This window comes from Streptococcus parasanguinis, from assembly GCF_047465465.1.
Classification (GTDB): domain Bacteria; phylum Bacillota; class Bacilli; order Lactobacillales; family Streptococcaceae; genus Streptococcus; species Streptococcus parasanguinis_AI.
The window spans coordinates 56,178-113,848 of sequence record NZ_JASGZU010000001.1 but is presented as its reverse complement, the minus strand read 5'-3'; the positions used below and the strand labels follow the sequence as shown (position 1 = coordinate 113,848).

The following is a 57,671-nucleotide window of genomic DNA, read 5'->3' as shown; positions in this document are numbered from 1 at the left end:
TATCATTTTAGAGCAGGTCCCAAAACGCAAGATCGGTCTCATGATGGGAGTGGGGACTCTGATTACAGCCATCGCTCCCGCCATTGGTCCTACTGTCGGTGGTCTCTTGACAGCTAACTTTGGCTGGCGGTCCATCTTTTTAGTTCAATTCCCGATCCTTCTGGCTTCGCTGGTTGCAGGACTTCGCTCCATTGAGCAAATCAGTAAAATCAAGCGAGAAACGCTTGATATCATGAGTCTTCTCGCCATTATTGCTTCATTTTTAGGGTTGATTCTAGGTATTCATGGCCTAGCGGATCATGCGTTCTTCAGTTTTTCTGTGCTTGGTTGGCTGGTGATCGGAACCTTGGGACTGGTCCTTTTGGTCTGGCGGTCTAATCGCATAGAGACTCCCATTATCAACCTTGCTATCTTAAAGAACCATCTCCTCACTGGCCATGTTCTTGCCTTTTTCACCTTCCAATTAGGTTCTCTGGCCATGAGTTTTCTTCTTCCTAATTATGTCCAATTGGTCAACCACTCCAACACCACGCTTGCAGCCTTGATGTTGCTTCCAGGAGCCATCATTGGAGCAGGTTTTGCTCCCTTCTCTGGTCTCATTCTAGATAAGTTGGGCGCTCGCAAACCGATTCTCCTTGGAGCTGCTTTAATCCTTCTAGCCTATTTCCACTTCACCCTTTTTGCTCTGAAGCTGACAAATGGCTTGATTCTCATCTTTTACATGATCTTCATGACCGGTATGGGGCTTGCCTTTGGCAATATCATGACCAACGGACAAAAACAACTCTCTCTGGAAGAGCAACCCGATGCGAACGCGATCTTTAACACCCTGCAACAATTTGCAGGCGCTGTCGGAACAACCCTGGCTTCGCTGATAGTTGCCATGAGCCAAGCTAATCAAAAGATGGACTTTACTCAAGCCACTGCTAAAGGAAGTCGCAACGGTTTTATGGTCTTATTTGCCTTGGGCATCTTCCAACTCCTTCTCTTATTTTGGGTGGTGGGAAAAGATAATGAAACCAACTAATTTATCTCGTCAAAAAACAGCAGGAAGCCTGCTGTTTTTTGTTATCCTTTCCGCACTCGCGTTAGAATGCCATCAGGATCCTCAAAAATTATGCACTTCTGCTAAATAAACCTTGATAGGATAGGTGTATGTCAAATTCTCTCTCCATTTTGCTTGTAATGTCAAATTTTACAACTAAAAGGTTCCATTAAATTGTCTAACTTTTATCATTTGAGTTAAAATCCTTGATTTCTTTCTGTATTTTATTTATAATCATTCTAAATAAGGAAAAGGAGACATTGTATGACTGAAATAAAACATGGAGTAGATGAATCATTTAGCGATCGCTTGAATATTTTGAGAGCTGCGGTTCTAGGGGCCAATGATGGAATCATTTCTATCGCTGGAGTGGTGATCGGGGTGGCCAGTGCCACGCATAACATCTGGATCATTTTCTTATCTGGCTTGTCTGCAATTCTAGCCGGTGCCTTTTCGATGGCGGGTGGTGAGTATGTTTCTGTTTCCACACAAAAAGACACGGAAGAAGCTGCTGTGAACCGCGAACAAGCCTTATTAGATCGTGATCCAAAGTTAGCTAGAGACTCTCTCTACCATGCTTATCTTGAAAATGGAGAATGCGAAACTTCCGCAAAGATTTTGACAGAACGGGCCTTTCTGAAATATCCCCTCAAAGCCCTGGTCGAAGAGAAATATGGTATCGAATACGAGGAGTTTACCAATCCTTGGCATGCTGCTGCATCTAGCTTCCTTGCTTTTTCTGTTGGTTCCCTTCCTCCAATGCTCTCGATCATTCTCTTTCCAACTGCCTATCGCATTCCGGTGACAGTCTTCGTTGTTGGACTATCCTTGATCTTCACTGGCTATACCAGTGCGAAACTGGGAAAAGCACCAACCAAGCCAGCCATGCTTCGCAACCTGATCATTGGCCTTCTCACCATGGGTGTGACATACTTCTTCGGGCAACTCTTTAGTATCTAAAAAGCTGAGACTTCTGTCTCAGCTTTTCTTATGCTTCTAATAAGGCTTGTACTTGTTTTTCCAGTCCTGCGACCGCTTCATCTGTCAAGACTAATTCACCTGTTTCCCAGGCTTCTGGGTTAACGGTTGTTCCAGTAAACTCTCCAACCACTTGAGTCCGAACGAATGGCAAGAGCGCTTGATAAGCCGCAAACATTGGTTCGTGTCCGGCATTAGCTACTGAAGAAACCGTTACGATCTTATCTTGAAGGGCAGATGGACCACGAGTTTCTGACAGGTCAAGGGCACGGCTAAGCCAGTCAATCAGGTTTTTCACTACACCTGGAATAGCAAAGTTATAGACTGGCGAGAAGATCCAGATGGCATCCGCAGCAAGAACCGCATCACGCGCTGCTTGCAAAGATGGCAGGGTTGGTGTTTCCAAATCTTGGTTCATCATTGGAATGTCCTTGTAGTCCAAGTAAGTCACCGTTGCTTTCCCTTCAAGAAGGCTTTCTGCTTTCTTAGCCATTTGGTGGTTGAATGATCCTTGACGAAGAGATCCGACGATAAATAAAATGTTTTTCATAGTTATTTCCTCTTTCTGTTGTAAGATTATTTGTTACAATAGCTATTATACAGGATCGGAATGTAATGTCAAGGATTACAACTCGGATTTTTTAACTTTTACTCCATTTTACTAAGGGAAGGTCAAAAGAAGTGAGATAAAAAAGTTGGACAAATGTCTCCAACCTCCAATGATTTCGTGTAGGGAAACCCCTCACTTATACCATTCGAAAAAATTGCAGAAAATAAGCCAAGATTTCTCTTGGCTGTTGATTTTATGCATGCTCCAATCCTTTTCGTGTGTTTTCCTTAATAGTTTCGGCTGAATGGAGCAATTTTTCTTTTTCTTCTTCTGTCAAATGCAAGTCCAATCGTTCGAGAATCCCTTTTCGACCTACAATCGCTGGGTAACCAAGATAGGTTCCATATTCTGGACGATAGTTAGACACTGGCATTTCCTCGTGGCTATCATTGATCACAGCTTCTGCTAAGCGTTGGGCTGCTGCTGCAATCCCAAAATTAGTATATAATTTGCCAAAGAAAACCGTGTGGCCACCGCGCAAGGACTCGTAGTTGATAGCATCAAGCTCTTCTTGAGAGAAGAGATCGGTAATGGCGTGTCCTTTGACACGGACCTGACTCCATGCAACAAATTGAGAATTTCCATGCTCACCGAGGTTGTAGCCTGATACACTAGCAGGAGAAACCTGCAAACGATCCGCAACTGCACGCTTCATCCGAGCTGTATCCAGCAAGGTCCCTGTCCCAATCACCTGTTCTTTTGGAAGGCCGGTATATTGTTGATAGAGTTGAGTAACGGCATCAACTGGATTGGTCACTACCAATAAGACCCCACTAAAGCCAGAAGCCTTCAGATCACGCGCTACTTGCACCACTTGCTTACTGGTAAAGGGAAGCTCCGCAAAACGGTCATCAGTGTTATTAGCCTGCAACTCAATATTTCCAAGAGTCGACACCACGACATCCGCATCTTTTAAAGCCGCGTAGTCATTGACCGTGATATGCACCGGATAACCTGTATTGGCAACCGTATCACAGAAATCCAAGGCATCAGCCTTGACCTTTTTCTCATTGGTATCAATCAAGACCAAGTGATCACAGGTGTGTTTCAAAATCATGCTGTGGGCCAAGGTCGCACCCACATGCCCCAAACCAATAATACCAATTTTTCTTGTCATCAGAATCCTCTTTTCTAGTATCGATCACACTGTTGGTGAGGATAGCTCTTTGTTGACTCTATTCTACCACAATTCTAGAAAGGCGGATTGAAAAAACGGGAAAATTTTCAAGTTTTTTCAAAAAGAAAAGAGGCAGCGCCTCTTTTAACGACTCAAGAAAGAAGAGTCTCAATCTCTTCAATGGACAAACCCGTCATCTCCGATATAAGATCAGTCGACATTCCTCGTGAGACCATCTCGCATACCAACTGTTTACGACCTTGTTCCAGCCCTTGTACTAAACCTTCTTCTCGCGCTTCATCAATCGCCGTCTCCAGGGTCATATCATAATTTTCTTGAATCCGAATACGCTCGTCTATCATGGTCTTCTCCTCCTTGGTCCAGCTAGATGAATCTAATAATGAATCTGCGTGGGCAACGGCCTGACTGGGAGCTTTTGTAAAGGGAAGATTCCCAAAAAACTCCAGCCACTGTCTGCCTGCATCTGTCAGATTCTCATCTTTATTATACTTGTCTAGCTCTAAAAAGGCAACCTGCAGAAGATTTTGGTGCTTGCCATTTTTATAATAAGCCTTGAGTTGCTTGCCAGACCGGCTATTGGTCAGCCAGTATTTATTGATGGCGGCCTCTTCGTCTAGTAAGAGCGACTTCTCCAAAATGGCAATCCCATAGACGGGCTCCATCTGCTCGTACATCTTATGTGTCTGTCCTTGCTGGCGCAGTTTTTGTACATTCTCCACCAGCTGATTGGCCAGATAATAATGGAACCGGTTCAAGAAATACTGCTGTTTGCGAATCTGGATCTCGATGATCACCTCGGTTCCATCATGGAGCTTGGCTCTCACATCCACCGCAGTGGAGAACAAGTCATCCTCCTCATAAGCCATGCTGTGGGGCTGGCTTCCCTCCACTATCTGAGCGTCCGCCACATCCAGCTCCAAAATGTCTCGAATAAATGCTGCCGTCACCTCTGGCAAACTAAAAATCTTCTTGGCCATGATGTCCAAGGTCGGCGATACATGCGCGTGTCTCTTTTGCATCCCTACTCCTTTTCGATAAAAAATAGAGGGAAGGTCCCTCTACTTCTATTATTCGAAAAAAATTTGGGAAAGTGACTACACGACCATTACGAAACGAAGTAATAGTTTTCTTTTAATTCTCTATATCTGTCAAAACTGAGAATACCCTCATTTTGTAATCTTCCTAAAACAATACTAGGATGAATATCGATTTCCTCAGCAAAGCGTAGAATATCCGACTTATCAAAGTTTCCTTGTTCAACAAAAACTTGATAGTCTTCCGGTCTTATTAAGAGATCTTTTGCAAACTGATCTGCCCGTTCCTCAGAACGTCGGTATGACTTACCATTTCCATCATCTGATGAAAACTCGTTCTCCAGAATATGCCCAATCTCATGGAAAAGTGAGAACCAGAAAATATCTGACGCTTTATTTCGATCTGTGAGTAAAAGCAAGGCACTACCATTTCCAAATTTTTTCGTAGCACCATTTAGATTGGCATTTGGCAAAGCAGGTAGACCAACTAGGACAACACCACAATCTAGCAAGATATCATACAGGCGTTGAGGAAAGACTTCAGGATCTTGTCTTGTCAACTTTCTCAAAGCAGGCAAGTTTCTCTCAAGCTTTCTGCGATTGAGCTTAGTAGTCGTTATATCACGCGCTTTTTTAGATGCCAACTCCAACATGATATTGGAGTTCACTATACTTTTAGTCGTGAACTCACGCGTATTTCGATAACTCACCTGATTGTTAAAAGATGAGAACTTGTCTAAACTCGCCACTCCTAGAATCTTGCGAAGCTCAACAATCTTTTCTTTCAATGTATAGCGTTTATCTGGAACGTAGCCTTCTGCCTTAAAATACTTGAAATCAATCATCTCACAGATTTCTTTCTCGCTACCTTCTTCTAGCTCTTTTTGTTCTACAATCTCTGCAACTTTTACATCATAAGCATTCTGAAGATTGAGCCAGGTTTGCATGGAAACTCCACTTAACTTGGCTAACTTATGAGCCGTCTCTTTACTGATGGACTCCTCAGCATTGACCAGCTTGCTGATAGTCTTTGCAGAAACTCCTAAGCGCTCAGCAAACTCTTTTTGCGTTACGTTATAATCTTCAATCAACTCTTCAACATACTGACCTGGATGAAAAGCAATCAGGTCTTTGTATTCAACAATTTTCTTACTCATAGTGATTGCTGACCTCCTCTATTTTTAGGATTTCGATTTCAACAGGACTAGGAAATACCTTTTCTAAATCCTCCTCACGAAATTCTACAATCAACCGATAGGAACTTTTCCGATCATCTATATCCAAAGCAAACTGTCCCTGTCTCTTCCCCTTGAGTTGGTGAAAGTGATATTTAGGAAAAGCTATCACACTGGCCAAAGAATCTGCTGCTTCCAAAAAGGTAATCAATTGATGCAACTTTACAGCAATCTTATCCGAAAAATCCTTTTTAGCCTGCCTCAGCTCTGTGCACTGCTTTTTAACAGTTTTATTTGTATAGATAAGCTTCATATGTCCCTTTCTGTTAAATTAAATTACCTTTTAGGTAATTTAATTGTATCAGATTAGCAATGAAAAGGCCAGTTAAAACTTTCATTAACTGGTCCTTATTTAATCAAAGACTGACACCCTACCCCTTAAACTCCTCGACAAATTTCTTGAGCTCGTCATCGGCTTCTGGTGTCGTCCCATGCAGCTGGCTGAGCATGTTTAGAAGAGAAGCTGTCTGGGTCTCGATGGTCGCGTTGGTTTGGTTGATCTTAGCCACGATATCTGTCAGTGGCTCTACCTCTTCTTCCTCAAAGGTATCCACATAGCGTGGGATATTGAGGTTGTAGTCATTCTCGACGATCTCCTCGAAGCTAGCCAGATGGGCAAACTTGTCCATGTCCTCTCTGCTCTTATAAGCCTTAAGGATCTTCTCGATATGGGCATCCGTCATGATGTTCTGGTTCTTGCCCTTGTCAAATTCCTTAGAAGCATCGATAAAGTAGACGTCCCGATTGGTCCGGTTCTTCTTGAGAATGATGACTGTCGTTGGGATGCTGGTATTAAAGAAGATATTGGCAGGAAGACCGATTACCGTATCAATGGCCCCTTCTTCCAGCAAGGCCTTGCGAATGGTTCCTTCAGCATTGCCACGGAAAAGAACCCCGTGAGGGAGGACGATGGCCATAACACCATTGTCTTGTTTCAAGTGGTAATAACCGTGCAAGAGAAATGCAAAGTCTGCCTTGGATTGAGGCGCGAGCTTACCAAATGGGGAGAAGCGAGGATCTTGGAGGAAGCCAGAGCTTGCAGACCACTTAGCTGAGTACGGAGGGTTCATAAGGACCCCATCAAAGTTGGTCGGCTCTTGGGTAGGCCAGTCTTCGTCCAACGTATCGGCATTGTGCAAGAACTGGTTTTCCACCGGAACCCCGTGTAGGATCATGTTCATCCGAGCCAGGTTATAGGTAGAGGTATTGAGCTCCTGACCAAAGTACTGGACGGTTTGAGGCTGGTGAGAATACTTCTTGGCATTGAGCAAGAGGGAGCCCGATCCCATGGTGGCATCGTAGAGGGTAAAGCCCTGCTCGTCTTCACGCCCTAAAAAGGCAATCTGGGTCATGAGCTTGGCTACAGGCTGAGGTGTATAGAACTCACCAGCTTTCTTACCCGAGTCAGTCGCAAACTGACCGATTAAGTACTCGTAAGCATCCCCAAGCATATCTCCTGCATGACCTGCTACATCCAGCACTGCCAATTCTTTCATAACGGCAGCCACTAGCTGGTTTTGCTTTTGAGGAGTGGCCCCTAGCTTCTTGGAGTAAAGATCAATGTCCTCAAAGAGATTCTCATAGAGGTCGTCACTTTGCTCGATATCTCGGAAGCCCTGAGCCAGATCTTCCAGCTGGAATGTCCCTTCATTGACCCGGTCCACCAAGGCTGTAAAGGTCAAGTCAGGCTTGATGAAATAATTGAGTTCATCGTTGACGACGGAGATCAGCTCCTCTTGAGAGGCTGGATCCTCATAGTAGGATCGGTAAAGCGCCAAGGCTTCATCTAAGCTCTCTGTCTCCTCCTCCATGGTCTCCGCCACGAAGAAGAGCAACTTATCTGAGAGATACTTGTAACAGATCATCCCCAAAAGGTAAGACTTGTAGTCATTGGCATCCATCTTAGAGCGGAGCACATCCGCTGAGTTCCACAGGGCTTGGTAGAGCGACTGGGAGGTTTGTGTTGTTTCCATAGTTATTCTTTCTGATTTCTTTTAGACCTTTTCTTGTTCTAGTGGGACGACAGCGAGGGTCTTGCCCAGACTGGCTAAGACTTTCAAGACCGTGTCCAATTGAGGACTGGTCTTGCCTGTCTCCATCCGAGCAATGACCGGTTGGCTGACCCCACTGAGTTCTTCTAGTTTCTTTTGGCTAATTCCCTTTTCATGACGAGCCTCGATCAGCTCTGTCATAATCGCGACCCGCAGATCACTTTCCAGAATTTCTTCCTTGGTGAAGAGCTCTGCTCTCACATCTTTCCAATTGCTGCCGATGGCACTATTCTTCATCACTTAGCCCTCTTTCCTTCAAATCTTGCAACTCCCGCATGGCTTTCTCAATCTCTCGTCTAGGTGTCTTTTGCGTCTTTTTGACAAAATGATGCAGTAAGACAAAGCTCCCATCCAGCCAAGCCACGAATAAAATCCGATCTCGCAAGGGTCTCAACTCCCAGATCTCCGCATCCAGATGCTTGATGTAGGGTTGGCCAGCACGTTTTCCATGCTGGCTCAAAAGCTCGATGTAGTCGTTAAGCTTGTTCAGTTTGATCCGGCTGTCCTTATTATCGCGACGAGCTAGCTCCCTCATGTAGTCCAGGACCGGTTGATTCCCTTGTTTGTCCTTATAAAAATAAATAGCGTGCACAAAGCAACCCCTTTTCGAATTTATTATAACTCTAAAGTTATTAAAAGTAAATACTTTTAAGTTATTAAATACTAAGGAGCACCCTTTGAAAAGATCAAAGGGACTCACTTATACTATTCGAAAAATGCTGTGCATTTGGTTACTGATAAGGATTATTTTTGAAGGTTAGATAAACATATCTTGTAAGAGTTTCTTTTTGAGAGTTTCTAGCTGCGAAATTTTTTCTTGGTGAGCAGAGATGAGGCTATCGAGGTTAGAAAAGTAGGCACCGATGGCTTGTTGTTCAGAAAGAGATGGTATAAGTACTTTTTTCGATAGTAATTCCACTTTAGTAATACCCTTTATTGATGTTCCTTGAAGTTGAGTAACCTCCTTTTGAAGTAATCTATAAAGTAAATATGCTGTGAATTCTATATTTGATTTAAGATTTGAGAGTGATAAAAAATCCTGACTTGTTGCGTATTCATGACGCATCACTGCTAACTTCCCAACTCCAACTCTCGTAACAACCGCAATTGAATCCTTTGGTATTATTTTGGCTGATGAATTTTTTAAACCTTTCTCAGAAATACTTTTTTGAACTTTAATTTCAAATAGACAATTTGTCTCTAAGTCAGATGATTGAATCCAAGGAATATCCCCATCCCAATATTCCTGAACATTTGTTTTTGGAGTGCCACCACTTTGAAAGTCATCAGCTAAATCATTAATTTCAAGAAGCTCCCACTCACCTTCAAATCCATCCAAACGAATCTCAGGTACCGTCTGTCCAGCTTTAGGAAACATCTTGGATAGCATGGTCGCCTTGAGAGATTGGTAGTTTGCAAGATTGCCTTGGTAACTCGCCAAAAGGTCATCGAGAGTACGGAAGAGGGAACCGATGGCGGATTGCTCCTGAAAACTTGGAGCACTAAGTTTCCAATCACCATATTCTTTTCCATTTACTCCAGGCTGCCCAGATCGCTGTGAAGCAATAGCAATGAATTGCTTGTATTTTTCAGTTAAAGTTTGCTGAAATATAAAATCTGCTGAAACATCCTCTTTAATTCGAGCACGAATCAGAAAACCAGCATAATACATTTCACCATCTTTTTCTTCATATAAATATGTTTTTCCTACACTTGCTCCAGTTCTAGCAAAAAGCAAATCGTTCTTTTGTAATTTAAAATTCTCTAATTCAGGTGTAAATTCTATATCTGGCGATGTTACTTTTTCAGAAATAAATTTTCGTGAATTATCATCAATATCAGTGATACGAATATATTTATGAACGCCATCATAGTACGTTGCTGAAGAATTTAAACCATACTCTATTGAATTAGATAAATCTTTTAACGTCTTTTCCTCCCATTTATCACGATAATTTTTAAATCTAATTTCTGGAATATGTGTTTTTTTATTCACTAACTCTTTTCCTTTTTATTTAGTTTTATACAAGGATTTCCAACTATATCTTTTGCCCGTAATATTATATAAACTATATAAATAAATGGTAGGACTACTAAAATTTTAATAAAGTCATCTCTTAAGAAAAATATTCTTAAAATCAATATCAGGCCAACCACTAAAATTAATACTACATATCTATCATCTATAATTGGAAACTTAACTTTATTTTTAAAATCGTCTCCGTTAAACATAAGACTCTTTGTATAAAAATCCTTTAATTTCAAATATTCGTCTTGGTTTTTCCACATTTCTAAAATATAAATTATTAAAATAACCAAAAGAGCACAAACTAGTAAAACTAATAATAGTTGTGTCTTTTCCGAACTCGAATTAAGTAATCTACTTATAACATCCGCTCCATCATAATCTTTAATTTTATCAAAAATCAGTAAAGACAGAGCAGTCATCCACCCCATTAATTTTAAATGTAAGGATTGATAAATGTCATTTTCCCTTTCTGTAATTTTTAGAAAGTCATTTTTCAGATTAGAAACTTCTTCAAAATATTTATCTGTTTCCTGACTGATAATACGTTTAAAAATACTTTCTGCTTTATTAACAATGTCTTCATTTATTCTAAAGGTTCCATTTTTAACGATAATACTTCTTACAATATCTAATCGTTGCTTATAAGTATTATAGTAACCTGTATCATTAATAACCCAATCATAGACACTATTCAACAAATCTATATCGTTAATATTAACTTCTGAGAAAGCATATCTTTCTGAAATCGAAATCCTATCTTCGCTAATTCTAAAATCAAATATAAAGTCATCCTCTAAGATTTTTATTTCAGTATTTGTAGATAAGAATAATAAGATGAAAATTCTGTTTAAATGCAAAATTTTTTGAGATGGATTTTCAACTTTTCTCAATAAATTTACAGAAAAATTTTTAATGTCTCTATTAATAATGTTAGACTTGACAACATTATTATATTTTTCCATTTCATCCTTAACATCAATTTCTTCGCTTTTCCAGTTATGATTGTCACGATAGATATAATCAATCTTTTCTGAAAAATCAATATCGGAAAAATAGTCTTCAATATCTGTGAAATGTGTCTTTGTTTCAATGTAATCATTTAAATTAAATATCGTCTTATTATTTTGATATAATATATACTTACCTTTTTCTTCCTCAAGTTCAACATTATTATATTGCAAAAATTCAATTAAATCACGATTACTTTCGTCATCCACTATTTCATATGAAGTTCCGTTCCAAGAATTATTCTGCATTTATATTACCTATTTTTGATCTAACTTCATTTATGAAATCCTCAGATACAGTTAGAATTATTTTGTTATCTTCAATTTTAATTTGTCTTCGTCTTTTCAATTTTTCAAAATTATCAGTTTTAATAACTGTGTCACTAGAGACTCTAATCTCATCTTTATACTTATCACGTAATACTTTTGAGTCAATAGTAAAGTTAGCATCTAGCTGTTTGGCCTCTATTGAAAAAAATTCATCCTCATAATTTCCAACATCAGTAGGAATATCAATCAATTCTTTATAATTCAAATAATCAATTAACTCTGATTTATCAAATAAATTATGATCGAAGATATAACCTTTTGTTTCAGAAACGATATCTGAAAAATTCTGTTTTTCTTTAATTTGAGTTGAAAATAATTCCTCATCTTCAACTAATTTAATAAGTTCTAAAGAATTAACTCTACTATTTCTAACTTCCTGTAAACCTAGAAAATCACTCATCCAATAACTAGCAACTTTCCTATTTTTATCTATAACTTCAATTGTTGACAAATCTTTCCTTGCAATACAGGCTTTATAGTAGGTTTTTTCTGTCCCCAACTGAGCTACTAATTTAAATGTCTCTGTATCAGCTACAGAAGTTTTTTCTAATTTTAATAGTAACAAACTATCGTCAGATTCTTTAATAAAAAGAAAGCCTGATCTAATACTTTTCTTTCTAGAATTTGTACTAGAGCTCCTCTCAGACTCTAACAACTTTTCAGGAAATAAATTAATATCAAAATCCTCAGGAGATTGTTCGAATTCTTTCAAAATACTTTCTCTCTCCTCTGTAACTTCTGCGATTACCGAAACATGACTCGAATGGTTATCAATAATTGTTCTGAATATCTCATCAATATTTGTAATTTTATTGTTATCAAGTTCTATTTCAGTGATTTCATCGGTTATTTCATATACAGCAACTTTCTTTTTCATTTAATTCCTTTCTCCTATCTCCCCACTCTCAGTGGTTCAATCACCTCTTCGATCAGTTGGGTATAGGCTTCTTTGATTTGTTTTTTGTAGCTGAGTGGGTTGAGGGCGTCTGCTACTTCTGCCTTGTAGTCTTTGTAGCGTTGGCTCTTGGTCAGCTGGCTTTCGCCGGCTTGTTTTTTGGCGCCTTTGCGATAGTGTTGAATATAGTAGCGTAGCTCGTCGGCTCCGATATACCAGTGTTTGGCGAAGCTTACGATATGGCTATCGATGACGGATTCGATCATCTGGTCCAAGACACCAGTGATAGATCGTCCTCGGTAGCGTTCGGGCTCTTCTTGTACTTGGATCCAGAGATTTTGGATGATCTCCGCTAGGCTTGGATTGGTCCGGTTCAGGCTCTCGATATAGCTATCTACAGTTGCGATATCCTTGTCACTCAGGGTCTGCTCCTCATTTTCCTCCTGCTGAATCATACTCTGGATCAGCATCAGGATATAGGCATAGTTGATCTCATCGACTTGGACAGACTCCAGCTCATAGTGGATGTCTAGCTCATCTTGGCTGTCCACTTCTGGATCCCTGCTCTTGATCTCCGCCAGGATATTTTGATAGAGGCCCAGATAGGCTTCGAGCCGACTGTCACTGAGGCCTGTTTCCCGATAGATCTCTTCCTTATCGTACTCTGAATAGACGCGGATCGAGGCTTGGTACTTGTCAAAGACCTGATAGGCTTTAGCGACCTTGCGGAGCTGGGCTGTTGGAGCCTGCTCGAGGGCGACTCCTTCTTCTTCGAAGTCTGTGACTTGGTCTTTAAACTCTGCCCAGGCTTTTAAGAAGTTGCGCTTCTCTTCTTCCCAGCTTGGTGCCAGGACCTCATTTTCTCCTCCATTGGAGTAGAGCTTGAGGGCATTGTCGACAGCTTCCTTAAAGGCTTGAGGACGCTGGAAGGTGATGATATGGCCGAAGTGCTTCCTGTCATCAAAGATCCGATTGGTCCGGCTAAAGGCCTGGATCAAGTCCTGTGGACGCATAGGCTTGCGATCGATAAAGAGCGTAGAAAGACAAGGAGCATCAAAGCCGGTCAAGAGACGGTCAACCACGATAACCAAATCCAACTGCTCATTGCGGTAGAGATACTTGTCCTGCTTTCTAGCCAGGCGATTGTTGACATCGGTGTTAAAGCCTCGCAGATCCGCTAGGCTAAAATGTGTACCAAACTCTTGGTTGTAGTCCTCCATGACCTGCTTCATGTGGTCTTGGTAGCCGATAGACTCTTCCTCATTTTCAGACACTGAGTAGGTGATGGTGAATTTTGGAAAATCTGGTAAATGGCGTTTAACCCGCTCGGAGACTTTGACTCGCTCCTTGCCAGCGAGAATGCTTTTGAGCAGATTATAATAGGCCTGTGCTCGTGGGATGGACTTGACTGTCAAGATAGCTTCATAACTCTTTCCGACCCCTTTAGGGATATTGAGCTGTTGCTGGCTCTTATTGAGGATGGCATCGAGGACCTCTAGCATGTGCTCCTTGTCCTCATAGGCCTGGTCTGGAATTTCTTCTTCTAGGATATCCGAGATGATGGTGTTGCGGTAGTCAACCTTAAAGCCCAGAACCGCTCCATCATGGATGGCTTCCTTGACCGTGTATTCATGTAGGCGATCGCCATACTGTTGGTGGGTGGTCTGAGCCAGGTCACCCACTTGCTTGCGTTTGTTTTCCTTAAAGATCGGAGTCCCTGTAAAGCCATACCAGAGAGAGTTCTTGAAGTAGGCCTTGATCTCTTTTTGCGTCTGTGGGGTGACCGCCCGGTGGCACTCATCGACGACAAAGGCCACGCGCAGGTCCTTGATCTTCCCCGCATCTCGCTGGTACTTCCCTTCTTCAAACTTGCGCATCATGGTCGTGATTTTCTGGATGGTCGTGACCACCACGCGCTTGTCATTGCCCCCTAGGCGCTTGACCAGTTCATGGGTATTGTCCGTCTCGTCGATGTCGATGACATCATTGGCCGCATAAGAGAGGAAGGACGAGGTCGTCTGCTGGTCCAGATCTCTGCGGTCGACGACAAAGATGGTCTTTTGGATCGCTGGGATCTGCAAGAGATTGCGCGCCACCTTGTAAGAGGTCAGGGTCTTGCCTGATCCGGTCGTATGCCAGATATAGCCCGACTCTTGGCGGCGAGAGGCTTCCTGCACAGCTTCGATGGCATGGATCTGGTAGGGACGCAGGAGGATGAGGGCTTTCTTGCTATCGTCGATGACCGAGTACTGCATGACCATCTGGTGGGCCCGAGGGATGGAGAGAACCTCATGAGCAAAGCTGTTGAGATCGATCATGGGCTGGTTGTCCTTGTCCACCCACTTGGTCAGGAACTGCTTGTTTAGCTTGCTTTCCCTCGCTGCAGCGATATAGCGTGTGTCTACCTTATTGGTCACGACAAACATCTGTAAGCTCGAGTAAATACCACGGAACTTGCCTTCTCGGTCGTACTTCTTGATCTGATGAAAGGCATCTAGAAAGGCCACTCGTGGACTCTTGAGTTCGATATGGATGAGGGGCAGGCCATTGATCAGAAGGGTCGTATCGAGTCGTCGATCTTGGTCTAGCGGATAGGCCTTGTCGCGTTCGACTTGGTTGACCACTTCATAGCTCGACTTACCAGCTGCGATATTGTCCCGCCAGATGACAGCTAAGCGGATGGTCCCTAGACTGGCATCCTCACGTTGGACTTCAACCTTGGCGATGCCATTTTCACCAGCTAGCCACTTGGCCGCTTCATAATAGCTGACAAAGTTGAGCTGGTTCTTGATCTGGCGCTTTTCTTGGTTGGTCAAGGGATGGTCCGCCAACACGGCGACATTGTTTTGCGCCAGCTTGTCAAAGAAATTGTCCCACAACTGGTCTTCATTCTTGAGATCCTCTCGATAGGTCCACTGACTCTCTCCTGTTGTCAACTGCTGGATCAACTGTCTTTCGATCTCAAGTTCTGGAGTTGCTACTGCCTTCATCCGTCTATCCTTTTCCTGTGCATAATCTCCTATTATTATAGCATGTTTGGGAAAGAAATTAACGCTTTCAAAGCATTTTGTTGGGATTTGGCGCAAAAAAATGAACCTGGTCTGGTTCGTTTTTTCTTAGTCTAAATGGATCCCTTTTTCTGCTAGATTGTCCAGGCATTCTTGAAGGTAAGTATCCCTGTGCTCGGGATAGATGGGGGTGTTCAAGGCTTCCTCTTCCAGCTCTGGATAGGCTGGGCAGGTCTTGCCTCGGTAGGTCGGCTCCCACCACTCTGGGCTGACCTTGTAGCCACGAGCCGTCATCTCCTTCATGATCAGGCGGTGATAGGCATAGAGGCGATAGGGCGAGTAGTCAAAGACATAGTTGACCGTCGCGTGCTTCTTGCCCCAGCCATTGCCTCGAAGGGCGCAGCATTCCCGGTGTTGACCCAGGAGCTGGGGACGAGGGAGTTTGCTAATCAAGTCTTGGTGCCAGAGTCTCATCTATTGCCCTCCTAGTAGCGTCGAGTCTTGTAAGTAGTGATTAGGGTAGCGCTCAAGGAGCATCTGGATCCCCTCGATCAGATCCTCTTGGCTAGCTTGGCCATGCTGGTACTTCTCAAGTAGCAACATAAAGTCCGCCTTTTCCTCTGCAGTCGCCTGCTTTTTGAAATAGCCCCAAATATGCTGAAAGGCATTGGAGACTTGGCCACGATTTTCCGGCAGGGCTAGCGCTTGCTGGATTAGGTCCTCGACGTGGCTGACCTCTACCTGGTCTTGCTTGAGGTACTCCCGGATTTCCTTGTAGATATTACTCGAACGACTGAGCACCAGGTATTTATTTTTCGCCCATAGGACCTGACAGTGATGTTTTTGATCCACTCGTGTCTCCTTTTGATCTTCTCTATGAATAGTCCTCCCATTATACCATGGAAATGAGTGAAGTCATAAAAAAAGAAGCCAGACTTTTGTCCAGCTTTTTTAATTAATTACAAGGCTGTGATGGCTGTGATCAAACCAAAGATGATCCCTGGTGCATTGGCTGCAGCAAGTGGAATATCGCGTTCTTTTTTGAAGAGTCCGTAGTAAACCCAAAGGCTACAGTTGATGGCTGCGACAAGGGGTTGAACAAAGTTCCCTTTGTGACCTGCGAGGTTATCCATGATTTGTGGGAAGTAAGACACATACATCATAACAGACATAAAGGTCGCAACCCAACCAAGAATTTTCATTTGTTTTTCATTCATTTTGAAACTACCATTTCCTTTTCTTTTTTTAAAGTATGCACTATTCTACCTTTTGTCCTTTACAAATTCAAGTCTTTTTTTCAAATGTTACCGAACTGTAAAGTGTCACAATCTTGTGATTTTGCAGGAAGATGGATTTCTTTTCGAGAGAGTCTTCTCTCTAGTTGCCATTTTTTTGACACTTTGTCTAATTCTTTTGCAAATGTGATCGTTTTCATTTTGCGTAGCATGCAAATTAATTGCATTTTCTTCCTACTTATGCTATTTTAATACACAGAGGTAAAATTTTATGAATAAACAAAAAATCAACAAAATCGTTGGCTCGATCGGTGCCTTTATTGGGATTATCGTTTTCATTGCCTACATCCCACAAATTATTGCTAATTTACAGGGAAATAAGGCCCAACCTTTCCAACCCTTGTCAGCTGCTATTTCTTGCTTGATCTGGGTCATTTATGGTTGGACAAAGGAACCTAAAAAAGACTGGATTTTGATCATTCCGAATTCGGCAGGTGTCATCCTAGGGGGATTGACTTTCCTTACATCACTTTAATAGAAAGTGAACAAAGACTGAACTCTACGGGTTCAGTCTTTTTTGTGTATCCCTTTGAAAAACAAAAACAATCGCAGTCGGTTTTCGTACAAAAAAGCCCGCTATGAGCAAGCTAAAAAAATTGACAATTCTTTTCTTTGAATAACCTATGCTGGATTATTGTGCAAAAATATCCAAATAATATCTGATTATTATTAGAGTATATTGAAACTTTCCGCTGTGAGAAAAGTGCCTGAAAAAATTATGTTTCAGGCACTCGGAATTATTGAGACCTTAGGCTCAATAATTAGTCATGGAACTTCTTCGAAGTTCGCTGACGTCCGTACTCACCTAAGGAAAGTTTCTAATTTAATTTGAGTTTCTTTTCCTAAATCTGCACAATCTTACGATAACTCCGAGAGGTGATCCAAAAGACGATCAGGTAGGTGATAAGAAAGACAGCACAGACACTGAGGGTGACGACGAGGACTTGGCCACTATTAATCACGCCAAGGGCTTTGAGGATCAGGCGGATCATATGGTAGGCAAAGGCCAGGTGGACAAAGGCAAAGATGAGGGGAAGGAAGAAGACGGTCCGCACTTGACGGTTGATGGTCCGTTTGACCTCATCTTCATCAAGTCCCACCTGTTGGAGGATGACAAAGCGGTCACGGTCTTCATAGCCTTCTGAAATTTGCTTGTAGTAGATAACGATGACTGTTCCGACCATAAAGATCAATGACAAGAAAATACCGATAAAGAAGATGCCACCAAAGAGGCTATTCATTTCTCTCACATTATATGCTCGATTGCCTCCATAGACAAATGTTCCTTGGCCCTGTTGGCTGCTCAATTCATCGATCATCTTGTCATAGCTAGCTGCCAGCTTAAGTTGCTGGTCTTCGTCAACATTGACATTGAAACCACCATAGATTTGGGTAACGACAGCAAGGTTCGGAAACTTGGCAACAAAGGCTGAAAGGTCAGGTACGATCAGGTAATTGAAATCCTCCGTCAGCATGTTAAACATGTTTGGGACATGATCAGTGATAAAATCCTTGGTCACTTCTTCCTTGACTTGGAAGTCTTGCCCATTGATGGTGAACTGTTTCTGCCCTGTCAGAGCCTGGTTATGGGCAAAGAGAACGACTTGGTTGCCGGCCAGATCAACGTGTTCTCCGGTCATTTGCTCATAGCTAGCTGCATCAAAGACCAGAAAGACTGTTCTCGGTCTGACATCGCGTTCATCATCAGGATAGACCGTGAAGTCTGTGCCCTTTTGTGATTCGACCCCAAAGGTGGCATAGTTCACCAGGTCACGATTTTTGATCTCAAGATGATGCTCAGAAGCAAATTCATCAAACTTCTGGTTGATTTGCTCCAGGTCCACCCCTTTTCCTTGAATGGAGAAATCATGTGGATTCATGATTTTCTTGATCATTTCGCCACCGACATAGATGTTGGTGGCAGCAGAGATCGTCACCAGCACCATGGTCGAGAGGATGGCAATGGTCGCAAGGCCCACTGCATTTTTCTTCATGCGATAAATGAGGTTAGAGACCGAGATCATGTTGTTGGGTTGGTAATAATAGCCCTTCTTTTTCTTAAGCAGGTGCAAGAAGACGGTGATCCCAGCATTAAAGAGTAAGTAGGTCCCGATCATAACCAAGACAACGGCTAGAAAGAAGATCAAAATCGCAGACATGGGGTCTTTGACTGACAAAGCCAGGTAGTAGCCAAAACCGAGAGAGGCTAAGCCAATGATGGTTTGGGGCCACAAGAAGCGGGCTTTCTTTTCACCACTAACTTTCTCACGCGTCAACTGCAGGGCATTCAAACGGAGAATGCGCCAAGCATTGAGAAGGACCAAGAGGGCAAAGATGAGACCAAAGGTAACAAAGACTGCAATCACAATTCCAGGTTGGAAGGTAGATACCAGCTGGACCTTCATCTTCATCAGTTTCAAGAGAAAGGCAAAGATCAGCTTGTCAAAGAGGGCTCCGATCAAGACACCGCTTGAGATAGTCACAAAACCAAAAATAAAGAGTTCTTTGAAAATCATGCTGATGAGATGCCGCTTTTCAAGGCCCAGCATGCTGTAGATTCCCAGCTCCTTGGAGCGGTTTTTCATGACAAAGCTATTGGCATAGAGCACGATGATAGCTCCAGCAGCATTGACCACAAACAGTCCCAAGCCTAGGGTGAAGAGCATGGGAGATCCCCCTCGAAGCTCTTTAATGTGGGGATTAAAGGTCAGGGAGTCAAAGAGGTAGGCGATGGTCACTGCGAGAATGACTGCAATCGCAAAGGGATAATAGAGCTTGCGGTTCTTGATCAAATTGGAGCAAGCTAATTTAGTGGTTAATCGAAACATCTACCCCACCTCGCTTGCCATGACTGTCAGAGTATCTGATATTTCTTGGAACATCTGACGCTCTGTTTTTTCCCCGCGGAAGATCTGGTTGTAGAGAATTCCGTCCTTGATAAAGAGCACGCGCTTAGCCCGAGCTGCCGCTGCGCTTGAGTGGGTCACCATGAGAATGGTTTGGCCCATGGTATTGATGTCTTCAAAGACATCGAGCAACGCAGCCGAAGATTTGGAATCCAATGCCCCTGTTGGCTCATCCGCAAGGAGAATTTCAGGTGAGGTGATGATGGCCCGTGCTACAGCCACCCGTTGTTTTTGCCCACCAGAGATTTCGTAAGGGTATTTTTCAAGCAGTTGATGAATGCCCAACTCCCGACTGACGCTATCGACCTTACTCATCATTTCCTTGACGGATCTGCGTGAGAGGACCAGAGGGAGAAGGATATTGTCCTTGACAGACAAGGTATCCAGCAGGTTGAAGTCTTGAAAGACAAAGCCTAGTTTTTCCCGACGGAAGCTCGAAGCATCCTTGTTCTTGATGGTTGAAGTGTCGGTACCGTTGAGATAGACCCTCCCTTCGGTCGGCTGGTCCAGCATGGCTAGGATATTGAGGAGGGTCGATTTCCCGGATCCTGATTCTCCCATGATGGCGACGTATTCGCCTTTTTCCACGGTGAAGTGAATGTCTTTCAAGGCTTCGACCTGGGTTCCTTGGAAGCGGGTTTTGTAGATCTTTTTGATGTGTTGAACGTCTAGTAATGACATATTTTTCTCCTTTTACTAGTAGATCAAGAAAAATTCTTGGGTTTGTTGTAGGACTTGGCGACCAAATTCCGCCTTTTCCAGATCGGTTTGCTCATTTGGTTTCTTAATCTTTTTGGGTTGTTTCATCCATTTCAAGAGTTTCATTTTCTTGACCTCCTTCATTTGATGAGACTATTGTATAAAAAATAAAAGGCGGCTACCATAACCTAACCTTTCATTTTACCGTTTATTTCTTACATTTTTGTAAGATGGAGATTCTATGCCTCAAAATCACACGATCTAAGTAATGACAAAACTGCTATATCATTTATCTTTGCTTTATCTAATCTAACAGATTGATTCATTACGAGATTTTCATATATATTTCGAACAAATCTTCCATTCGAAAAGTTCTTCTCATCATTTAGTATACTTGTTTCGAAATAATTGATCAATTTCAATTTCAGATTGTCACTTAATCTATAGTCATCTTTTTGACACAGAAATTCTAATATTTTCAATAATTCATCTGGTATATAATTTCCAAATTCAATAAAGTAATTAAATCTAGATTTTAACCCTGGATTTGAAGAAAAGAACTGTTCCATTGGCTTTGTATAACCCGCAACAATCACAACTAAATCATCTCGGTAATCTTCTAAGGCCTTCGTTAATTCTGTTAGGCATTCTCTACCATAAGAATCTGAATTTTCATTTTCGGTAATACTATATGCCTCATCGATAAAAAGAACTCCTCCCTTAGCTTTCTCAATCACATTTTTGACTTTCATAGCAGTCTGTCCCTGATATCCTGCAATTAAATCTGTTCGTGAAACCTCAATAAAGTGACCTTTAGATAATAGACCGAGTTGTTTATACATTTTTCCAACAATACGAGCTACTGTTGTTTTTCCTGTTCCTGGGTTACCTGTAAATGCCATATGCAAAGTTCTATTGGGAATTTTCAGTCCCTTTTCTTTCCTTATCTTTTGTATTCTTTGATAGGAAATCAGATGATTAACTTCTTCTTTGACATTTTGTAAACCAACTAATCGGTCAAGTTCTTTTTTTAAATCATCAAGAGAGCATTCTTCCGTCACTTGCTCATTTTTGTTTTGTTTATAACCTTTTAGACTTACATAGCCTGCATATTTTAAAAGCGCTTCTGACAATTGATTTGCTAGAGTGGCGATCTTTTGAGAACCCTCTTGTTTTTCAATAACTAAGTATTGCAAAATATCAATGACTAATTTTTCAGAGTAATCATTTAGTAAAATAATTACTCGTTCAAGAAATTTTCCTTTGGAATCTGTCTGGATATCAAATTTTTTTGCTAGTTCAATTAATTCATCCTGATAACGGCTCATTTGCTTACCTCATCAATAAAATGATCAAAGTCACAACAGCAACTCCGGTAGCTATGCCTGTCAAAGCGAAAGAAGTTATTAGCTTATTCGATAGGATATTCACTTGGCCTTTTACAGCATCCAATTCATTCTTTAACTGATTAATTTCTGTGCTTTCATCCTTCAAATCACTAGAAGGTTTTTCCAATGTCTCAACCCTACTCTCAAGTTGTTCAATAAGACTGATAAGTTGACTAGAATCAATTTCAGATAATTGATTTGACACACTTTCTTTAAACTGTTTTAAGGCGATTAAGGTAGCTTTTTGTTTCTCAATCGTCTGATCAATTCGCTCTTGCTCTATTAAAATCTTTTCATTTGTTTTTTTGATCGCAGAAACAGAAGTTAGTATAGCCTGAATGTAATCCTTATCCAATGCTTCTAAGGCTTTATAAACTTCACCAAATTCTTCAATTAAGTTTTGATCACGATCATAAACCTTTGAAAAATATTTCTGAAGTTTTTCAATCAATGAATTAAGTTCTTTCCCAGTCACTCCGTGCTCAGACCACTCTATGCCAAAGATGTCTTCATGTGTACGAACTTTATCAAACTTTAACTCTTCTACATCTTGTTCAGCAAATTTTTTCAATTGTTCTTTTGCTGCATTAAAATCATGATTACTGACTTGTAAATCAAATTCCTTTTCCATAATAACTCCTAATCTGTTAACTCTGCCAACAAGGCGTCGATTTCTGTAAATTCATTGTCATTTTTTTCTTTTTCTTCAAGTAAGAAAGAAAGCTCATCCCGCATTATTTCTGCTGCTTGCTGATGTCGATCCCCCATTTGACTCAAAGACTTCATTTTATCCACTTGAACAAGCGCCATTCCAACCGCATTCATTTGGTCTTGTACAATCAGTTTATTATTGTATTTATCAATTTTTTTATTTGTTAATTCATCAATCTGCTTGTCGACAATCATTTGATCAATTAATTTCAAGACAAATGCACCGGCTATACCAGCTACTGTTGCCCCCATAAATGTACCGATCAGGCCAGACAAACTTCCTAGCAATGGAATTTCTACACCAAGTGGAGGAAAAATAGATAACAAAGTTGCTCCAATCGCACTACTTAAAACGATCGCTCCAGCAGCTGTTACTCCTGCAACAATAATTTTTCCTATCTCAAGCATTTTAACACTTGTACTTTTATTTTTATTTTCTGGATTTTTTAAATAGTCAATCGCATCGGTAAGAGATCGCCAACCTTGCTGAATAAATGTCCAAACTTGCATAAATGTTCCAACTACAGGCCCAATGATGGAAGTTGCTAACATGGTAACCATTGATTGCCCAACACCAAGAACATGATGAGAAAGATTGGACATAAAGTTTGAAATTGCTTCCTTTACTTTTGCAATGAAGGTTCCGAAATTCTTCTCTTTTTCACCTAACCAAGAAATAAACTTCTTAACAATTTCCCTCAAAAATTCTGTTAACAATTGAAGTACAGCAGCTTTTAAAGCTTTCCCTGTCACTTTCAAAGCCTCTTTACGTCGTGATTTTTTACCGGATTGTATTGCAATATTTTCATTCTCTGCTTTTCTATTTTTTAGTTCCTCTCTAGCCTCCTGATCATCTTTTTCTAATTGTTTTCTGTCAATATTAAAACGTTCTTCCGGCTTCAACCCATTCCTTTCAGAGTTCAAAAACTCTTTCATAGTTTTATCACCCTTGGACATATTTGCAGATGCATCTAAATCATGCAAGTTTTTAGAACTATTGGCAAATTCTTTAACTTGCTCTTTTGAGAAAAATGTAGCCATTTCAATATCATTTAGTTGTTCTTTAATAGAAACTGTATGATCTTTATGAATAGCAGCGGACCCCATATCTCTTCCCTTATCAAAAAATTTACGCGCATCCTTTTTTAGAACTCTTTCTCCTTTTTTATTAGTAGTAAAATTATCTTGCCACTTGTCATATCTTTCTTGATAATTAACATCTCGATTATGAGTTGCAAAGTTTCCTTTTTCAAAATTTTCAGCAGTTTGTATATGTGCTTCTTTTCGTAAATCTAGTTTTTGTCCGTTGTTATCTTTAATAAACTCTTCACCAATTTGGACTGCTAATTGATTTTGAACTTGATCCCAAATGATATCTTGAATAGCCTCTTCAAGATACTCGTTATTTTGTAATTTTTCTCTATCTTCCTCAATTGAAGAAAGTTCATCTAAAATATCATTTAACTCAACTTGAAGACTACTTTGTAAATCCATCAAATCGCCATATTCTAATTCATTATTAGTAATCTCTAATATTTCATTTTTATTTTCCATAATAATCCCTTTTTCCTAATCCATGACCAACTTCTTCTCTTCAAAGCGAATAGCGACGGTTGTGCCTTGCCCAACCTCTGAGTGGAGGCTAATCTTGTGGCCCAATTGCTCTGCAATTTTCTTAGACAGATAGAGCCCCAGCCCTGAGGATTGCTGGGTCATGTGGCCATTGTAACCGGAGAAGCCCCGCTCAAAGACACGGAGGACATCGCTATTTTTGATTCCAATCCCGCTGTCTTTTAAATAGAGGGTCTGGTCCTTGAAATAGATCTCAATTCCACCTGTACTGGTATACTTGAGGCTATTGGACAAGAGTTGCTCGATGATCACCAAAAGCCACTTGCGATCGGTAATGACGGCGACATCCAAATCATGCAGGTTCACTGCCAAGTTCTTTTGGATAAAAAAGAGGGCATATTTGCGGACCACTTCTTTGACCAAGTCCTCTAGCGACACGCGCTTTAAGACCAGATCGTCATGAAAACTCTCCAGTCGCAGGTACTGCAGAACCAGATTGGCATAGGAATCAATCTTGAAAAGCTCCTGCTCCATCTGCTGCTTGACAATAGGTGTCTCGACATCTTGGACCAAGAGCTGGCTAGCTGCAATGGGCGTCTTAATCTGGTGAACCCAGAGGGTGTAGTAATCCATCAGGTCATTGAACTTGGCCTGGGCTACTTTGCCTTGCTCCAGGCGCGCCTGCTGTTCTTCTGTATATTTTTCATAAAGGAGATGTTCCAGTGGTGAGGCAAGCTCTATTTCCTCATACAGCAAAGCTTTGCGGTACTCCTGAAAGGTCATAGCGAAATCCCAGATCAAGATACAGAGTGTAAAAAATCCTAGCATCAGAGTCGCATAGAGGAAAACCGTCCCCGTCTCTGGAAAGAGAAAGGCAAAAACCAAATCGACCATCAAAAAGATGACTACTAGATAGAGCAGGCGCCTGCGGGATACCACATACTGCCAAAAGATGTTCCCATATTTATTCATGGATTAACCCATAACCGATGCCTTTCTTGGTTTCGATGAAGTTTGACAAGCCAACCTCTTCTAATTTCTTTCGAAGGCGGGCCACATTGACAGACAAGGTATTGTCATCAATAAAGAAGTCGCTATTCCAGAGCTCTTTCATTATATCATCGCGCGCCACGATACTGCCCGCATGCTCAAACAGGACGCGCAGGATCTGAAATTCATTCTTGGTCAGATTAATGACTTCCCCTTCATAGACTAAATCCATGGACTTAAGATTGAGGATGGCTCCTCGATGCTCCAACAGATTTTGATCCGTCCCGAACTCATAGGAGCGGCGCAAGAGGCCTTGGACTTTGGCAAGGAGGACATTTTGGTCAAAGGGCTTGGTGACAAAGTCGTCTCCACCCATATTGATGGCCATGACAATATCCATGGCTTGATCCCGTGAAGAAAGAAACATGATCGGAACCTTTGAAACCTTGCGAATCTCTTGGCACCAGTGGTAGCCATTGTAGAGAGGCAGGCCAATATCCATGAGGATCAAGTGGGGGTCACTTTCGACAAAGATCCCGAGGACATCCATAAAATCCTCTACTGCGACCACTTCATAGCCCCATTGTTCCAATAATTGTTTGACCTGTTGGCGGATAATTTCATCGTCTTCCACTAAGAGAATTTTATGCATGGCTTTCTTTCCTTCTTTTTTTCTTCTTCCTATTATAACAGATTAAACAGCAGAGAAAAAGGCTGTTTCAGAGGGAAAGAAAAGCTGGGGCCTACTTTCTTGATGGGAGGCGCTTTTTCTACATCCATTTTTGTGCTATACTGAAAGAAATAAGACACGGGAGGCACAGATGTCGACGATTTTTGATTACCTAAAAGAAGTGACCTACGATTCTATATATGACCGTCCCTTCAATGAACTGGATGTTCTCGCATTGACAGAGCTGACCTATCTACCCTTTGGACATATTGTGCCTCAAGGAGATACAACAGGGATTCCAGTGCGCCTGTCTGATGCGATGGAACTGATCGACCGGACAACCGATTTCATCGTGAGTAACCAGCACCTGCAATTAGTCGATGGCTTGGCTACTTCAAAGCGCTTTAAGAACATCAAACTCCTCAACTATGTCGATGAGTACGATCCCGATGTGCAAAAACAGTTCGCGGCCATGACCTATCGGCTTAGTCTGGATGCGTATTTGGTCGTTTTCAGAGGGACTGATGATACCTTGATCGGCTGGAAGGAAGATTTCCACATGACCTATATGGACCATGTACCAGCTCAGAAACGCGCAGCCAGCTACCTGCACCATGTCATGAAGGAATTTCCAAAAGGACGTTTCTTGGTGGCTGGTCACTCCAAAGGGGGAAATCTCGCAACCTATGCCTGCTCGTATCTACCTGATTCCTTATTTGAACGGGTCGACGCCATCTACAGCTACGATGCTCCTGGCCTCAACAAGGCCATCATCGAAACCGAAGGCTACCAGCGCACGTCTCCATACATTCGTCGCTTTGTCCCTCAGGGATCCATCGTTGGTATGATGTTGGAAGTGCCGGAACCGACGACCATTGTCAAGAGTCGCGCCTTGGGTGGCTTTGCCCAGCATGACGCCTTCACTTGGGAAATCAAGGACTACAGCTTTGTGACCGTTTCAGAAACCAGTCCAGATAGCCAGCAGACCGATCTGACCTTGAAGCAATGGGTTCGCGAAACATCGGCAGAGGAGCGTAAGAAGTTTTTTGACACCTTTTTTGGCATTTTTCTGGATGCCGGCATCACTTCCATCAATGACCTAACCGATCTCAAACAGCTAGCCAAGGCCAAGGAAATCCTCCAAAATGCCCAGGATTTGGATCCAACCGAGCGGGAAATGCTGGAACGCTTGGCCAAGCAGCTCATCGACACCCGCTTTCAAGCTTGGAAAAAATGGCAGACGGTCCCCCGCATCCTGGTTCAAATGGCCGCATTTTTCAAGCGAAAAAAAACAGTAGAGCTTTCCTCGCCACTGCTCTTAGAACACAAGGAGTGAGGCTCAACAACTGAAAAAAGAGACAACTTCTTCTATTCACTAAAACGCAAAAAGAGAGTGGGACAGAAATCGGTAATTCGTTAGATTTCGATTTCGTCGTCCCACCTCCGCACAGTTGAGTAGGGCTGTAAAAGCTGATGAAATCAGCGTATTAGAGCCCACTCAACCACTGCGTCTTGCTCGACAATCCAAAAATAATCGAGAGGCTAGGACTTTTGTCCCAGCCTCTTTTCTATTTTCTATTGGTCCTGAGAAGATGGAGCATCTGGCGTGCCTTCTTCTATGGAAGTTGGGCTTGCAGGCTCTGTTTCTGTCTCAGTTGTGACAGGCTTGCTTCCTTCTGAAGCTACTGCTGCTTTTTCTACCGGAGTTTCTGTAGCTACAGGCGTTTCAGTTGTGGTAGCTGGTTTGGTCACTTCGGTTGCAGATGGCATTGCTGCTAACTCTGCCTGAAAGGCTTGGATAGCCTGTAGTAAGGCTGCCTTGTCACTCTTTGGATTAGCCAATTGGTCAAAGAGAGCTTCTAAGCGATCAAATACAGCATCACTAGCCCCCTTTTCCTGCAATTGTTGGTGAAGCGCCATCAATTGGTTATAGAGCTGTTGATAAAGGGCGACATCCCCAATCTGAGGCTCTTCTGTTTGCTTTTGTTTTTGCTTTTCAATGGTGTCACTGATTTCGCGTAACAGAGCTTGTCCACTTGCAATAGCCTTGTCTGGATCCGTCTCATTTCCAAGCTGAGCCAAACTTGCTTCAAAGGCAGTTCGTTTGGCCTGGTCTTCGACTTGTGGCAAGAGCGACTGGATTTGCTCTGAGAGGGCTGTCAGGATGCTGGTTCGTTGACGGGATTCTGTCGCCTTGTCCAACTCTCCATATAAGCCCTTGAGGAAATCATAGACCGCTAAGTTATAAGATGGGGCCTGACTTCCTTTTTGATCCAAAACTGTTTTTTCAATAGGATAGGTTTGGCCTTTCTCTTGAGAGAAGAGCTGGTCAATTGCCTGCTTGGTTTGGTAGAGTTCCATGAAGTGAGCCTTGGAATCCCAGGCTTCTTCAAAGGCTTGGGCCCGATAGAGTTTCAAAGCTAGATCTGCCGCCTTGGTGCGCAATTCTGGTGTCAAGCGCGTATCGCTCAAGCTTTGATAGAAGTACTTGAGATAGTCGACCGAGGTCACACCCGTCCGATCCTGCATCTCCTGAACAGCTTCTAATAACTTCCCTTCCTGCTCTAGACGCTTGCTGTCCTTGGCAGCATAGGCTTCCTGCAGTTGAGAGACCAACTCTTCCTTCTTCAATTGGAAGGCTTCTGTGTCTAGCAAGCGCACTTGTTCCAGCAACTCTTGGTAACGACGATCCAAGGCTGTCTCTTCTTTTGGTTTGACCGCTTGGGTCGCATGAATGTACTGCTCATCAACCTGTTTGAGACTAGCTAGATAGCCCTCTGTTGAGTTACTTGGGAAACTCTTGACATTTTCCAAGAAGTGGCCCAAGATGAGCTCAATCCGTCTTTGTTGCAATGGATCAGAAGCATAGAGACTGCGGCTTTCTGCTAAGAGCTGGTTGACCCTGTTCTCTACGACTTTCTTGTCCAAGTCTCCTTTTTTGTAAGGAGATTGGATGGTTGGAAGACGGTGAGCTAAGTAGTCTGCTAGTCCTGCTGAACGCACCTTGATGTAGTGGTTGTGATCGCCATGCGGGATGACAAACTGACCATTTTCAATCTGGAGGCTATAAGGAGAAATCCCTGAACGAAGGGCTGTTGCATAGAGTTCATTGATAAAGTCTAGTTCAGGATTGCCAGTTTCAAGTGGGATGCGGACATGTTCCTTCCGAACAGCATAAGGATGGATGTGGGTCGGATCGTATTCTTGGTCTGGATTGTTAAAGACAAAGAAACCATTGGAAATCTTAATGGCCTCGCGAGGGACACCATAGGTCTTGCTGATGTACTGGATCTTTTCCTCATCTGAGGCATCACGAGAATAGGTCGCAACATCATCTGTCAGGGGCTGTCCCTTGTCCTCTTCTTTCTTGCCAGCTAGAGTTGCCTCCGCTGCTGCAATCTCTTGAGGAGAGAGGTCTTTTTTATAGAAATAATGGGCATGATTGCCATGAGCGACCATATAACCTTCCTCGTCCTTGCTGATGACCTTGTCTGCGTGGAAGCCATGATCGTGCTCCTCATTGTGATCGTGACTGTCGCCATGCTCATGATCATGCTCATGGTCAATTGGTTTTGTGCTTGGATTTGAAGGCAACCTTGGACTTACTTCTGTTGGACTACTAGATCCTTGAGCACGAAGCAATTGGAATTGCCGTGCCAACTCACGCTCTAAAGGCGATAGGGAGCTGTAAGGGATAAAGTGGAAATGATCCCCATGAGGGTAGACAATCCCTTGATCGGTCCACTTGGTAATCTTACTTGGATCAAAGACAGAACCATCAGACTCCACATGACGAGAAGACAACGGGGCTTTCTGCAATTCTTCGATCAAGTTGGTCAGGGTTGGACTCGGTTTGGAGGCAGTCGGTTTAGACGTCGTTGGGGTTGTCTGTGTATTGGTTGGACCGGCTGACGGCTGGTTGCTCTCTTGTTTCCCTATGCTTGGAGAGGCTTGATCTGGAGTTCCTTGCCCTTGTTCTGTACTTGCTCCAGCTAGGCGTGAGTTTCCAGCCTGATGGCCAGCTTGACCACCTAAGACAGAGAGGGCTGCTGCTAACTCTCCAGCAGATAAGGCACTCTTTGGAATATAATGGAAATGGCCGCCATGGGGTACAATAAAGCCGTCCCCTGTATCTGAAATGACATCTCCAGGGCTAAAGACATAACCATCGTCCGTACGGTAGCCACCACCTGTATGGTTCTTAGCCGTCAGCATCTCAAGAGTCTTTCCTTCTTTCAGCGCTTGACTCGGTTGACGGAAATCACGGGTCTTGCCTGCCTTGTGCGAGGAGCTCGCTTGCACCGATCCCGTCTCCCCTTCTTCTTTTGCGCCTCCCTTTTGCTGTTGAGCGATCTCTTCGATCGAGCGCACATTGACTGTATGTTGGGCATCCTTTAAGTAGAGATAGTATTTCCCAGCGCGTTTGATAATATAGCCATCCTTGACCTTGCTCACGATATCCGCTTCTTGCAGCTGGTAAGTTGGATCCCGCAAAATCAACTCTTCACTAAAGATGGCATCAAATGGAACCTTGCCACTGTAGTAATGAAAATGATCCCCATGAGAAGTGACAAAGCCTTCATCTGTAATCTTAATGACAATCTGCTCTGCCTGGGTCTTTTCCTTGGCATTGACCGCTTCGATGCTGTCTTCCTTTTTACTGGAGGCAGACGATGACGATTTCTTGTCCGCTTGCAAATACTGAATCTGATTCTTTTTCTCTTCCTTGACTTGTGGTTGCTGACTGAGCGCATAGGCACAGAGTCCTAGCCCCAAAGTCGCTACAATTCCAATCGTTCCCTTTTTCTTCATTCTTGATTTACTCCTCTAATTCCTTGGCTAAAGTCGCCATATTTTCTTCTAAATTTTCTAATAGATCCTTATCATTTTGTGGATCAGCTTCCAGTGGATCCAGAACCTTAACACGCGCCCCTGTTGCCTTGGCGATACTATCTGCCACCTTTGACGACGTGTGCTTTTCCACAAAGATCGTTTTCACCTTGTAGTCTTTGACAAACTGCTGGATCTCGGCCAATTGCCGAGCGGTCGGTTCTTGCTCTGGGGAAATCCCAGCAATCCCTAACTGCTTGAGACCAAAGCGTTTGGCCAGATAAGAAAAGGCCGTATGCTGGGTCACAAAAGTCTTTTGTTTGGCCTTGTCAAAGAGAGGCTGGTAGTGGGCTACCAGGTCCTCACAGCGCTTTTCAAGCTTTTGAGCATTGGCCTGATAGCGCTCCTTGTTCTTTGGATCGATCTCTCCCAAGCGCTGGGCAATGATCTTTCCTTCCTCTGCGATTTTTACAGGATCCAACCAAGTATGCGGATCATATAAATGCTTGGCTTCTTTTCCCTGACCAGCTTCGACATCCTCTAATCCAGCCACCTTATCAAGGGTCATTCCTTGGCTGCCTTCGATCACTCGCAACTTGGAACCTTGAAGATTGGGATCTAAGCGACCGGCCCAAGATTCCAGGGTCTGAGAATGATAGACAAATACATCCGCATCATAAATCTGGGCCACTTCCTTGGTTGAGGGTTCATAATCATGGATCCCTGCACCTGACTGAACCATCCAGATGTCATTTTGATCGCCAGAGATTTCCTTGACCAGGGCATAGATAGGATAAAAACTCGTGACAATTTTAAGACCTTTTTTAGAAGGCGGCTTGCCCGCATTTCCTTGACTTCCACAAGCTGTCAGCAGAAAGAAACCGAGAAACAAGAGTCCCAGAACCTTCATTCTTCTCCAATTCATCCTTCACCTCTTTTTCATTTTTATTAACCAGTTTATTAATCGGTTAATTAACTAGTTAATAATACTGCGAATCATTTGCTTTGTCAAGCCTTTTTTACATTTTTTTCCTTTTAATGTTAGGAACTAGCATTCTGCAAATAGATAGCTGCCTTTTAGACAGTAAAAAAGTTTGAGACAAAGCTGTCTCAAACTTTTTATTGACGGTAGAAATATTGATCAGCCGGGTAGTTGCCTGCAGATTGAGTGACCACTAGACGTGGCTTGCTGGTATCAGACTGGTCTCCATCTGGATTTTGGAAACCAATTTTCAGCAGTCCAATCGCAGCACCAGTCTCACCCATCTTCATCTCAACATAAGGGATCTTGCTCTTCTTATCCGAATCCGCAACAGCCTTGAGGCTACCTTGACCCTTAACTTTTCCGTCTGCTTGGATGACGATTTCAGCCCCTTTGCCATTGCGCCAGGTTCCAGCTAAGCTTGAGAAGTCGCCTCCGTTAATGGCCGCAATATCCAAGTCTTTCTCTTTTTTCGGTTGCGGGTAGGCTTTCCACCACTCTAGATGGTAATCACGGTAGGCCACGTCACCAAAGAGAATCCGACGTTCTTGGGAAGCTACTCCATCAGGACCTGTCACACCCGCTGGGATTAAGTACAAGGTTTGCTCTTGCCCTTGGATCGCAGTCCCATTTGCCCCTGTGAAATAAACTTCATAATAGCCTTTTCGCTTCTTGGGCTCTTTTTCTTTATTGAACAAGTAACTTGCCCGAGTGCCTCCACTCCAGAAAGTCCAGCCAGTCTCCCCATTTACAATACTTGGAAAGGCATTGGTCTTGTTTTGGTAATACTCTTCTGGAGTATAGCCATAAAGTTTAAAACCTGAATCTGCAATTTCCTTTTCATAGGTATCATTGGAATAAGCACCTTCAAACGGTGAGAGATTGCCATCAAGGACGATATCATTTGGATCTGTCGATTTGAAAAAATCCTCCCGATTGGCAAAGACCATCTCGTGGTCGGGATTTTTGTCAGACATGGTGACCGTTATCAAAGGCTTCTTATCTGTCTTGTATTTGAAAACACGAACAGTGACTGTAAAGTCTGTATTGCCATCGGACTTTTTCATCTTGCCTGTCGAAACTTTGTTAGACCCTTCGACCTTCCAATCCGTGCTAAATTCAGCAGATACCTTGCCGTCAGCTGTTTGGTAATCGATCTTCCAGGCCTTGCCTTTTTTCTCGATTTTGGCTTCATCCCGTTCATTTGAGACATAGTCACCACTCAAGTCAATAGCTTTTTCCTTTGGCTTGGTGACCTTCTTGCTGGTCTGCTTAAATTCCTTTTGATGGTCTGGTTGGATGTTGGAGCTAGAGTAGAGATAGACTCCACCGATCAGAACAACTGCTCCGACCAGCCCCAAAATCGGCCCCAGGTATTTTTTCTTCCACTTAAGATTCATTTTACTACCTCCATGGAATAAGATCTTTACACTAGTATACCCTAAATCGAAAGTATAGTAAAATTCCCCTCTATGTAGTGGTTTCCCAGGTTTGAACTGACTAGTTTGAGTAGAAAATACCTGTTTCTCAAAAATAATATTTTGTTTATCATTATTTTTTTATCGTTTTTCGATACTTTTTTATTGACTAATTTTTTATAAGGAGTATACTATAAGTGAAAAATAAATAAACTTCAAGGAGGCTTGCGATGAAAAACTCAAAAACCTTAAAAAATGTCATTGAAGTCTTAACGGCTTTCATTTACTTCTGTGGCTTTATGACCGTGGCTGCATTGGTCGTCCATCTGCTTTCCCGCATGGGCCTTTTCAAAGATCTCATTCAATCAGGTCGCTTGTCCTTTGATGCGAATGGCATCCAGCTCTTTCCCAAACATCCACAACCTCTCTGGCAGCTGCTCTTCCCACTAGCCTCAAGCGCTATCTATATTTACCTTCTCATCACCATTCGCAGCTTCCTCCAAAATCTCTACCAAGAAAAGATCTTTTCTCACTCCAACATTGATCTTTGCAACCGAGCTTGGAAGATTCTCTTGGTCTTGTCCTTTATGTCTGGCACACTTGAAACCAGTGGAAATGCTTATCTCCTTCCCTTTACTTTCCAATTTACCTTTAACACAGGGCTTCTCCTTGCCGTTCCAATCGTCTGGGTCTCTGGCAAGATTCTGGAGAGAGGTATTGAGATTGCTGAAGAAAATGAGCTAACCATTTAAGGAGGGTGCCATGATTATCGTCAATCTAGATGTCATGCTGGCCAAGCGGAAAATGAAATCCAATGAGCTAGCCGACAAAATCGGCATCACGACTGCTAACCTCTCCATCCTCAAAACCGGCAAGGCCAAAGCCATCCGCTTCACCACCCTTGAAGCCATCTGCAAAGAACTCGACTGCCAGCCAGGAGATATCTTGGAATACCGGCCGGATGAATAGGGACTATATTCGGAGACTTTCCTTAGGTGAGGACGGACGGTAGCGAATCCCTTTGGGATTCCATACCTAAGATTTGAGCCCACTGTCTCAAATCTTCCGAGAGTCTGAAACGATACCGTTTCAGACTCTTTTCTCACTGCGGAAGTCTCCGTTAACACCCATTACTAATAGGACTCATCTACCATCCTTGTAAAATTCAATGATGGGAACCATATCAATACAAGAAAAGCACTCCCGCGGGAGTGCTTGAGAGTGTAGACAATCTGTTCTTTCTTACAAATCAAATTAATTCTATAAAAATCAAAAAATTTATTCGTTAGAATTATTCAATCATCTACTGAAACTTTCCGCCGTGAGGAAAGTGCTAGAAACAATTGTGTTTCTAGCACTCGGGAGTTTTGGAACCTAGGGTCCAAAACTAAGTCATGGAACTTCTTCGAAGTTCGCTGACGTCCGTACTCACCTAAGGAAAGTTTTTTAGATGATTTTTTCTTTGTCTATCGTTTAGCCGATAATGCTTCCATTTGGAACAGATGGATCAACAGTTAAGACTGTTAATTGATCTCCGTGTTCAGCAGAAAGAATCATGCCTTGGCTGACATATTTCTTCATCATCTTACGTGGTTTGAGGTTGGCCACAATTTGAAGTTTCTTGCCGACCAATTCTTGTTCATTTGGATAGAATTTCGCGATACCAGAGAGGATTTGACGGTCTTCGCCATCTCCTGCATCTAGACGGAAGCGAAGCAGTTTGTCTGATCCTTCGACGCGTTCCACTTCTTTGACTTCTGCTACACGGATTTCAACCTTGTCAAAGTCTTCAAATTTGATCTCATCTTTTTCAGACTTGAGTTCCACTTCTTCTGGAATCCATTCTTTTTCTTGTGGTTTTCCAGCAGTCATTTGAGATTGGATGTAGGCAATTTCTTCTTCCATATCGAGACGTGGGAAGATTGGAGTTCCTTTGGCAACCACTGTGACATTTTCAGGGAAGCCTGCTAGGGTCAAGTTTTCAAGATCGAAGTCTAAGCCCAAGCCAAGTTGTTCCATGATGGCATTTGAGGTGTTCATCATGAATGGTTGAATCAAGTGAGCCACGACACGAAGGCTAGCTGCCAAGTGAGCCATGACTGCCGCCAATTGTTCCTTGTCACCATCTTCTTTAGCGAGGACCCAAGGCGCTGTCTCATCGATATACTTGTTGGTCCGAGAGATGATGTTCCATACGGCTTCCAAAGCGCGTGGGTAATCAACCGCGTTCATTTGCTTGTGGTATTCAGCGATGTTTTCTTCAACTACCTTAGTCAAATCTGCATCAAATGCAGTAACATTTTCGACATAAGCTGGAACTTGACCACCAAAGTATTTATTGATCATGGCGACTGTCCGGTTGAGGAGGTTTCCAAGGTCATTGGCCAATTCATAGTTGATGCGGGCCACGTAGTCTTCTGGTGTGAAGGTACCGTCTGAACCCACTGGCAAACTGCGCATGAGGTAGTAACGAAGTGGATCCAAGCCAAAGCGTTCCACCAACATTTCTGGGTAGATGACATTTCCTTTAGACTTAGACATCTTACCGTCTTTCATGACAAACCAACCATGGGCAATCAAGCGTTCTGGCAATTTGATATCCAACATCATGAGAAGGATTGGCCAGTAGATCGAGTGGAAACGAAGGATGTCTTTTCCAACCATGTGGAAGACGGTTCCGTTCCAGAACTTATCAAAGTTTTCATGATCTTCTTGACCATAACCAAGAGCTGTCACATAGTTAAGAAGGGCATCGATCCATACATAGACTACGTGTTTTGGATTAGATGGAACTGGAACTCCCCAGGTAAAGGTGGTCCGAGATACTGCCAAATCTTCCAAGCCTGGCTCGATGAAGTTTTTCAACATTTCATTGAGACGACCATCTGGTGTGATAAAGTCCGGTTGGGATTTGAAAAATTCAACCAAGCGGTCTTGGTATTTGCTGAGGCGAAGGAAGTAAGATTCTTCAGAGACCCATTCTACTTCGTGGCCTGATGGGGCTACCCCACCGATGACCTTGCCATTCTCATCACGGAATACCTCAGCCAATTGGCTTTCTGTAAAGAACTCTTCATCAGAGACTGAATACCAGCCAGAGTACTCACCCAGGTAGATATCATCTTGCGCCAGCAAACGTTCAAAGACTTGAGCCACCACTTTTTCATGATAATCGTCTGTCGTACGGATGAATTTATCATATGAGATATCGAGTAATTGCCAGAGTTCTTTCACTCCAACTGCCATCCCATCTACATAAGCTTGCGGCGTAATCCCAGCTTCTTCTGCTTTTTGTTGGATCTTTTGACCATGCTCATCGAGACCAGTCAGGTAGAAGACATCGTAGTTCATCATGCGTTTGTAACGCGCCAAGACGTCACAGGCGATCGTTGTATAAGCTGAACCAATATGCAATTTACCAGATGGGTAATAGATAGGGGTTGTGATGTAGAATGATTTTGTCATTTTCTTTTCCTTTCAGGGCTAATGGAACCCAATTTAGTAACACTCTATTATAACATTTTTAGGAGACCCTGAAAACCCAAAACCAGCTAGGATCTAAGGAAGACAAGCAAAAAAGCTGACCGAAGTCAGCTTTCTATGATTGATAACGTATCCCGTTAGAATTGCCTCGCTTTTGCGTTTTCAGGCTCGGGATAAAAATATCCACTGGATATTTTTATTTACCAAGATAGTATTCTTTTACAACGTTCAATTTTTCGTCAAATTCGAATACCAATGGTGGGAAGTTAGGGATTTCCACATCCATGATTTCGTCGTCTGACAATTGTTTGATGTGTTTTACAAGGGCACGGATTGAGTTACCGTGTGCTCCTACGAATACGTTTTTACCGTCTTTAAGAGCTGGAGCGATTTTATCTTCCCAGAATGGAAGAGCACGTTCCAAAGTAACTTTCAAGTTTTCAGCATCTGGAATCACTGAATCGTCAAGTGAAGCGTAACGACGGTCAGTGTGTGCTGAGTGTTCATCATCACGGTCCATTGCAGGAGGCAATACATCGTAAGAACGACGCCAGATGTGAACTTGTTCATCACCAAATTGTTCAGCAGCTTCTGCTTTGTTTTTACCAGTCAAACCACCGTAGTGACGTTCGTTCAAACGCCATGATTTTTCAACTGGAACCCACAATTGGTCAGAAGCTTCAAGCGCAAGGTTTGTTGTTTTGATCGCACGTTTCAATACTGAAGTGTATGCTTGGTCAAATTCGATACCAGCTTCTTTGATCAATTTACCAGCGTCGATCGCTTGTTGTGTACCTTTTTCAGACAAATCAACATCAGCCCAACCAGTGAAAAGGTTAGCTTTGTTCCATTCAGACTCACCGTGGCGAGCAAAAACCAATTTTACCATTAGATGGATCTCCTTTTTATTCTCCGAGGTTCCCCCCGTTTATCTATTTTATTCTACTAGATTTTCAGTAAAAAATCTAGTGGCGACCATAGAAAAGTGCAATTTCTCACAAAAAAGAGCCTGACGGCTCTGGTTTGAAATTGAGGAATGTTTATTCTTATGTAGAAATAGGTTTATTCTGCCGATTGCTACTTCTCTTATGCTCTTTCATCTTCTAAAGGATGATTTCGTCTATAAACAATCCCACTGACATTCCACCACTCTCTGAGGATAAAAATCCAATAGAAGGCTTGACATAAATAAAATCCCCATTCCAACCGTAGGAGGTCTATTTGAACAGTCATAGAAAACATGGTAAAGATTAAAATAATGCTACAGGCTACAAAAATTAACAGTGATTGAAGATGCGCCAGCAAAGGATAGCCTGTTTTATTTAGGAGATATTTTACAAAAATAGCAAGTACTGGTAGGACAAAAAGAATAATAAGTGACGTCGTGAAATAAGAATGGATGAGGCCTTCAAACTCTTTGGCATTGTAGAGAGAATGTTCACCTAGGAAAATCGTAAACTGTGCCGAATCATTCTCCCCTATTTTTTGATATGTATAAAACGGTGACATCAATAAGGTCAAAACATAGGCCGTAAATAAGCCAAGCTGACGCAATAACTGATGATTAAATTTTATTTTTCCTTTTACCATGTCTCCTTTCACCCCCTAACCTTTCCATTCCGAATTTCAACAGTCTCAGATACTTGTTTCCCATTATCGAACAGGCCATACCACCCATCTGGTAGAGACTTAATTGCCAAGTAATCCTTCAAAACTGATTTAAAATCATACTCTGATTCTTTAAATCGACTTATATTTTCCGGGGAGATAATTTTAACATAAATGTCTCCTGATTCGATAAAACTACTATACGAGACATCATACCATCCCCCTAGAATTTTTAACTCAGAATTAGGAATGCCATTCTCATATTGCTCCATCAAACTGAAATAATTGTTACCTCGTTTCTTAACGGGGGATAAGCTTATTTCAATCCAAGAGCCGCTAAAAGCACTATACTCGTTAATTTTTTTATCTAATTCTGCTTCAAGCTCGATTCGCTCAGTACTGATTCAAGCTCGATTCGCTCAGTACTGAATTCAAACCCCTTCTCTATAATGGGCAAATAGGCTCTATCAAAATCATCATAGGTATTTTCTACTCTTAAGTTTTCAGCTAAATCAATCTTATTAGAATACGGCATCACCAAGTGTTTAAATCTGACTGATTTTTTCAGGGGAATTGAAATCTTTTTCCCTTCAACCGTTTCAGAATAGATAAAATTCACATCCGGACCAGCATTGGGCCGAGTCCAAGAGAAACCTGTAATCTGTATATCTCCTCGGAAACTTCTACTATCATAGAAACCTTTTAGGTTAGCGTCTAAATTTCTATAAAAATAGAATCCTATAAACAGTAGGAAGCAGATAACCACTAGAACGGCTTTTGACCGATCACTAATCGTCGTCTGGCCCTTCTTGAAATGTTTCTTCAAATTCACGTTCCAACTCTTCTTCAACTCTTTCCTCCTTTATAACCTTTTTAAACTCTTCAGCATTCCGAACGGTTTCTTTCTGCCCACTTTTTGTATAAGAAGCGTCAATAGACCAACTAAAATGATCTGCATCAGGAAACAAACTCTTGATGATAGTTTTATCCTCCTCCATAGTAAGGTTATTTTTTAGAATCAGGAGACGGCGATATTTTTTTAGTTGGGTTAAGAGTTTACTATCCTTCACCTTCACACCATTACGATCTAATCTCTCCGTAGAACTTGAGGAAGTTTCTTCTTTTTCATCTTCATCATCAAATCCATAATCTAACAAACTTACTCCTACACCTATTTTGTCTCTCTCATGACTGTATTTTTTTGTCTCAAAATCGGGTGCAAGCAATATTTGATAAAATCCACTGTAACCAAAATCAACAACCATTTTGGGAACTGTCTCTGCGATTTCTCCCTTGTTCAGATTCACAAATAGGAGATCATTTTTTGTAACATTGAAAGCTACGTACTCATCTTTTCCATCTGTAAACATGCTACTTCGCATGTTTCCTTCAATCGAATCGTAACCCATTTTTTGAACGAGTTTTAAAACATCAATGGTATGACCTTCTCCCTTCTCTTGGCCCAATTCATAATACCGAATTCTAAAATATTCATTTACATCTTTTTTCTTATCTTCATCACTGATTAGTTTAGAATCTTGAAGGGCTATATATTGGGATCCGACAGCATAAATATATGGGTTGTTTTTTCTATCTTCTTTCTTAAAACTATAAGCCAATATTGGAATTCCGGTGGCCTCTTCACTAATGATTCGATTTTCCAATAAGCGTTGTCCTCGACCAACATAATCATAATCTCTATCACTCACAACATGTACCGCTTCTTTTAGGTAAAAAAAGCTCCAGATACCGCCAACCATTAGAACGGTCACAGCAACTAGGGAAAGAATATGCCACATCTTCCAAGAAAAATTCTCCAGCTTTTTCATCTCGTTCTCCTATTGTTTGATTTCAAAAGTATATTATATCATGATTTCTCCTATTTTTCCTTCACTATCCTAGTGTGGTTTTACCATACAAAAAAGAGCCTGACGGCTCTGGTTTCTCTCACATTAATTTTTCTGACAGTCGGGGCAAATGCCATAGACGGTCATCTGAGTCTTGGTGATCTGGTAGCCACTTTGACTGGCTGCTTCTTCGCGAAGATCTGGGACTTCAATGTCCACATCTGCGATACGGCCACATTTTTCACACACCACATTCAAATGGTCATGCCCCATGAAATCAAAATAGGTCGTGGTATCATTGCGAACCTTGATCTCAGAGACAACCCCCTCATCAATTAATACTTTGATATTGTTGTAGACAGTTGCTAGACTCATGCTTGGAAACTGAGGCAATAAATCACGATAGATCTTCTCAGCGCTTGGATGTTCATGACTCGCCACTAAATAGGAAAGAACTGCTCTGCGGGTATCGGTAATCCGAATGCCCTTAGCACGTAAATTTTGCAAGACTTCTTCCACGCGCTCTTCTTCATGACGATGCAATGCGTTCACTATGATCCCCCCTTTCCAATATGATTTAATCGATTCGTTACCCTTATTATATCATGTTTCAAAATAAATCACTATTTAGAATGCTTTTAATAAAAAAAAATGTCCAGTGGACATTTTTTTCACGAGCCTAAAAATGGAAAAGCGAGGTTATGTCCAGGGGACATTGATTCACGAGCCTGAAATAGATTCATCTACTCTCAACCGATCCAACTGGTCATCCAGCGTACAGTTCCTAAGATCATTTTGACCACGAGGATCATAAAGCAAAATTCCAGTACAAACCACAGCCCTTTCAATAGATACAAAATAGGTCGGATTAACAACAAGGCAAATAGTCCTAAAATGACTCGCATGGTCTTTTCTCTCTTTCTTTTTCCTATTATACCCTTATCCTATAGAGCTGTCCAACAAAAAAACCACCCTAGAAATCTAGGATGGATTTTCAAAATGCAATTATTTAACTGCTTCTTTAAGAGCTTTACCAGCTTTGAATGCTGGAACTTTAGAAGCTGCGATTTTGATTTCTTTACCAGTTTGTGGGTTGCGACCTTTACGAGCTGCACGTTCACGAACTTCGAAGTTACCGAAACCGATCAATTGAACTTTTTCACCTTTTGAAAGGTATTCTGAAACTGCTGCGAATACAGCATCAACAGCTGCTGCTGAATCTTTTTTAGTCAATTCTGTAGCTTCTGCCACTTTTGCGATCAAATCTTGTTTGTTAGCCATTTAACAAATCCTCCAAATTTTTTTAGGCTTTACGCCTTAACAGTACTATAATATCTAAAAAAAGCCTTTAGGTCAAGTACTAAACCTGTTTTTTCAAACATTTATTCAGCTTATTCGTAGCGCACCAAAACTGCAAATGCATTCTCACCTGTATGGGTTTGGATAATCGATCCAGTTTCGAGAACTGGGATCGCATTTTCAACGAGCGATTGCAACTGAGCCTTCATTTCATTTGCCCATTCTGGCGTCCCTGCGTAGGAAATCCCGATCTCAGCCACCTTGCTGTGGGATAGTTTCTCTACCAATTCATCCAACCACTTCTTAAAGGTCTTGTTTCCACGTCCCTTGACGATTGGTTCTAATTGATGGTCCTTCATTTCCATCACCACACGGATGTTAAGAAGCGAGCTCAAAAGTCCGGTAACACGGCCAATCCGACCACCTTTAACTAGATTTTCCAAGGTAGATACGCCGATATACAACTCTGTCTTTTCTTTGACTTCTTCGATACGAGCTAAAACGGTGTCTAGATCTGCTCCTTCTTTAGCCAACTTAGCTGCTTCAACCACTTGGAACTTCATCGCCTGGTCTGTAAAGCCACTATCAATCACAGTTACTTCTGCCCCTGATAAGGTTGCCCCTTGACGAGCTGCCTCTACTGTTCCGGATAAGGCATGAGACATATGAATCGAAACGATATGAGCTCCGTCTGCTGCTAACTTTTCATACACCTCCGCAAAGACTCCAACGGGTGGTTGGCTGGTCTTTGGAAGATTTTTGCTAGATTGCATTAAGCGCAAGAAGTCCCCTTCGCCCAACTCACTGTCGGAATAAAGGACTCCATCCACCATAACAGAAAGTGGCACAATGGTGATGCCATATTCTTCAACCACTTCAGGCTCAATTGTAATAGATGAGTCTGTAACTATTTTAATATTTGCCATATATTTCTATACTCTTCCTAAGAATGTTCTGTTTTCATTATATCAAAAAACACGGGGTTTTGCAGTGAAAGATATCCATTCCTGCCTCCTCAGTCGTCTGCGGCAGAAAAACCTGTATTATGAAGGACATGGTCATGGACAATGCCTTGATCATCCAAGAGCAATCCATGGAGGACTCCACCAAAGACAGCGCCCCCATCGACGCCCATTTTCTGATCTGAAATCCAAAGATTTTCGGTGCCGACTGGCTCATTGAGCAGTCCATAGACTGGTGTATGGCCAAAGACGATACATTTGCCTGTATGATTCTCCGCTTCATGGAATGGTTTTCGGATCCAGACCTTTTGGTAATCACTGGTTTCTCGCCAATTTTCAAGGGTTAGATCCACACCAGCGTGAACAAAGTAATAGGTTTCTGTCTCGTAGTCAAAGGGCAAACTGCGGATGAAGGCCACCAAGTCAGGAACGACATTTTCTACTGCTTGCGCATCCGCAATCCCATCTACAGGAGCATCGAGCGGCCGGCCTAACAGAGAGTTGATGGTCGTATCGCCACCATTTCTTCGGTAGTGATCATAACGCTCTTCTGGATTGTCCAACCAGGCTAAAAACATGTACTCGTGATTCCCGGAAAGGCAAACCGCTCCGTGATGGTCTACGTAGTCCTTTACGATTTCAATTGATCGTTTGCCATTTTCGCCTCGATCTATCAAATCCCCTAAAAAGACCAATTGAGCTTTTCCATCCCACTCTGTCATGAGCTCTTCTAGCATTTGTGCTTTTCCGTGAATATCTCCGACTACAAAGTATCTTGACATTGTTTCAAACCTTCTTTCTCTTAACGCTTGAGAAGTTGCTCTGCTTGTTGACGGGCAGCTTCCGTTAGATCCTCTCCTGCCAGCATCTTGGCAATTTCTTCGATTCGTTCTTCTCTATTGAGCAAACGCACAGTAGAGACAGTTGAGTGTTCATCACTGATTTTCTCAATATAGAATTGATAATCTGCTGCAGCGATGACTTGAGGCAGGTGAGAAATGGCAAGCACTTGGCCATTTTGACCAATCTTATGAATTTTCGCTGCGATGGCTTGGGCCACGCGCCCAGAGACTCCTGTATCCACCTCGTCAAAGACGATACTAGTTTTTCCTTCTTTTCGAGAAAAAGCAGATTTAATGGCCAACATCAAGCGTGACAATTCTCCGCCAGATGCTACCTTGACAAGGGGTTTAAAGTCCTCACCTGGGTTGGTCGAAATATAAAATTCGACAGCTTCATTTCCCTCCCGATTAAACTTAGCCTTGCTAAAACGCACTTGGAAGCGCGCCTTGTCCATGTAGAGATCTGCCAATTCTTGCTGGATTTCATTTTCCAAGGCTTGGGCCAAAGTATGCCGCTGATCACTCAAATCTTGAGCCAAGGTGACCAAACTCTTTTCCAAACGTTTGAGTTCTTTTTCCAAATCCTCAGACGAGAGGTCACTTCCAGTGAGGAGGCTATATTCTTTGGTGATTTGCGCCAGGTATTCCAAGACGTCCTTGACTTGGCCACCATACTTGCGCGTGATAGAGTGGATCAAATCCAAACGCGATTCCACCTGCATGAGGCGATTGCCATCAAACTCCAGACCATCGACCACATCTTCTAAGCGCTTGGTAATATCCTCAAGGGCATAGAAGGTTTCAGATAATTGGCTTGAGAGCTCTTTGTAGCTGGGATCATATTCTTCGATGCTCTCCAGATCATTCATGGCTGAGCGAACATTAGAGAGGCTCGAGAATTCTTCTGCATCCAGCATAGTATAGGCATTGGTTAGGGTATCTGCAATCATCTTGTGATTGAGCAGGCGTTGGCGTTCTTGCTCCAGACGCAGGTCCTCATCCACTTCCAAGGCTGCTGCCTCAATCTCTGCAATTTGAAACTCCAACATCTCAATACGGGCCTTGTTTTCCTGCTGATTGCGCTGGAGTTCCATCACTTGTTTGCGCAGGCGTTTGTAGTCTTCAAAGGTCTGACGATAAGCATCTTTAGTTTGGAAAAAGGCTGCATCCCCAAATTCATCCAGCATAGCGATATGCAATTGGGGCCGCATAAGTTCTTCCTGATCATGCTGGCCATGGATGTCCACCAAATGTTGCCCAACTGCCTTTAAGACAGACAAATTCACCATTTGTCCATTGATCCGGCTGACACTTCGTCCATTTTGCAAGATCTCTCGGCGAATGATCAATTCATCGGTCCACTCTAGTCCTTGCTCTTCAAAGAGAGCCGTCAAGTGACGATTGCTCTCAACGGTGAAGAGACCTTCGATTTCCGCTTTTGGGGCTCCGTGTCGAATGACATCCTTCGTTGCACGGCTTCCCAGCATCATGTTCATGGCATCGATGATGATGGATTTACCAGCACCTGTTTCCCCTGTCAGTACCGTCATTCCCTTTTCAAAATTTAAGGAAATCTCTTCGATAATGGCAAAGTTCTTAATCGAAATTTCTAATAGCATAGGCTCTTACCACCCAAAGATTGATTTGAGGATATTCTCTGCTTCTGGTGCGGAATAAGCAATCAACAAGATCGTATCATCATCTGCAACAATACTAAAGATATGCTCCTTATAAATCTCCCGCAAGCGACGTTTAACTAAAGGAGCTGTCCCTGGAACCATGGTGAAATTGACATATTCTCCCATCCGACGATGAGACAAGATATTGCTTTCGATCATCCCGATCCCTTGGTGGTGCTTACGTGGCAATTCATAGACATAGGTCATATCTTTCAGAGGGCGTTTTACGATGCCCAATTCTTTGATATCCCGTGATACTGTCGCTTGGGTTGCTGAGATGCCTTCTTCTTTCAAATGTTCGACGATCTCTTCTTGCGTCCCCACTTCATGATCGCGAATGAAGCGGCGAATTTTTTCTAATCTAATATTCTTACTCTTCATGTTTAAATTCCTTGTGTGCCCGCTCCACAACAGCCTCCAGCTGCTCTGTAGTTGGCTTTGTTTTCTCTTCTTTTTTTTCTAGATACATCAAAAATTCGATGTTGCCATGGCCTCCTTGGATAGGGGAATAATCTACTCCCATTACCGCAAAGCCATGTGTCCCTGCAAAAGCAGCGACCTTTTCAAGAACGGCTAAATGAATCTTAGGATCCTTAATGATCCCATTTTTCCCGATCTGTTCACGTCCTGCCTCAAACTGAGGTTTCACCAAGGCCACGACTTGTCCATTTTCTGCCAAAATCCGGTGAAGGGCTGGCAGAATCAAGTCCAAGGAAATAAAGCTGACATCGATACTCGCAAAGCTCGGTGTCGCTTCAAAATCATCTGGCTCGGCATAGCGGAAATTGAACTGTTCCATCGAGACCACTCGAGGATCATTGCGCAATTTCCAGGCCAACTGATTGGTCCCGACATCCACTGAAAAGACCTGGCTGGCTCCATTTTGCAGCATGACATCGGTAAAGCCACCTGTAGAAGCCCCAATATCAATCGCAATTTTACCCTCTACAGACAAACCAAATTGGTTCAGGGCTTTTTCTAATTTAAGACCGCCCCGGCTGACATATTTGAGCTTTTCGCCCTTTAATTTCAACTCGGTTGCTTCATCGATTTTTTCACCCGGTTTATCGAAGCGCTCACCATTGATAACGGCAACGACAAGACCTGCCATCACCCCTCTTTTGGCTTGTTCGCGGGTATCAAATAGGCCTTGTTTATAGGCTAATACATCCACTCTTTCCTTAGCCATCTATTCGTAATCCTTCTATTAATTTCTTGATCGCTTGCGGATCAAAGTCGCAAGCAGCTGTAATCTGATCCAACAAGTCCTCGCAAGCATCTAATTCTCTTATCAGCAAAGCTTTTGATTCTTCCAATCCCAACAGGGCTGGATAGGTCGATTTTTCAGCCACTAAGTCCTTTTGAGGGGTCTTCCCCAAAGCTTCAAAATCAGCGACCAGATCCAAAATATCATCCCGTACTTGAAAAGCCAGGCCTAATTTTTTCCCGATTTTTTCTAAGAGCAGAGCAATGTCTGCTTGCAACTCTAAAATCAAACCAGCTGCAATGAAAGGATAGGCAAGGAGGCGCCCTGTCTTATTGGCATGGATGGTCTGCAACTCTGCTAGCGTGAGCTGTTTGTGCTCCCCTTCCATGTCAAGGACTTGGCCAGCTACCATTCCACGACTACCGGAAGCATCTGACAATTCAAGAATCAAGGAGACCTTGACCACATCTGGAAGGGCACTCGCAGCTATCATCCCAAAAGGATCGAGAAAAAGCGCATCCCCTGCTAAAATTGCCAGGTCCTCTCCGAATTTCTTATGATTGGTCAATTGTCCCCGACGGTAATCATCATTGTCCATGGCAGGCAGATCATCGTGAATAAGGCTTCCTGTATGGATCATCTCTAAAGCCCCTGCCACTTGAAAGTGAGCCTCCGTCAATTCCAGTCCAAAGGCCTCTAACAATTCTAGAAGGAGCAAGGGGCGCAGGCGTTTTCCTCCTGCCTGGATCGAATAAAGGACCGACTCCACTAAATGGGGGGCAACGGCTTTCTCCTCATAAAAAGAGCGAACTGCTTGCTCTACTCTATTTCGTTTTTCTTCTTGTCTCATGCTAGATCCGCTTCAGTACCATCTGCTTGCATGACCTTGACCAAGGTTTTCTCTGCTTGATCCAAGGTATCTTGCAATTCTTTTGACAACTTCATTCCTTTTTGGAATTCTGTGATAGCTTCTTCTAGAGCCACATCACCGCTCTCCAATTTTTGGACGATAGCTTCCAAATCTGCTAAATTTTCTTCAAATTTCTTTTCTTTCGACATGTTTTACCTCTACTTCTAACTGGCCATCTCTCATGATGAGTGACAGCGGGTCCCCTTCTGTTACTTTCGCAACGGAATCTAGGACCTGATCTCCTTCCTTAACCATGGCATAGCCACGCGCAATAATCCGACTCGTATCGAGCATCAAGAGGGCTTCTGATAAGCCTTGCACCTTGATCTTTTGCTCTTTTAGGACTTGTTCCATTCGGTTGGTTAAGATTCTCTTATCTTGGAGCAGGCGGTCTTGGTAGCGCTCGATGCGATGCAAAGGAGACATGGCTTCTAAGCGATGACGCAGACCTTGCAGCTGATTGACCCCTTGTCCATACGCATCGCGCATCCCTTGTTTCAAGCGCAATTGCAACTGGTCAATCTTTTGCAGGTAGCCATCATAGAGTCTTTCAGGCTGTCTAAAAATAACCGATTGACTTAATTTGGCCAAGCGCTCACGATTATAGGCCAAGCGATTGGACATGGCTGTTGCCATGCGATTTTCCTGCTTTTGTAAATGGGACAAGAGATCCAATTTGGTCACCGGAGTAGCCAATTCAGCAGCGGCTGTCGGAGTAGCAGCTCGTCGGTCTGCTACAAAATCGGCTAGAGTCGTATCTGTCTCATGTCCAACACTGGAGATAATCGGAATCCGCGATTCAAAAATGGCTCTCACCACTTCTTCTTCATTAAAGGCCCAGAGATCTTCAATCGAACCGCCCCCACGACCGATAATCAAGACATCCAAATCATCCCGTTGGTTGGCCCTTTGAATATTAGCAACCACCTCACTAGCAGCGCCTTCACCCTGAACCTTGGTCGGGTAGAGCACAATTTCTACACCAGGGAAGCGTCGACTCACCGTTGTGATAATATCGCGAATCACGGCCCCACTTTGACTGGTAATGACCCCGATCTTTCTTGGAAATTGTGGCAGAGCTTGCTTCCACCGATCCTGAAAGAGCCCTTCTTCGGTCAACTTTTTCTTGAGTTGCTCAAATTGGATGGCCAAGGCCCCTACCCCATCTGGCTCAGCCTTTTCAATGACAATGGAATAACTCCCACTTGGCTCATAGAGCTGAATGCGACCGATGACGTTGATCTTCATGCCTTCTTCTAGCTCAAAACCAAAGCTTCGATAAACCCCAGCCCAGACCGTTGCCTGAATGACCGCTTTTTCATCTTTTAATGAAAAATACTGGTGGTTGGGACGTTTTCGGAAATTGGAGACCTGCCCTGTCAGATAAACCCTTTCCAAATAGGGATCCTTATCAAATTTTAATTTCAAATATTTGGTCAAACTTGATACGGATAAATAGTTGGACATAGGAACTCCTTTCTGCAGAATATGATCAAGTTTAATTATACCAAAAAACACCAAAAAAGGCTGGCAGACAAAGCGAAATCATGAATTTCCTTTCTCTACAGGCCTCATTTTATTCAAGTTGCTCTCTACTTGTCTGTTTGACACCAGAAACCTTAAAACTCAAGACCAAGTTGGAATACACAAAAAAGACAAGTCACAGTACTTGTCTTTTTATTCTTTAGGAGGCTATTGCTTTCCTATTTTTGATAGGTTTTTACGATCCAATCAACCCCTTCATCTGCTGTGAGATTATAGACGGGATTCTCAGTCGTTTCATAAAAGGTCATCGAGAGAGTTTGGCCATCCACGAATACTTCAATTGAGTTGGTATCGCGAATGATCGAAAAATGATGATCTTTGTCAGCATCCAACTGAATCCATCTCGATTGAAATGCTGGATTTTCTTTTCCAGTAATGAGGTGCCCAAATTGGTCTCGACTTAAGCTAAAGCGTTTTTGAGAGGCGTCGTAAACCAATTGCAAGACACTATCAGGATCAGTTTCATCACCATATCCAAGGATAAAGGAGCGACCCGGTTTGGCATCTAGTTCAAACAAGGTTTGTTTCCTTCTAGCTGGGATCGTGATTTGATTGCCCTTAACAATGGTTTCTGACGCATGCTCTACAAGAAAGTGTTCGTTCACTGACTCAGGTAACTCCTGAACTAATCGTCCGTCTTTCAGAGACAATTTTCTTGGAAGAGTCATACTACCTGCCCACCCATGAGCTAAATCATGACTGGGGATAGACCGGTGCCACATTTGCATCCAGGCAACCATGTATCGTTCGCCCTTTGGTCCTTGACAAGTTTGAGGAGCATAGAAATCCAAACCGCCATCCATTTCATCATAGGAATCGACACGAAAATGCCCCGTTTCCCAATTCATGTCACCGATAAAGGCAACCGTCGAATTTAAGTTCCAGTATTTTTCTTGCTGTCTTTCCATTTCAATGGGTGACAAGATCAAGACCCATTTGCCATCTAAAGGGAAGAAATCGGGACACTCCCACATAATCCCTTGCCCTTTTTCACCTTCTAAAAGAACTGATGTAAAGGCCCAATCTACTAGATTACTTGATGCAAATAGGAGAATTTGACCTCTGTCATCTGGCGTCTTAGAAGCAACGACAGCGTAATAGCTTCCTTGATATTCAAATACTTTAGGATCACGAAAATCTGCAATATCTGCGATCCCCTCAATATGTTGAGCATGGATCACTGGATTAGTTGGCAACTTTTCAAAGGTAATGCCATCTGTCGAAACCGCAAGACACTGAGTCTCCTCGCGATTTTCCTCATCGTCTACATGACCCGTATACAGCAAATAGAGCTTGTCATCTTTCACAATAGCACTACCCGAGAAGCAGCCATCCTTATCATAGCTTTCACTTGGTGCTAAAGCTACTGGCAGTTCTTCCCAATGGAGAAGATCTTTTGATTTGGCATGCCCCCAATGCATGGGACCCCAAACACTATCATAGGGATAGAATTGGTAAAACAAATGGTATTCTCCACGGAAATAAACAAAGCCATTTGGATCGTTCATCCAGCCGATTGGAGGTAACAAATGAAATGCTCCTCTATATAGCTGGTTGACCTTCTCCCTGTTTTCATCGATATACTGATTTGCTTTCCGAATGCTTTCCTTCATCTTTTTTACCTATTTTCTATTTTCAGTGCTGATAACCTGATCTTTGTCACTCCACTTCTTCATCCATTTTGGGATTTCTTGGCTGATGGTCGTGGGTAGAACCACATAAAACTCCTTGCTCAAGTCTTCTGCAATGGCTGAATGGAGATAGGTCGCAACCACCACGCGCTCATAGAGACTGACCTGTGGAAATTGACCCGCAAATCCTGCGATCATCCCAGCCAAGGTATCCCCCATGCCCCCTGTGGCTTGATAGGGACCACCAACATCTAGCTGATAGCCCTCATCTTGCCCACTTGTCCAAATGCGGGTGTGTGGCCCTTTTTCTACAATGACAGTCCCTTGAGGAAAGTTCTGTACTGCTCTTCGACTCTTGCCTTCTGTCTGGCTTGCTAGATCAAGCCCTGACAGTTTTTCCCATTCTTTTTGGTGAGGGGTAAAGACCAACTGAGCCTCTGGCAGGTCAAACTGAGAGGCCGCAAAAAGACTAATAGCTCCTCCATCTAATATCAAGACCTGCTGGCTAGAGACTTGCTCAAAAATCATCTGCAAGATTGCTTGGCTTTCTCTTGCTTCCTTTAAGCCTGGACCGACAAGAATCACACCGGCTTTTTGAATTTGCTCACAAAGGAGTTCGTGATCTGCCAAATCAAAGCCCATGGCTTCAGGAAGATGGCTATGAAGGGCTGTCAGATTATCAGGATTTGTTGCAACAGTGACTAGACCCGCTCCACTGTGAACCGCAGCAAGCGCCGCCATAATGATGGCTCCCCCATAAGGGTAAGTCCCTCCAATCAAGAGCAGGCGACCAAAATCTCCCTTATAAGAATTCACCTCTCGCTTCACAATGACACGCTGAATCTCTTCTTTCTGAACTATTCTCATACCTTCCTCATTTCTAGCGAAAAAGGAGAAGCCACGACTCCCCCTCCATCTTTTATTTTCCTCTGAATTCTGCAAAGACTTGCAATATCTTAGCAGCCACAGCTTGTGGTTGATTTTGTTTGGCTACCAATTGATCATCCGCATAAGGCCGAAGGGCTGGAAAATCACCAATCTGAACTGCATAAAGAGCTTTTTCAAAGAGCTCGATATCATTTTGATCATTGCCAAAAGCCACGAAATTCTCTCCACAGAGTTCTTCTACGGTTGTTGCTTTATGCGTATCCGCTGGATTGAGATAGATGCATTTTTCATGCGCATGATAGCGGATATAGACCTTGTCTGTCTTTTCGATTCGCTCGATGATCTCATCCACGAGCTCCTCATGGCCACCCATATAGATCACAACCTTAATCGGATCTGTCAGCTCCTCTAACGAACGATACTGGGCTTTCTTGAGAGGGTCTACATTAGCAACAAAAGGAATCTTTTCCAAAATCCGTCCGCTATAATCAAAGGTATCATCCACAAAAAATGGTAGATTGTAATGGCGACAAAAGCCAAGGACTTCCCGATACACATCTTTGTCCAATTGTTCCTCATATACCAATTGCCCCTGGCGATAGGCCAATCCACCATTTAAGCCTATCACGAGTTGCTGACTCAATGGATCCCCTAAAAGGCCCAAGCAGTCTCGGTAAGAACGTGCAGAAGCAAAGGCAACTTCATGGCCAAATTCTTCTGCTCTCAATAAGACCTGTTTGATTTCATCATCGATTGTGACACCATCGAATGACAGGGTTCCATCTAAATCAAATACAAACTTCATCTTGTTCACACTTTCATTTTTTTAAGGCACGAACAGCTGCTTCGTAGGTCTGCTCCATCAGCATGGTGACGGTCATAGGCCCAACCCCTCCTGGAACCGGAGTAATATGACTGGCCAAAGGGGCAACGGAGTCAAAATCGACATCCCCACACAATTTGCCATTCTCATCGCGATTCATTCCGACGTCAATAACAACGGCGCCTTCTTTCACGAAGTCTGCTGTTACAAATTTCGCACGACCGATCGCAACAACCAAGATATCTGCTCTTCTAGCAATTTTAGGCAGATGATGGGTCCGGGAATGGGTCAAGGTTACCGTCGCATTTTTAGCAAGGAGCAACTGCGCCATTGGTTTTCCAACGATATTGGAACGACCAATCACGACTGCTCGCTTCCCTTCTAGATCAATCCCGTACTCTTTGAACATCTCCATGATCCCAGCAGGAGTCGATGGCACCATGAGAGGATTTCCAGCCCATAAGCGTCCCATATTCAATGGATGAAAGCCATCCACATCTTTTGTCGGATCAATGGCTAAAAGGACTGCATCCGCATCGATATGCTTAGGCAGTGGTAACTGCACCAAAATCCCATGCCAAAGGGGATCTTGATTGTAGTGTTCGATCACTTCTAATAACTCAGATTGGCTGATGCTTTCAGGAAGTCGTCTCACTTCACTCCGAAAGCCTGCCGCAATAGCAGAACGCTCTTTATTTCTTACATAGATTTTGCTAGCTGGATTATCTCCTACCACGATTACAACGAGGCCAGGCACAACTCCTGTCTCTTCTTTTAATCGTGCTGTTTTCTTCGCAATCTCACCCTGTAATTTTGTAGCGAGCGCCTTCCCATCAATGATTGTCGTCATGTCAATTCTCTTTCTAGTCAAGTAATGAAAATAGTCCTCTCTATTATAGCAGATTTCAACTCTCAAACCTAACTGTTCCTGCTTAGAATTTCTTATAGACGAAAACTATAACCAGATGGACAAAAAATGAGCTTGAGACCACCCCAAACTCATCCACTCAGCTACTTAGTAAAGTAATTCATAAATTTCCATTGCAATTAAATCAATGCTATCAAATGTATAGGTTTCACGCGCTTTAACATCACGAAGTGTAAAGGTTGAACCTTCTTCTTCATTGTGGTTGTATGCTACTTCAGCGACAACAACACCGTCACGTTCAAAATTACGTTTTAAGTTTCCACCGTCTTTTGTCATCGTCTCCAAACGGTTAATAATCCGTACTAAATGTGATTCCATTTTATTTCTCCTCTTTACTTTCTACTCTCCTATTTTATCATAAAAGAGAAAGCTCTTCCAATAAAAATTCACATTTTTCCATTGATTTACTCTCTTCTTCAATCCTTAGCGACATTCCGTAGCAAATTCTTGCAAACTTCTAGAATACTGATATAATGAAACTATAAATCTTTGACTATTTTTGACCTTTCAAAAATAGGCTCGTCTCTTGATGGAAAATCATCAAAAACCTACTGTGAGGTATGTATATGCTTTGTCAAAATTGTAAAATAAATGAATCAACCATCCATTTATATACAAATGTAAATGGACGTCAGCAACAAGTAGACCTCTGTCAAAATTGCTATAAAATTATGAAAACAGACCCAAATAACAGCTTCTTGAAAGGCATGACCCAACGGAGCCAACTCACTGGAGATCCTTTTGAAGATTTCTTCAATAACCTTGGAAACTTCCAAAGTCCGCAAGAACCTCAAACCCCTCCAACTCAATCCGGAGGTAGTTATGGAGGTGGCGGCTACGGCCAAAACAATAACCGTGGTGGTGGTCAAGACCCTCGTCAAGCACGCCCTCAAAAGCCAAAAGGACTGTTAGAAGAGTTCGGCATCAATGTCACAGAAATTGCCCGCAAAGGGGATATTGACCCTGTCATTGGCCGTGACGAGGAGATTATCCGTGTCATCGAAATTCTCAACCGTCGAACCAAGAACAACCCGGTTCTGATTGGAGAGCCTGGGGTCGGAAAAACTGCCGTTGTGGAAGGCCTGGCTCAAAAAATCGTCGATGGCGACGTTCCTCATAAATTGCAAGGAAAAGAAGTCATCCGCCTAGACGTTGTGAGCCTCGTTCAGGGCACAGGCATCCGTGGTCAATTCGAAGAACGCATGCAAAAATTAATGGATGAAATTCGTCAACGCGAAGATGTTATCCTGTTCATCGACGAAATCCATGAAATTGTTGGTGCAGGATCTGCTGGTGAGGGCAATATGGACGCTGGAAATATCCTCAAACCAGCCTTGGCGCGTGGAGAACTCCAATTAGTCGGGGCTACTACCCTCAATGAATACCGTATCATTGAAAAAGATGCGGCCTTGGAACGTCGGATGCAACCCGTTAAGGTCGATGAACCAACGGTTGAAGAAACCATCACCATACTCAAGGGTATCCAGAAAAAATACGAAGACTACCACCACGTCCACTATACAGACGGGGCCATCGAAGCGGCAGCTATTCTTTCAAACCGCTACATCCAAGATCGCTTCCTGCCAGACAAGGCCATTGATTTATTGGATGAAGCGGGGTCTAAGATGAACCTGACCCTAAACTTCGTGGATCCAAAAGTGATCGACCAGCGTTTGATTGAAGCGGAAAACCTCAAAGCCCAAGCGACGCGCGAAGAAGACTTTGAAAAAGCAGCCTACTTCCGCGACCAAATCGCGAAATACAAGGAAATGCAAGGTCAACATGTCACCGATCAGGAAACCCCTGTCATCAGTGAAAAAACGATTGAACACATCGTTGAACAAAAGACCAATATTCCTGTTGGTGATTTGAAAGAAAAAGAGCAGTCTCAATTGATCAATCTGGCTTCTGATTTGAAAGCTCATGTGATTGGTCAAGACGATGCCGTAGATAAAATCGCGAAAGCCATTCGACGCAATCGTGTCGGCCTAGGATCGCCTAACCGTCCGATCGGAAGCTTCCTCTTTGTCGGACCAACTGGTGTCGGAAAGACCGAGTTGTCTAAACAATTGGCGATCGAGCTCTTTGGCTCTGCAGATAATATGATCCGCTTTGATATGAGTGAATACATGGAAAAACATAGCGTAGCAAAACTAGTCGGAGCTCCTCCGGGCTATGTTGGTTACGATGAAGCTGGACAACTAACGGAAAAGGTCCGTCGCAATCCATACTCCCTCGTGTTGTTGGATGAAGTGGAAAAAGCCCATCCAGATGTCATGCATATGTTCCTGCAAGTCTTGGATGATGGCCGTTTGACAGATGGTCAAGGCCGTACTGTCAGCTTTAAAGATACTATTATCATCATGACCTCTAATGCTGGAACCGGTAAAGCTGAGGCCAATGTTGGTTTTGGAGCTGCTCGCGAAGGTCGAACCAACTCTGTACTTGGAGAACTCGGGAACTTCTTTAGCCCTGAGTTCATGAACCGTTTTGATGGCATCATTGAATTCCAACCTCTATCAAAAGAAAACCTTCTTCAAATCGTTTCCCTCATGCTCGATGAAGTCAATCAACGTCTCGCACAAAATGAGATTCATCTGGATGTGACAGAGAAGGTCAAAGAAAAATTGGTCGATCTGGGATACGATCCAAAAATGGGGGCCCGCCCACTCCGTCGTACCATCCAAGACCATATCGAAGATGCCATTACCGATTATTACCTGGAACATCCAAGTGAGAAACAACTCAAAGCAGTCATGACCAGCAATGGGAATATTAATATCAAAGCTGTTCACAAGACGGCTGAAAAGAAGTCAGAATCATAATCAGTAAAGGTACATTCAGAGACTGGAAAATCCAGTCTCTTTCTTTTTTCCCTCCAGATTTTTGCTAAAAAATATGATATAATGATGAAAAAATAAGAAAAGAGAAAACCATGACCATTCCAAGTTTTGGTGAAAAAAAACAAGATGTGACCTACGTCAATCGCTATGGTGTCTACGCTGTTATTCCCAATAAGGACAAGGATCAGATCATCCTCGTTCAAGCTCCTAATGGAGCCTGGTTCTTGCCCGGCGGGGAAATCGAGGCAGGTGAAGATCACTTGCAAGCTCTGAAACGGGAACTGATCGAAGAATTAGGTTTTACCGCTGTTTTAGGACAATACTATGGCCAAGCAGATGAGTATTTCTATTCCAGTCATCGCGATACCTACTACTACAATCCTGCCTATATTTATGAAGTAGTGGATTATACAGAGGCTCAAAAACCACTGGAAGATTTTAACAATCTTGCTTGGTTTCCTGTAGATGAAGCTATTGAAAAACTCAAACGTGGCAGTCACAAATGGGGCATTGAACAGTGGAAAAATACCCACAAAAAATAAAGGAATTCTTTCACAAAAAATAAAAAAGTGCTATAATAAATGAAGATAGAGGTTAGGAGGAACTCATATGAAGCTCATTAATACCACAAATAGTCATGCTGCACTGGTCAAAAGCCAACTTGCCAGCACTGACGCCTTGCTTGTCGAGGTTTATTCTGCGGGCAATACAGACGTTGTTTTTACACAGGCCCCATCACACTATGAATTGTTGATCAGCAACAAACACCGAGCTATTCGTGAAACTGAAGTAGAAAAAATTCGTGAGTTCTTTTTAAAACGTAAGATTGATCTTCAAATCATTGACCAATCCGCTATTAAAACCCTCTACTCCGATAAACTAATTGAAATTTCCTTTCCAATTACAAAGTAAGGCCAATTTGCCTTACTTTTTTTATTTCCTTAATGGATGAATTTCTACACCATTTTAGCCATTAAAAAAGAAGTTCCTTTATGGAACTTCTTTTAATGGCTTTTATTTAGCTTCAAATCCTTCTACGACTGCGTCTGCAAAGTTCTCTTCGACGATGCGTGCACAGTGATCACAGATGGTTGCGTGGTAGTGGCGTACAGCCGTTGTTGGGTCGATACGACGGCAACGGTCACAAACTTCACCAGCAGCACGGTCAACTGTGAAGGCTACATCTTCAAAGGTCACTGCAGCTTCTGGAGCTGGTCCTTCTGCGATCGTCAACTCAGAAACAATTAAGAGTTGTGCTACATTACTATCAACAGCTCCAAGAAGTGTTTTCACAACTTCATTTGGATAAACTGTCAAATGAGCTTCTAGTGATTTACCGATCACTTTTTCATTCCGCGCTTCTTCCAAGGCTTTTTGCGCTTGACCACGGAAGTCCATGAAGGCTGACCAAGTATCCAAGATTTCTTCTTGGTTGGCAAACGTTTCTGCTTCTGGCAATTCTGACAATTGAACGAAGTCTTCTGCTTCAAACTCAAGATAAGACCAGATTTCTTCAGCAGTGTGAGGAAGAATTGGCGTCAAGAGTTTCGTGATTTTCACAAGGATATCATAGAAGACTGTTTGCATTTGACGGCGTTCAAGTGATTTTGCACCTTCAATATAGACAACATCCTTGGCAAAATCCAGGTAGAAGGCTGACAAGTCAACGTTGATAAAGTTGACTAGCGCCTTGTAGATCGTCAAGAACTCAAAGTTTTCATAAGCGTCACGGATAGTCTTAACAAGCTGGTTAAAGCGAATGGTCATGTACTTGTCCACTGAACGAAGCTCGTCATAGGCAACTGCATCCTCAGCTGGATTAAAGTCAGAAGTGTTGGCAATCAAGAAACGAAGAGTATTCCGGATCTTGCGGTAAGTCTCAGACACTTGGCTCAAGATATCCATTGAGATACGTACGTCATTGCTTGAGTCTACACTGGTTACCCAGAGACGCAAGATTTCAGCACCAAATTGCTTTTCAACATCACTTGGAGCAATGGTATTTCCAAGAGATTTAGACATCTTCTCACCTTTACCATCCAAAGCAAAACCTTGAGATAAGATTTGTTTGTATGGTGCGACACCATGGTTCGCCACAGATGTGATAAGAGATGAGTTGAACCAACCACGGTATTGGTCTGACCCTTCTAGGTAAAGATCAGCTGGGTATTTGAGTTCTGGACGGTTAACCACAACCCCATTCCAAGACGAACCTGAGTCAAACCAGACGTCCATGATATCTGTTTCTTTTGTAAATTCGCCATTCGGTGAACCAGGATGGGTAAATCCTTCTGGCAAGAGGTCTTTCGCTTCACGCTGCCACCAGATGATCGAACCATGCTCTTCAAAGAGTTG

57 protein-coding genes (2 of these 57 cut by a window edge) are annotated in these 57,671 nt (G+C 42.8%); 10 read left to right on the top strand and 47 right to left on the bottom strand.

Annotation, left to right across the window (positions count from 1 at the left end; genetic code table 11):
• From QM351_RS00640 to QM351_RS00630, 3 genes are all read left to right on the top strand, one after another.
• On the top strand, positions 1-1,027 hold the 3' portion of the coding sequence (locus QM351_RS00640; RefSeq protein ID WP_414326132.1) for an MFS transporter. 368 nt of this gene lie to the left of the window's left edge; 1,027 of the gene's 1,395 nt are visible here — the last part of the coding sequence; its start codon lies off the left edge, out of view; it ends in the stop codon at positions 1,025-1,027.
• The gene (locus QM351_RS00635; protein WP_256317999.1) at positions 1,014-1,136 is read left to right on the top strand and encodes a hypothetical protein; all 123 of its coding nucleotides are present in this window, start codon (positions 1,014-1,016) and stop codon (positions 1,134-1,136) included. Before QM351_RS00640 ends, QM351_RS00635 begins: the two co-directional genes overlap by 14 nt.
• 173 nt (positions 1,137-1,309) lie before the next feature.
• Positions 1,310-2,005 carry a VIT family protein gene (locus tag QM351_RS00630; protein WP_414326130.1) on the top strand — a complete coding sequence of 232 codons (696 nt, stop codon included), beginning with the start codon at positions 1,310-1,312 and terminating at the stop codon, positions 2,003-2,005.
• Positions 2,006-2,033: 28 nt separating this feature from the next.
• Here QM351_RS00630 and QM351_RS00625 read toward each other — a convergent pair whose 3' ends face one another.
• The 15 genes from QM351_RS00625 to QM351_RS00555 all read right to left on the bottom strand — a co-directional run bounded on the left by QM351_RS00625 (position 2,034) and on the right by QM351_RS00555 (position 16,577).
• Positions 2,034-2,573 carry an NADPH-dependent FMN reductase gene (locus QM351_RS00625; RefSeq protein WP_414326128.1) on the bottom strand — a complete coding sequence of 180 codons (540 nt, stop codon included), beginning with the start codon at positions 2,571-2,573 and terminating at the stop codon, positions 2,034-2,036.
• Between the two features lie 253 nt (positions 2,574-2,826).
• On the bottom strand, positions 2,827-3,750 hold the full coding sequence (locus QM351_RS00620) for an L-lactate dehydrogenase (RefSeq protein WP_155125160.1): 924 nt from the start codon (positions 3,748-3,750) through the stop codon (positions 2,827-2,829).
• A 152-nt stretch (positions 3,751-3,902) separates the two neighbouring features.
• Positions 3,903-4,790, bottom strand: a complete 888-nt coding sequence (locus QM351_RS00615) for an Rpn family recombination-promoting nuclease/putative transposase (RefSeq protein ID WP_414326125.1) — start codon at positions 4,788-4,790, stop codon at positions 3,903-3,905.
• A gap of 86 nt (positions 4,791-4,876) precedes the next feature.
• Positions 4,877-5,962, bottom strand: a complete 1,086-nt coding sequence (locus tag QM351_RS00610; RefSeq protein ID WP_414326123.1) for a HigA family addiction module antitoxin — start codon at positions 5,960-5,962, stop codon at positions 4,877-4,879.
• Entirely contained in the window at positions 5,955-6,293 is a 339-nt protein-coding gene (locus QM351_RS00605; protein ID WP_414326121.1) for an addiction module toxin RelE, read from the bottom strand. Before QM351_RS00605 ends, QM351_RS00610 begins: the two co-directional genes overlap by 8 nt.
• Positions 6,294-6,411: 118 nt before the next feature.
• Positions 6,412-8,013 carry a type I restriction-modification system subunit M gene (locus tag QM351_RS00600; protein ID WP_414326119.1) on the bottom strand — a complete coding sequence of 534 codons (1,602 nt, stop codon included), beginning with the start codon at positions 8,011-8,013 and terminating at the stop codon, positions 6,412-6,414.
• Positions 8,014-8,034: 21 nt separating this feature from the next.
• Positions 8,035-8,328: a helix-turn-helix domain-containing protein gene (locus QM351_RS00595; protein ID WP_021144391.1), complete on the bottom strand. Its 294-nt coding sequence runs from the start codon at positions 8,326-8,328 to the stop codon at positions 8,035-8,037.
• A complete protein-coding gene (locus QM351_RS00590; RefSeq protein ID WP_254727937.1) occupies positions 8,318-8,683 on the bottom strand; it encodes a type II toxin-antitoxin system RelE/ParE family toxin in 366 nt (121 codons plus the stop codon). The genes QM351_RS00595 and QM351_RS00590 overlap by 11 nt, the downstream gene beginning before the upstream one ends.
• Positions 8,684-8,848: 165 nt before the next feature.
• Complete coding sequence (locus tag QM351_RS00585) at positions 8,849-10,087, bottom strand: restriction endonuclease subunit S (protein WP_254727939.1); 1,239 nt, start codon at positions 10,085-10,087, stop codon at positions 8,849-8,851.
• The gene (locus QM351_RS00580) at positions 10,087-11,376 is read right to left on the bottom strand and encodes a hypothetical protein (RefSeq protein ID WP_414326116.1); all 1,290 of its coding nucleotides are present in this window, start codon (positions 11,374-11,376) and stop codon (positions 10,087-10,089) included. The genes QM351_RS00585 and QM351_RS00580 overlap by 1 nt, the downstream gene beginning before the upstream one ends.
• Positions 11,366-12,334, bottom strand: coding sequence for a nucleoid-associated protein (locus tag QM351_RS00575; RefSeq protein ID WP_254727942.1), 969 nt, complete (start codon positions 12,332-12,334; stop codon positions 11,366-11,368). The genes QM351_RS00580 and QM351_RS00575 overlap by 11 nt, the downstream gene beginning before the upstream one ends.
• A 14-nt stretch (positions 12,335-12,348) precedes the next feature.
• The gene (locus QM351_RS00570; RefSeq protein WP_414326114.1) at positions 12,349-15,342 is read right to left on the bottom strand and encodes a type I restriction endonuclease subunit R; all 2,994 of its coding nucleotides are present in this window, start codon (positions 15,340-15,342) and stop codon (positions 12,349-12,351) included.
• A 126-nt stretch (positions 15,343-15,468) separates the two neighbouring features.
• A complete protein-coding gene (locus QM351_RS00565) occupies positions 15,469-15,834 on the bottom strand; it encodes a TIGR02328 family protein (protein WP_414326112.1) in 366 nt (121 codons plus the stop codon).
• Positions 15,835-16,212, bottom strand: a complete 378-nt coding sequence (locus QM351_RS00560) for a YbgA family protein (protein ID WP_414326110.1) — start codon at positions 16,210-16,212, stop codon at positions 15,835-15,837.
• Between the two features lie 107 nt (positions 16,213-16,319).
• Positions 16,320-16,577 carry a SemiSWEET family transporter gene (locus tag QM351_RS00555; protein WP_003006102.1) on the bottom strand — a complete coding sequence of 86 codons (258 nt, stop codon included), beginning with the start codon at positions 16,575-16,577 and terminating at the stop codon, positions 16,320-16,322.
• A gap of 289 nt (positions 16,578-16,866) precedes the next feature.
• Between QM351_RS00555 and QM351_RS00550 the strand changes: the two genes are divergently transcribed.
• Positions 16,867-17,130, top strand: a complete 264-nt coding sequence (locus QM351_RS00550) for a SemiSWEET family transporter (protein WP_006596747.1) — start codon at positions 16,867-16,869, stop codon at positions 17,128-17,130.
• Between the two features lie 367 nt (positions 17,131-17,497).
• On the opposite strand, the gene QM351_RS00545 is transcribed toward QM351_RS00550, so the two are convergent.
• The 8 genes from QM351_RS00545 to QM351_RS00510 form a co-directional block, all read right to left on the bottom strand.
• Positions 17,498-19,483, bottom strand: a complete 1,986-nt coding sequence (locus QM351_RS00545; RefSeq protein WP_414326108.1) for an FtsX-like permease family protein — start codon at positions 19,481-19,483, stop codon at positions 17,498-17,500.
• Positions 19,484-20,242, bottom strand: a complete 759-nt coding sequence (locus QM351_RS00540) for an ABC transporter ATP-binding protein (protein ID WP_414326106.1) — start codon at positions 20,240-20,242, stop codon at positions 19,484-19,486.
• Between the two features lie 15 nt (positions 20,243-20,257).
• Positions 20,258-20,386 (bottom strand): hypothetical protein, encoded by a 129-nt coding sequence (locus tag QM351_RS00535; protein ID WP_414326104.1) that lies wholly within the window; start codon positions 20,384-20,386, stop codon positions 20,258-20,260.
• A gap of 113 nt (positions 20,387-20,499) precedes the next feature.
• A complete protein-coding gene (locus QM351_RS00530) occupies positions 20,500-21,588 on the bottom strand; it encodes an AAA family ATPase (RefSeq protein ID WP_414326102.1) in 1,089 nt (362 codons plus the stop codon).
• A 4-nt stretch (positions 21,589-21,592) separates the two neighbouring features.
• Positions 21,593-22,279 carry a hypothetical protein gene (locus QM351_RS00525; protein WP_049505920.1) on the bottom strand — a complete coding sequence of 229 codons (687 nt, stop codon included), beginning with the start codon at positions 22,277-22,279 and terminating at the stop codon, positions 21,593-21,595.
• An 8-nt stretch (positions 22,280-22,287) separates the two neighbouring features.
• The gene (locus QM351_RS00520) at positions 22,288-23,913 is read right to left on the bottom strand and encodes a hypothetical protein (RefSeq protein ID WP_070450363.1); all 1,626 of its coding nucleotides are present in this window, start codon (positions 23,911-23,913) and stop codon (positions 22,288-22,290) included.
• A 15-nt stretch (positions 23,914-23,928) separates the two neighbouring features.
• The gene (locus QM351_RS00515; RefSeq protein WP_414326099.1) at positions 23,929-24,903 is read right to left on the bottom strand and encodes a sensor histidine kinase; all 975 of its coding nucleotides are present in this window, start codon (positions 24,901-24,903) and stop codon (positions 23,929-23,931) included.
• Positions 24,896-25,573, bottom strand: a complete 678-nt coding sequence (locus QM351_RS00510; RefSeq protein ID WP_414326097.1) for a response regulator transcription factor — start codon at positions 25,571-25,573, stop codon at positions 24,896-24,898. The genes QM351_RS00515 and QM351_RS00510 overlap by 8 nt, the downstream gene beginning before the upstream one ends.
• A gap of 169 nt (positions 25,574-25,742) precedes the next feature.
• Between QM351_RS00510 and QM351_RS00505 the strand changes: the two genes are divergently transcribed.
• The gene (locus tag QM351_RS00505; RefSeq protein ID WP_414326095.1) at positions 25,743-26,927 is read left to right on the top strand and encodes a DUF2974 domain-containing protein; all 1,185 of its coding nucleotides are present in this window, start codon (positions 25,743-25,745) and stop codon (positions 26,925-26,927) included.
• A gap of 239 nt (positions 26,928-27,166) precedes the next feature.
• Here QM351_RS00505 and QM351_RS00500 read toward each other — a convergent pair whose 3' ends face one another.
• From QM351_RS00500 to QM351_RS00490, 3 genes are all read right to left on the bottom strand, one after another.
• The gene (locus QM351_RS00500; protein WP_414326093.1) at positions 27,167-30,403 is read right to left on the bottom strand and encodes a pneumococcal-type histidine triad protein; all 3,237 of its coding nucleotides are present in this window, start codon (positions 30,401-30,403) and stop codon (positions 27,167-27,169) included.
• A gap of 7 nt (positions 30,404-30,410) precedes the next feature.
• Positions 30,411-31,346 carry a metal ABC transporter solute-binding protein, Zn/Mn family gene (locus tag QM351_RS00495; RefSeq protein WP_414326091.1) on the bottom strand — a complete coding sequence of 312 codons (936 nt, stop codon included), beginning with the start codon at positions 31,344-31,346 and terminating at the stop codon, positions 30,411-30,413.
• A gap of 194 nt (positions 31,347-31,540) precedes the next feature.
• The gene (locus tag QM351_RS00490; RefSeq protein WP_414326089.1) at positions 31,541-32,803 is read right to left on the bottom strand and encodes a DUF6287 domain-containing protein; all 1,263 of its coding nucleotides are present in this window, start codon (positions 32,801-32,803) and stop codon (positions 31,541-31,543) included.
• 248 nt (positions 32,804-33,051) lie between these two features.
• On the opposite strand from QM351_RS00490, the gene QM351_RS00485 reads away from it, so the two are divergent.
• Complete coding sequence (locus QM351_RS00485) at positions 33,052-33,573, top strand: DUF2975 domain-containing protein (protein ID WP_004219979.1); 522 nt, start codon at positions 33,052-33,054, stop codon at positions 33,571-33,573.
• Between the two features lie 10 nt (positions 33,574-33,583).
• Positions 33,584-33,790 (top strand): helix-turn-helix domain-containing protein, encoded by a 207-nt coding sequence (locus QM351_RS00480; RefSeq protein WP_003006064.1) that lies wholly within the window; start codon positions 33,584-33,586, stop codon positions 33,788-33,790.
• Between the two features lie 504 nt (positions 33,791-34,294).
• On the opposite strand, the gene metG is transcribed toward QM351_RS00480, so the two are convergent.
• The 20 genes from metG to QM351_RS00380 all read right to left on the bottom strand — a co-directional run bounded on the left by metG (position 34,295) and on the right by QM351_RS00380 (position 52,791).
• Complete coding sequence (metG, locus tag QM351_RS00475) at positions 34,295-36,286, bottom strand: methionine--tRNA ligase (protein WP_414326087.1); 1,992 nt, start codon at positions 36,284-36,286, stop codon at positions 34,295-34,297.
• A 214-nt stretch (positions 36,287-36,500) separates the two neighbouring features.
• Positions 36,501-37,193: a phosphoglycerate mutase gene (locus QM351_RS00470; RefSeq protein ID WP_003012031.1), complete on the bottom strand. Its 693-nt coding sequence runs from the start codon at positions 37,191-37,193 to the stop codon at positions 36,501-36,503.
• Positions 37,194-37,390: 197 nt separating this feature from the next.
• Positions 37,391-37,894 carry a hypothetical protein gene (locus tag QM351_RS00465; RefSeq protein ID WP_414326085.1) on the bottom strand — a complete coding sequence of 168 codons (504 nt, stop codon included), beginning with the start codon at positions 37,892-37,894 and terminating at the stop codon, positions 37,391-37,393.
• 385 nt (positions 37,895-38,279) lie between these two features.
• Positions 38,280-38,744 carry a hypothetical protein gene (locus tag QM351_RS00460; protein WP_414326083.1) on the bottom strand — a complete coding sequence of 155 codons (465 nt, stop codon included), beginning with the start codon at positions 38,742-38,744 and terminating at the stop codon, positions 38,280-38,282.
• Positions 38,701-39,741 (bottom strand): hypothetical protein, encoded by a 1,041-nt coding sequence (locus QM351_RS00455; protein ID WP_414326081.1) that lies wholly within the window; start codon positions 39,739-39,741, stop codon positions 38,701-38,703. The genes QM351_RS00460 and QM351_RS00455 overlap by 44 nt, the downstream gene beginning before the upstream one ends.
• Before the next feature lie 123 nt (positions 39,742-39,864).
• A complete protein-coding gene (locus tag QM351_RS00450; protein WP_003006041.1) occupies positions 39,865-40,311 on the bottom strand; it encodes a Fur family transcriptional regulator in 447 nt (148 codons plus the stop codon).
• Between the two features lie 453 nt (positions 40,312-40,764).
• Positions 40,765-41,040: an HU family DNA-binding protein gene (locus QM351_RS00445; protein WP_003006038.1), complete on the bottom strand. Its 276-nt coding sequence runs from the start codon at positions 41,038-41,040 to the stop codon at positions 40,765-40,767.
• A 110-nt stretch (positions 41,041-41,150) separates the two neighbouring features.
• Complete coding sequence (locus QM351_RS00440; RefSeq protein ID WP_414326079.1) at positions 41,151-41,984, bottom strand: DegV family protein; 834 nt, start codon at positions 41,982-41,984, stop codon at positions 41,151-41,153.
• Between the two features lie 89 nt (positions 41,985-42,073).
• Positions 42,074-42,802, bottom strand: a complete 729-nt coding sequence (locus tag QM351_RS00435) for a metallophosphoesterase (protein WP_049522601.1) — start codon at positions 42,800-42,802, stop codon at positions 42,074-42,076.
• Positions 42,803-42,822: 20 nt separating this feature from the next.
• The gene (gene recN, locus QM351_RS00430) at positions 42,823-44,481 is read right to left on the bottom strand and encodes a DNA repair protein RecN (RefSeq protein WP_414326078.1); all 1,659 of its coding nucleotides are present in this window, start codon (positions 44,479-44,481) and stop codon (positions 42,823-42,825) included.
• Between the two features lie 6 nt (positions 44,482-44,487).
• Positions 44,488-44,922, bottom strand: coding sequence for an arginine repressor (locus QM351_RS00425; protein ID WP_003006022.1), 435 nt, complete (start codon positions 44,920-44,922; stop codon positions 44,488-44,490).
• A complete protein-coding gene (locus tag QM351_RS00420) occupies positions 44,912-45,730 on the bottom strand; it encodes a TlyA family RNA methyltransferase (protein ID WP_342986517.1) in 819 nt (272 codons plus the stop codon). Before QM351_RS00420 ends, QM351_RS00425 begins: the two co-directional genes overlap by 11 nt.
• A complete protein-coding gene (locus QM351_RS00415; protein ID WP_414326076.1) occupies positions 45,723-46,598 on the bottom strand; it encodes a polyprenyl synthetase family protein in 876 nt (291 codons plus the stop codon). Before QM351_RS00415 ends, QM351_RS00420 begins: the two co-directional genes overlap by 8 nt.
• Entirely contained in the window at positions 46,595-46,807 is a 213-nt protein-coding gene (locus tag QM351_RS00410; protein WP_003006013.1) for an exodeoxyribonuclease VII small subunit, read from the bottom strand. The genes QM351_RS00415 and QM351_RS00410 overlap by 4 nt, the downstream gene beginning before the upstream one ends.
• On the bottom strand, positions 46,785-48,125 hold the full coding sequence (gene xseA / locus QM351_RS00405; protein WP_414326074.1) for an exodeoxyribonuclease VII large subunit: 1,341 nt from the start codon (positions 48,123-48,125) through the stop codon (positions 46,785-46,787). The genes QM351_RS00410 and xseA overlap by 23 nt, the downstream gene beginning before the upstream one ends.
• Before the next feature lie 236 nt (positions 48,126-48,361).
• A complete protein-coding gene (locus QM351_RS00400) occupies positions 48,362-49,816 on the bottom strand; it encodes a glycoside hydrolase family 32 protein (RefSeq protein ID WP_414326072.1) in 1,455 nt (484 codons plus the stop codon).
• 9 nt (positions 49,817-49,825) lie between these two features.
• Positions 49,826-50,701, bottom strand: a complete 876-nt coding sequence (locus QM351_RS00395; protein WP_414326070.1) for an NAD(P)H-hydrate dehydratase — start codon at positions 50,699-50,701, stop codon at positions 49,826-49,828.
• 52 nt (positions 50,702-50,753) lie between these two features.
• Positions 50,754-51,527 (bottom strand): HAD-IIB family hydrolase, encoded by a 774-nt coding sequence (locus tag QM351_RS00390; protein WP_414326068.1) that lies wholly within the window; start codon positions 51,525-51,527, stop codon positions 50,754-50,756.
• Between the two features lie 13 nt (positions 51,528-51,540).
• Positions 51,541-52,395, bottom strand: a complete 855-nt coding sequence (locus QM351_RS00385) for a bifunctional methylenetetrahydrofolate dehydrogenase/methenyltetrahydrofolate cyclohydrolase (RefSeq protein ID WP_003012104.1) — start codon at positions 52,393-52,395, stop codon at positions 51,541-51,543.
• 165 nt (positions 52,396-52,560) lie between these two features.
• Positions 52,561-52,791: a DUF1797 family protein gene (locus tag QM351_RS00380; protein ID WP_003011913.1), complete on the bottom strand. Its 231-nt coding sequence runs from the start codon at positions 52,789-52,791 to the stop codon at positions 52,561-52,563.
• 248 nt (positions 52,792-53,039) lie between these two features.
• Here QM351_RS00380 and QM351_RS00375 point away from each other — a divergent pair, with 248 nt between their 5' ends.
• The 3 genes from QM351_RS00375 (at position 53,040) to QM351_RS00365 (ending at position 56,228) form a co-directional block, all read left to right on the top strand.
• Complete coding sequence (locus QM351_RS00375) at positions 53,040-55,298, top strand: AAA family ATPase (protein ID WP_414326065.1); 2,259 nt, start codon at positions 53,040-53,042, stop codon at positions 55,296-55,298.
• Between the two features lie 110 nt (positions 55,299-55,408).
• Positions 55,409-55,858, top strand: coding sequence for an NUDIX hydrolase (locus tag QM351_RS00370; protein WP_070586411.1), 450 nt, complete (start codon positions 55,409-55,411; stop codon positions 55,856-55,858).
• Between the two features lie 67 nt (positions 55,859-55,925).
• The gene (locus tag QM351_RS00365) at positions 55,926-56,228 is read left to right on the top strand and encodes a DUF1827 family protein (RefSeq protein ID WP_214255417.1); all 303 of its coding nucleotides are present in this window, start codon (positions 55,926-55,928) and stop codon (positions 56,226-56,228) included.
• Between the two features lie 102 nt (positions 56,229-56,330).
• On the opposite strand, the gene ileS is transcribed toward QM351_RS00365, so the two are convergent.
• Positions 56,331-57,671, bottom strand: partial view of an isoleucine--tRNA ligase gene (gene ileS, locus QM351_RS00360; protein WP_342986525.1) — the 3' end only. Its footprint extends 1,452 nt past the window's final position; only the last 1,341 of its 2,793 coding nucleotides appear in the window; its start codon lies beyond the right edge, outside the window — the gene reads right to left on this strand; its stop codon occupies positions 56,331-56,333.

Bases quoted from the DNA above. Each gene is read 5' to 3' on its own strand.
- QM351_RS00635 (WP_256317999.1), top strand. From the start codon at position 1,014: ATGAAACCAACTAATTTATCTCGTCAAAAAACAGCAGGAAGCCTGCTG.
- QM351_RS00630 (WP_414326130.1), top strand. From the start codon at position 1,310: ATGACTGAAATAAAACATGGAGTAGATGAATCATTTAGCGATCGCTTG.
- QM351_RS00625 (WP_414326128.1), bottom strand. From the start codon at position 2,573: ATGAAAAACATTTTATTTATCGTCGGATCTCTTCGTCAAGGATCATTC.
- QM351_RS00620 (WP_155125160.1), bottom strand. From the start codon at position 3,750: ATGACAAGAAAAATTGGTATTATTGGTTTGGGGCATGTGGGTGCGACC.
- QM351_RS00615 (WP_414326125.1), bottom strand. From the start codon at position 4,790: ATGCAAAAGAGACACGCGCATGTATCGCCGACCTTGGACATCATGGCC.
- QM351_RS00610 (WP_414326123.1), bottom strand. From the start codon at position 5,962: ATGAGTAAGAAAATTGTTGAATACAAAGACCTGATTGCTTTTCATCCA.
- QM351_RS00605 (WP_414326121.1), bottom strand. From the start codon at position 6,293: ATGAAGCTTATCTATACAAATAAAACTGTTAAAAAGCAGTGCACAGAG.
- QM351_RS00600 (WP_414326119.1), bottom strand. From the start codon at position 8,013: ATGGAAACAACACAAACCTCCCAGTCGCTCTACCAAGCCCTGTGGAAC.
- QM351_RS00595 (WP_021144391.1), bottom strand. From the start codon at position 8,328: ATGAAGAATAGTGCCATCGGCAGCAATTGGAAAGATGTGAGAGCAGAG.
- QM351_RS00580 (WP_414326116.1), bottom strand. From the start codon at position 11,376: ATGCAGAATAATTCTTGGAACGGAACTTCATATGAAATAGTGGATGAC.
- QM351_RS00575 (WP_254727942.1), bottom strand. From the start codon at position 12,334: ATGAAAAAGAAAGTTGCTGTATATGAAATAACCGATGAAATCACTGAA.
- QM351_RS00570 (WP_414326114.1), bottom strand. From the start codon at position 15,342: ATGAAGGCAGTAGCAACTCCAGAACTTGAGATCGAAAGACAGTTGATC.
- QM351_RS00565 (WP_414326112.1), bottom strand. From the start codon at position 15,834: ATGAGACTCTGGCACCAAGACTTGATTAGCAAACTCCCTCGTCCCCAG.
- QM351_RS00555 (WP_003006102.1), bottom strand. From the start codon at position 16,577: ATGAATGAAAAACAAATGAAAATTCTTGGTTGGGTTGCGACCTTTATG.
- QM351_RS00550 (WP_006596747.1), top strand. From the start codon at position 16,867: ATGAATAAACAAAAAATCAACAAAATCGTTGGCTCGATCGGTGCCTTT.
- QM351_RS00545 (WP_414326108.1), bottom strand. From the start codon at position 19,483: ATGTTTCGATTAACCACTAAATTAGCTTGCTCCAATTTGATCAAGAAC.
- QM351_RS00540 (WP_414326106.1), bottom strand. From the start codon at position 20,242: ATGTCATTACTAGACGTTCAACACATCAAAAAGATCTACAAAACCCGC.
- QM351_RS00535 (WP_414326104.1), bottom strand. From the start codon at position 20,386: ATGAAACTCTTGAAATGGATGAAACAACCCAAAAAGATTAAGAAACCA.
- QM351_RS00530 (WP_414326102.1), bottom strand. From the start codon at position 21,588: ATGAGCCGTTATCAGGATGAATTAATTGAACTAGCAAAAAAATTTGAT.
- QM351_RS00525 (WP_049505920.1), bottom strand. From the start codon at position 22,279: ATGGAAAAGGAATTTGATTTACAAGTCAGTAATCATGATTTTAATGCA.
- QM351_RS00520 (WP_070450363.1), bottom strand. From the start codon at position 23,913: ATGGAAAATAAAAATGAAATATTAGAGATTACTAATAATGAATTAGAA.
- QM351_RS00515 (WP_414326099.1), bottom strand. From the start codon at position 24,903: ATGAATAAATATGGGAACATCTTTTGGCAGTATGTGGTATCCCGCAGG.
- QM351_RS00510 (WP_414326097.1), bottom strand. From the start codon at position 25,573: ATGCATAAAATTCTCTTAGTGGAAGACGATGAAATTATCCGCCAACAG.
- QM351_RS00505 (WP_414326095.1), top strand. From the start codon at position 25,743: ATGTCGACGATTTTTGATTACCTAAAAGAAGTGACCTACGATTCTATA.
- QM351_RS00500 (WP_414326093.1), bottom strand. From the start codon at position 30,403: ATGAAGAAAAAGGGAACGATTGGAATTGTAGCGACTTTGGGGCTAGGA.
- QM351_RS00495 (WP_414326091.1), bottom strand. From the start codon at position 31,346: ATGAATTGGAGAAGAATGAAGGTTCTGGGACTCTTGTTTCTCGGTTTC.
- QM351_RS00490 (WP_414326089.1), bottom strand. From the start codon at position 32,803: ATGAATCTTAAGTGGAAGAAAAAATACCTGGGGCCGATTTTGGGGCTG.
- QM351_RS00485 (WP_004219979.1), top strand. From the start codon at position 33,052: ATGAAAAACTCAAAAACCTTAAAAAATGTCATTGAAGTCTTAACGGCT.
- QM351_RS00480 (WP_003006064.1), top strand. From the start codon at position 33,584: ATGATTATCGTCAATCTAGATGTCATGCTGGCCAAGCGGAAAATGAAA.
- metG (WP_414326087.1), bottom strand. From the start codon at position 36,286: ATGACAAAATCATTCTACATCACAACCCCTATCTATTACCCATCTGGT.
- QM351_RS00470 (WP_003012031.1), bottom strand. From the start codon at position 37,193: ATGGTAAAATTGGTTTTTGCTCGCCACGGTGAGTCTGAATGGAACAAA.
- QM351_RS00465 (WP_414326085.1), bottom strand. From the start codon at position 37,894: ATGGTAAAAGGAAAAATAAAATTTAATCATCAGTTATTGCGTCAGCTT.
- QM351_RS00455 (WP_414326081.1), bottom strand. From the start codon at position 39,741: ATGAAAAAGCTGGAGAATTTTTCTTGGAAGATGTGGCATATTCTTTCC.
- QM351_RS00445 (WP_003006038.1), bottom strand. From the start codon at position 41,040: ATGGCTAACAAACAAGATTTGATCGCAAAAGTGGCAGAAGCTACAGAA.
- QM351_RS00440 (WP_414326079.1), bottom strand. From the start codon at position 41,984: ATGGCAAATATTAAAATAGTTACAGACTCATCTATTACAATTGAGCCT.
- QM351_RS00435 (WP_049522601.1), bottom strand. From the start codon at position 42,802: ATGTCAAGATACTTTGTAGTCGGAGATATTCACGGAAAAGCACAAATG.
- recN (WP_414326078.1), bottom strand. From the start codon at position 44,481: ATGCTATTAGAAATTTCGATTAAGAACTTTGCCATTATCGAAGAGATT.
- QM351_RS00425 (WP_003006022.1), bottom strand. From the start codon at position 44,922: ATGAAGAGTAAGAATATTAGATTAGAAAAAATTCGCCGCTTCATTCGC.
- QM351_RS00420 (WP_342986517.1), bottom strand. From the start codon at position 45,730: ATGGCTAAGGAAAGAGTGGATGTATTAGCCTATAAACAAGGCCTATTT.
- QM351_RS00415 (WP_414326076.1), bottom strand. From the start codon at position 46,598: ATGAGACAAGAAGAAAAACGAAATAGAGTAGAGCAAGCAGTTCGCTCT.
- QM351_RS00410 (WP_003006013.1), bottom strand. From the start codon at position 46,807: ATGTCGAAAGAAAAGAAATTTGAAGAAAATTTAGCAGATTTGGAAGCT.
- xseA (WP_414326074.1), bottom strand. From the start codon at position 48,125: ATGTCCAACTATTTATCCGTATCAAGTTTGACCAAATATTTGAAATTA.
- QM351_RS00400 (WP_414326072.1), bottom strand. From the start codon at position 49,816: ATGAAGGAAAGCATTCGGAAAGCAAATCAGTATATCGATGAAAACAGG.
- QM351_RS00395 (WP_414326070.1), bottom strand. From the start codon at position 50,701: ATGAGAATAGTTCAGAAAGAAGAGATTCAGCGTGTCATTGTGAAGCGA.
- QM351_RS00390 (WP_414326068.1), bottom strand. From the start codon at position 51,527: ATGAAGTTTGTATTTGATTTAGATGGAACCCTGTCATTCGATGGTGTC.
- QM351_RS00385 (WP_003012104.1), bottom strand. From the start codon at position 52,395: ATGACGACAATCATTGATGGGAAGGCGCTCGCTACAAAATTACAGGGT.
- QM351_RS00380 (WP_003011913.1), bottom strand. From the start codon at position 52,791: ATGGAATCACATTTAGTACGGATTATTAACCGTTTGGAGACGATGACA.
- QM351_RS00375 (WP_414326065.1), top strand. From the start codon at position 53,040: ATGCTTTGTCAAAATTGTAAAATAAATGAATCAACCATCCATTTATAT.
- QM351_RS00370 (WP_070586411.1), top strand. From the start codon at position 55,409: ATGACCATTCCAAGTTTTGGTGAAAAAAAACAAGATGTGACCTACGTC.
- QM351_RS00365 (WP_214255417.1), top strand. From the start codon at position 55,926: ATGAAGCTCATTAATACCACAAATAGTCATGCTGCACTGGTCAAAAGC.